The 57,456-nt window shown below is 60.3% G+C and carries 55 protein-coding genes (2 of these 55 only partly in view); 20 read left to right on the top strand and 35 right to left on the bottom strand.

Features of this window, described 5'->3' with window-relative positions:
* The 4 genes in view from ABM428_RS05470 to ABM428_RS05455 are tightly spaced (each overlapping or abutting the next) and all read right to left on the bottom strand, a layout consistent with a single transcriptional unit that may run on beyond the window.
* Positions 1-589, bottom strand: partial view of an ABC transporter permease gene (locus ABM428_RS05470; protein WP_093734505.1) — the 5' portion only. Its footprint begins 332 nt before the window's first position; only the first 589 of its 921 coding nucleotides appear in the window; the start codon lies at positions 587-589; its stop codon lies beyond the left edge, outside the window.
* Positions 589-1,473: an ABC transporter permease gene (locus ABM428_RS05465; RefSeq protein WP_168592833.1), complete on the bottom strand. Its 885-nt coding sequence runs from the start codon at positions 1,471-1,473 to the stop codon at positions 589-591. Before ABM428_RS05465 ends, ABM428_RS05470 begins: the two co-directional genes overlap by 1 nt.
* A complete protein-coding gene (locus ABM428_RS05460; protein ID WP_168592832.1) occupies positions 1,460-2,059 on the bottom strand; it encodes an ANTAR domain-containing response regulator in 600 nt (199 codons plus the stop codon). The genes ABM428_RS05465 and ABM428_RS05460 overlap by 14 nt, the downstream gene beginning before the upstream one ends.
* Complete coding sequence (locus ABM428_RS05455) at positions 2,056-3,135, bottom strand: transporter substrate-binding protein (protein ID WP_168592831.1); 1,080 nt, start codon at positions 3,133-3,135, stop codon at positions 2,056-2,058. Before ABM428_RS05455 ends, ABM428_RS05460 begins: the two co-directional genes overlap by 4 nt.
* Before the next feature lie 405 nt (positions 3,136-3,540).
* On the opposite strand from ABM428_RS05455, the gene ABM428_RS05450 reads away from it, so the two are divergent.
* Positions 3,541-4,524 carry a helix-turn-helix domain-containing protein gene (locus ABM428_RS05450; RefSeq protein WP_340271164.1) on the top strand — a complete coding sequence of 328 codons (984 nt, stop codon included), beginning with the start codon at positions 3,541-3,543 and terminating at the stop codon, positions 4,522-4,524.
* Between the two features lie 168 nt (positions 4,525-4,692).
* The gene (locus ABM428_RS05445) at positions 4,693-5,580 is read left to right on the top strand and encodes an alpha/beta fold hydrolase (RefSeq protein ID WP_340271162.1); all 888 of its coding nucleotides are present in this window, start codon (positions 4,693-4,695) and stop codon (positions 5,578-5,580) included.
* A 662-nt stretch (positions 5,581-6,242) separates the two neighbouring features.
* Here ABM428_RS05445 and ABM428_RS05440 read toward each other — a convergent pair.
* Together ABM428_RS05440 and ABM428_RS05435 are read right to left on the bottom strand one after the other, a co-directional pair.
* Positions 6,243-6,491, bottom strand: coding sequence for a DUF6552 family protein (locus tag ABM428_RS05440; RefSeq protein ID WP_009826291.1), 249 nt, complete (start codon positions 6,489-6,491; stop codon positions 6,243-6,245).
* A complete protein-coding gene (locus tag ABM428_RS05435; protein ID WP_353628245.1) occupies positions 6,481-7,185 on the bottom strand; it encodes an SDR family oxidoreductase in 705 nt (234 codons plus the stop codon). Before ABM428_RS05435 ends, ABM428_RS05440 begins: the two co-directional genes overlap by 11 nt.
* A 117-nt stretch (positions 7,186-7,302) precedes the next feature.
* On the opposite strand from ABM428_RS05435, the gene ABM428_RS05430 reads away from it, so the two are divergent.
* From ABM428_RS05430 to ABM428_RS05415, 4 genes are read left to right on the top strand one after another with little or no spacing between them, the layout of a single operon-like run.
* Positions 7,303-8,244, top strand: a complete 942-nt coding sequence (locus tag ABM428_RS05430) for a LysR substrate-binding domain-containing protein (RefSeq protein WP_353628336.1) — start codon at positions 7,303-7,305, stop codon at positions 8,242-8,244.
* Between the two features lie 55 nt (positions 8,245-8,299).
* Complete coding sequence (locus ABM428_RS05425) at positions 8,300-8,806, top strand: 2Fe-2S iron-sulfur cluster-binding protein (protein ID WP_005852029.1); 507 nt, start codon at positions 8,300-8,302, stop codon at positions 8,804-8,806.
* A complete protein-coding gene (locus ABM428_RS05420; protein WP_353628244.1) occupies positions 8,803-9,777 on the top strand; it encodes a xanthine dehydrogenase family protein subunit M in 975 nt (324 codons plus the stop codon). The genes ABM428_RS05425 and ABM428_RS05420 overlap by 4 nt, the downstream gene beginning before the upstream one ends.
* A complete protein-coding gene (locus ABM428_RS05415) occupies positions 9,774-11,984 on the top strand; it encodes a xanthine dehydrogenase family protein molybdopterin-binding subunit (protein WP_132997003.1) in 2,211 nt (736 codons plus the stop codon). Before ABM428_RS05420 ends, ABM428_RS05415 begins: the two co-directional genes overlap by 4 nt.
* 233 nt (positions 11,985-12,217) lie before the next feature.
* On the opposite strand, the gene ABM428_RS05410 is transcribed toward ABM428_RS05415, so the two are convergent.
* The 3 genes from ABM428_RS05410 to ABM428_RS05400 are packed head-to-tail and all read right to left on the bottom strand — an operon-like array spanning position 12,218 to position 14,386.
* Complete coding sequence (locus tag ABM428_RS05410) at positions 12,218-13,441, bottom strand: DUF3618 domain-containing protein (RefSeq protein ID WP_132997004.1); 1,224 nt, start codon at positions 13,439-13,441, stop codon at positions 12,218-12,220.
* Positions 13,431-13,829 carry a phage holin family protein gene (locus ABM428_RS05405; protein ID WP_005852019.1) on the bottom strand — a complete coding sequence of 133 codons (399 nt, stop codon included), beginning with the start codon at positions 13,827-13,829 and terminating at the stop codon, positions 13,431-13,433. Before ABM428_RS05405 ends, ABM428_RS05410 begins: the two co-directional genes overlap by 11 nt.
* Positions 13,826-14,386: a hypothetical protein gene (locus tag ABM428_RS05400; RefSeq protein ID WP_132997005.1), complete on the bottom strand. Its 561-nt coding sequence runs from the start codon at positions 14,384-14,386 to the stop codon at positions 13,826-13,828. Before ABM428_RS05400 ends, ABM428_RS05405 begins: the two co-directional genes overlap by 4 nt.
* Positions 14,387-14,702: 316 nt before the next feature.
* On the opposite strand from ABM428_RS05400, the gene ABM428_RS05395 reads away from it, so the two are divergent.
* Positions 14,703-15,197 (top strand): ferritin-like domain-containing protein, encoded by a 495-nt coding sequence (locus ABM428_RS05395; RefSeq protein WP_005852015.1) that lies wholly within the window; start codon positions 14,703-14,705, stop codon positions 15,195-15,197.
* Between the two features lie 104 nt (positions 15,198-15,301).
* Here ABM428_RS05395 and ABM428_RS05390 read toward each other — a convergent pair whose 3' ends face one another.
* From ABM428_RS05390 to ABM428_RS05375, 4 genes are all read right to left on the bottom strand, one after another.
* A complete protein-coding gene (locus ABM428_RS05390; protein ID WP_340243049.1) occupies positions 15,302-16,972 on the bottom strand; it encodes a mechanosensitive ion channel domain-containing protein in 1,671 nt (556 codons plus the stop codon).
* A gap of 128 nt (positions 16,973-17,100) precedes the next feature.
* Complete coding sequence (locus ABM428_RS05385; RefSeq protein ID WP_037954204.1) at positions 17,101-17,481, bottom strand: response regulator; 381 nt, start codon at positions 17,479-17,481, stop codon at positions 17,101-17,103.
* Positions 17,482-17,529: 48 nt separating this feature from the next.
* Positions 17,530-18,987 carry a sensor histidine kinase gene (locus ABM428_RS05380; RefSeq protein WP_260005005.1) on the bottom strand — a complete coding sequence of 486 codons (1,458 nt, stop codon included), beginning with the start codon at positions 18,985-18,987 and terminating at the stop codon, positions 17,530-17,532.
* 8 nt (positions 18,988-18,995) lie between these two features.
* Positions 18,996-20,513: an ATPase domain-containing protein gene (locus tag ABM428_RS05375; protein ID WP_132997009.1), complete on the bottom strand. Its 1,518-nt coding sequence runs from the start codon at positions 20,511-20,513 to the stop codon at positions 18,996-18,998.
* A 279-nt stretch (positions 20,514-20,792) separates the two neighbouring features.
* Here ABM428_RS05375 and ABM428_RS05370 point away from each other — a divergent pair, with 279 nt between their 5' ends.
* A complete protein-coding gene (locus ABM428_RS05370) occupies positions 20,793-21,233 on the top strand; it encodes a PACE efflux transporter (protein WP_005852005.1) in 441 nt (146 codons plus the stop codon).
* Between the two features lie 21 nt (positions 21,234-21,254).
* On the opposite strand, the gene ABM428_RS05365 is transcribed toward ABM428_RS05370, so the two are convergent.
* Positions 21,255-21,710 carry an Lrp/AsnC family transcriptional regulator gene (locus ABM428_RS05365; protein ID WP_005852003.1) on the bottom strand — a complete coding sequence of 152 codons (456 nt, stop codon included), beginning with the start codon at positions 21,708-21,710 and terminating at the stop codon, positions 21,255-21,257.
* 118 nt (positions 21,711-21,828) lie between these two features.
* On the opposite strand from ABM428_RS05365, the gene doeA reads away from it, so the two are divergent.
* The 4 genes from doeA to ABM428_RS05345 all read left to right on the top strand — a co-directional run bounded on the left by doeA (position 21,829) and on the right by ABM428_RS05345 (position 27,148).
* Positions 21,829-23,004: an ectoine hydrolase DoeA gene (doeA, locus tag ABM428_RS05360; protein WP_132997010.1), complete on the top strand. Its 1,176-nt coding sequence runs from the start codon at positions 21,829-21,831 to the stop codon at positions 23,002-23,004.
* 4 nt (positions 23,005-23,008) lie between these two features.
* Positions 23,009-24,001 carry a N(2)-acetyl-L-2,4-diaminobutanoate deacetylase DoeB gene (doeB, locus tag ABM428_RS05355; protein WP_132997011.1) on the top strand — a complete coding sequence of 331 codons (993 nt, stop codon included), beginning with the start codon at positions 23,009-23,011 and terminating at the stop codon, positions 23,999-24,001.
* A 27-nt stretch (positions 24,002-24,028) separates the two neighbouring features.
* Positions 24,029-25,402, top strand: a complete 1,374-nt coding sequence (locus ABM428_RS05350; RefSeq protein WP_132997012.1) for an aspartate aminotransferase family protein — start codon at positions 24,029-24,031, stop codon at positions 25,400-25,402.
* Between the two features lie 138 nt (positions 25,403-25,540).
* Entirely contained in the window at positions 25,541-27,148 is a 1,608-nt protein-coding gene (locus ABM428_RS05345; protein WP_353628243.1) for a class I adenylate-forming enzyme family protein, read from the top strand.
* Positions 27,149-27,213: 65 nt separating this feature from the next.
* On the opposite strand, the gene nhaC is transcribed toward ABM428_RS05345, so the two are convergent.
* Positions 27,214-28,707 (bottom strand): Na+/H+ antiporter NhaC, encoded by a 1,494-nt coding sequence (gene nhaC, locus ABM428_RS05340; RefSeq protein WP_037944945.1) that lies wholly within the window; start codon positions 28,705-28,707, stop codon positions 27,214-27,216.
* A gap of 361 nt (positions 28,708-29,068) precedes the next feature.
* Between nhaC and ABM428_RS05335 the strand changes: the two genes are divergently transcribed.
* The 5 genes from ABM428_RS05335 (at position 29,069) to ABM428_RS05315 (ending at position 36,394) form a co-directional block, all read left to right on the top strand.
* A complete protein-coding gene (locus ABM428_RS05335; protein WP_235183811.1) occupies positions 29,069-30,631 on the top strand; it encodes a glucan biosynthesis protein in 1,563 nt (520 codons plus the stop codon).
* Complete coding sequence (locus tag ABM428_RS05330) at positions 30,628-30,792, top strand: hypothetical protein (RefSeq protein ID WP_348001896.1); 165 nt, start codon at positions 30,628-30,630, stop codon at positions 30,790-30,792. Before ABM428_RS05335 ends, ABM428_RS05330 begins: the two co-directional genes overlap by 4 nt.
* Complete coding sequence (gene mdoH / locus ABM428_RS05325) at positions 30,785-32,563, top strand: glucans biosynthesis glucosyltransferase MdoH (RefSeq protein ID WP_373276850.1); 1,779 nt, start codon at positions 30,785-30,787, stop codon at positions 32,561-32,563. Before ABM428_RS05330 ends, mdoH begins: the two co-directional genes overlap by 8 nt.
* Positions 32,538-33,794, top strand: a complete 1,257-nt coding sequence (locus ABM428_RS05320) for an OpgC family protein (RefSeq protein WP_037943608.1) — start codon at positions 32,538-32,540, stop codon at positions 33,792-33,794. Before mdoH ends, ABM428_RS05320 begins: the two co-directional genes overlap by 26 nt.
* 161 nt (positions 33,795-33,955) lie before the next feature.
* Positions 33,956-36,394, top strand: coding sequence for a mechanosensitive ion channel domain-containing protein (locus ABM428_RS05315; protein ID WP_288960662.1), 2,439 nt, complete (start codon positions 33,956-33,958; stop codon positions 36,392-36,394).
* Between the two features lie 83 nt (positions 36,395-36,477).
* On the opposite strand, the gene ABM428_RS05310 is transcribed toward ABM428_RS05315, so the two are convergent.
* From ABM428_RS05310 to ABM428_RS05245, 14 genes are all read right to left on the bottom strand, one after another.
* Complete coding sequence (locus ABM428_RS05310; RefSeq protein WP_353628241.1) at positions 36,478-38,049, bottom strand: acetolactate synthase large subunit; 1,572 nt, start codon at positions 38,047-38,049, stop codon at positions 36,478-36,480.
* Between the two features lie 14 nt (positions 38,050-38,063).
* Positions 38,064-39,632, bottom strand: a complete 1,569-nt coding sequence (locus tag ABM428_RS05305) for a class I adenylate-forming enzyme family protein (RefSeq protein ID WP_132997018.1) — start codon at positions 39,630-39,632, stop codon at positions 38,064-38,066.
* A 101-nt stretch (positions 39,633-39,733) separates the two neighbouring features.
* Positions 39,734-41,461: a SulP family inorganic anion transporter gene (locus tag ABM428_RS05300; RefSeq protein ID WP_132997019.1), complete on the bottom strand. Its 1,728-nt coding sequence runs from the start codon at positions 41,459-41,461 to the stop codon at positions 39,734-39,736.
* Between the two features lie 4 nt (positions 41,462-41,465).
* The gene (locus ABM428_RS05295) at positions 41,466-42,350 is read right to left on the bottom strand and encodes an MBL fold metallo-hydrolase (protein ID WP_051577563.1); all 885 of its coding nucleotides are present in this window, start codon (positions 42,348-42,350) and stop codon (positions 41,466-41,468) included.
* 183 nt (positions 42,351-42,533) lie between these two features.
* Positions 42,534-42,971 (bottom strand): DUF302 domain-containing protein, encoded by a 438-nt coding sequence (locus ABM428_RS05290; protein WP_005851974.1) that lies wholly within the window; start codon positions 42,969-42,971, stop codon positions 42,534-42,536.
* Between the two features lie 71 nt (positions 42,972-43,042).
* Positions 43,043-44,074: a c-type cytochrome gene (locus ABM428_RS05285; RefSeq protein WP_353628240.1), complete on the bottom strand. Its 1,032-nt coding sequence runs from the start codon at positions 44,072-44,074 to the stop codon at positions 43,043-43,045.
* Complete coding sequence (gene soxC / locus ABM428_RS05280) at positions 44,058-45,320, bottom strand: sulfite dehydrogenase (RefSeq protein WP_353628239.1); 1,263 nt, start codon at positions 45,318-45,320, stop codon at positions 44,058-44,060. The genes ABM428_RS05285 and soxC overlap by 17 nt, the downstream gene beginning before the upstream one ends.
* A gap of 24 nt (positions 45,321-45,344) precedes the next feature.
* Positions 45,345-47,048, bottom strand: coding sequence for a thiosulfohydrolase SoxB (soxB, locus tag ABM428_RS05275; protein WP_353628238.1), 1,704 nt, complete (start codon positions 47,046-47,048; stop codon positions 45,345-45,347).
* A 96-nt stretch (positions 47,049-47,144) separates the two neighbouring features.
* Entirely contained in the window at positions 47,145-47,999 is an 855-nt protein-coding gene (gene soxA / locus ABM428_RS05270; protein WP_353628237.1) for a sulfur oxidation c-type cytochrome SoxA, read from the bottom strand.
* Between the two features lie 27 nt (positions 48,000-48,026).
* The gene (soxZ, locus tag ABM428_RS05265) at positions 48,027-48,356 is read right to left on the bottom strand and encodes a thiosulfate oxidation carrier complex protein SoxZ (protein ID WP_180828841.1); all 330 of its coding nucleotides are present in this window, start codon (positions 48,354-48,356) and stop codon (positions 48,027-48,029) included.
* Between the two features lie 18 nt (positions 48,357-48,374).
* On the bottom strand, positions 48,375-48,794 hold the full coding sequence (gene soxY / locus ABM428_RS05260) for a thiosulfate oxidation carrier protein SoxY (protein ID WP_037943596.1): 420 nt from the start codon (positions 48,792-48,794) through the stop codon (positions 48,375-48,377).
* Positions 48,795-48,832: 38 nt separating this feature from the next.
* Positions 48,833-49,309 carry a sulfur oxidation c-type cytochrome SoxX gene (gene soxX, locus ABM428_RS05255; RefSeq protein ID WP_074635260.1) on the bottom strand — a complete coding sequence of 159 codons (477 nt, stop codon included), beginning with the start codon at positions 49,307-49,309 and terminating at the stop codon, positions 48,833-48,835.
* A gap of 119 nt (positions 49,310-49,428) precedes the next feature.
* A complete protein-coding gene (locus tag ABM428_RS05250) occupies positions 49,429-50,001 on the bottom strand; it encodes a thioredoxin family protein (protein ID WP_005851960.1) in 573 nt (190 codons plus the stop codon).
* A gap of 18 nt (positions 50,002-50,019) precedes the next feature.
* The gene (locus ABM428_RS05245; RefSeq protein ID WP_037943593.1) at positions 50,020-50,760 is read right to left on the bottom strand and encodes a cytochrome c biogenesis CcdA family protein; all 741 of its coding nucleotides are present in this window, start codon (positions 50,758-50,760) and stop codon (positions 50,020-50,022) included.
* Positions 50,761-50,831: 71 nt separating this feature from the next.
* Between ABM428_RS05245 and ABM428_RS05240 the strand changes: the two genes are divergently transcribed.
* Positions 50,832-51,218, top strand: coding sequence for a hypothetical protein (locus ABM428_RS05240; RefSeq protein ID WP_037963487.1), 387 nt, complete (start codon positions 50,832-50,834; stop codon positions 51,216-51,218).
* A gap of 84 nt (positions 51,219-51,302) precedes the next feature.
* Positions 51,303-51,620 carry a helix-turn-helix transcriptional regulator gene (locus tag ABM428_RS05235; protein ID WP_037963674.1) on the top strand — a complete coding sequence of 106 codons (318 nt, stop codon included), beginning with the start codon at positions 51,303-51,305 and terminating at the stop codon, positions 51,618-51,620.
* Between the two features lie 7 nt (positions 51,621-51,627).
* On the opposite strand, the gene ABM428_RS05230 is transcribed toward ABM428_RS05235, so the two are convergent.
* From ABM428_RS05230 to ABM428_RS05210, 5 genes are all read right to left on the bottom strand, one after another.
* Positions 51,628-52,593, bottom strand: coding sequence for a DNA topoisomerase IB (locus ABM428_RS05230; protein WP_132997025.1), 966 nt, complete (start codon positions 52,591-52,593; stop codon positions 51,628-51,630).
* Between the two features lie 3 nt (positions 52,594-52,596).
* Positions 52,597-52,812, bottom strand: coding sequence for a DUF2945 domain-containing protein (locus ABM428_RS05225; RefSeq protein ID WP_037963490.1), 216 nt, complete (start codon positions 52,810-52,812; stop codon positions 52,597-52,599).
* A gap of 67 nt (positions 52,813-52,879) precedes the next feature.
* Positions 52,880-53,686 (bottom strand): ABC transporter permease, encoded by an 807-nt coding sequence (locus ABM428_RS05220; RefSeq protein WP_174226599.1) that lies wholly within the window; start codon positions 53,684-53,686, stop codon positions 52,880-52,882.
* A complete protein-coding gene (locus tag ABM428_RS05215; protein WP_132997026.1) occupies positions 53,679-54,446 on the bottom strand; it encodes an ABC transporter ATP-binding protein in 768 nt (255 codons plus the stop codon). Before ABM428_RS05215 ends, ABM428_RS05220 begins: the two co-directional genes overlap by 8 nt.
* Before the next feature lie 69 nt (positions 54,447-54,515).
* Positions 54,516-55,535: an ABC transporter substrate-binding protein gene (locus ABM428_RS05210; RefSeq protein ID WP_353628236.1), complete on the bottom strand. Its 1,020-nt coding sequence runs from the start codon at positions 55,533-55,535 to the stop codon at positions 54,516-54,518.
* A 241-nt stretch (positions 55,536-55,776) separates the two neighbouring features.
* Between ABM428_RS05210 and rpe the strand changes: the two genes are divergently transcribed.
* Complete coding sequence (gene rpe, locus ABM428_RS05205; RefSeq protein WP_037943580.1) at positions 55,777-56,466, top strand: ribulose-phosphate 3-epimerase; 690 nt, start codon at positions 55,777-55,779, stop codon at positions 56,464-56,466.
* Between the two features lie 96 nt (positions 56,467-56,562).
* Here the strand turns inward: rpe and ABM428_RS05200 are convergent, their stop codons facing one another.
* On the bottom strand, positions 56,563-57,456 hold the 3' portion of the coding sequence (locus ABM428_RS05200; RefSeq protein WP_353628235.1) for a class I adenylate-forming enzyme family protein. Its footprint extends 600 nt past the window's final position; the window shows 894 of its 1,494 coding nt (coding positions 601-1,494); its start codon lies off the right edge, out of view; it ends in the stop codon at positions 56,563-56,565.

Here is a 57,456-nt window from a genome sequence, read left to right as displayed (position 1 = left end):
TCATCGAAGATCGCATCATGCGGCTGTACCAACCTGAGCCAAGGATCCCTAAGGTGATCGACGGCAAAACCAGATGTGCAAATGTGCCGTAGCCGCCGATGGGGAACCAATGCAACTGGACCGCAAATACGTAGAGCATCAGTAGCCCAACAACGAACTGCGGTGCAGATACGCCGATAAAGCTTGCCATCATTAGGGTGTTATCGGTAGCCGTCCCTCGTCGCAGAGCCGCGACGACTCCCATGGTGATACCCAAGATCAGTTCACAAACGATGGCTCCCAACATTAGAAGGAGGGACGCAGGCAACCGAGCTGCTATAAGGGTACTGACTTCGGTCTTTTGCAAATAAGACCGTCCCAGATCACCCTGAAGTAGATTGCCCAGATACCGCGCGTATTGGATGATAAACGGCTGATCTAACCCGAGTTGAGCGCGAATGTTGGCGACTGTTTCCGGTGTCGCTGAACGACCAGCAATCTGACGCACCGGGTCTGCAGGAAAGAGGTACAAAAGCGCGAAGGTGATGAAAGAGACGCCCAGCAGTATAAGGCAGGACTGGATAAGACGCTTGGTGATAAAAGCCAACATTATGCGCGCCCCCGTTGTGTAGGGTCCAGCACATCACGCAGCGCGTCACCCACAAGATTGAAGGCCAACGCTAAAGTAACGATTGCCACGCCGGGGAAAAACACAAGCCAGGGAGCCGCTTGAAAGTATGTTTGGTTCTCGAAGATGATATTGCCCCAGCTCGGTGTGGGAGGCTGGACTCCTACCCCAAGGAAGCTGAGCGTTGCCTCAAGCAGAACCGTGGTCGAGATACCCAGTGTACCCCAGACAATGATTGTAGGTGTAAGGTGTGGCAGAATGTGCTTGAATAAGATGCGAACATTTCCTGCGCCTAAAGTACGCTCTGCAGCTATAAACTCACGCTGCGACAGGCTTGCAGTCTCGGCATAAAGCACCCGTGCGGTTTGTACCCAGTTCACTGTGGCAATAACCATAGCAACGATCCACAATGACGGTTGGAATATCGCCGCGAGGCAAATTGCCAGCAAAAGCGCAGGGAACGCCATCATGAGGTCGGTGAACCTCATGAGGATGTTGCCCCAAATTCCCCCGAAATAGCCCGCAGTGACACCGATAAAAGTTCCGATAATCAGGGCGACTCCATTCGCCAAGACACCAATAATTAGCGAGGTGCGTGCGCCGTATAAGATGCGCGTCAACAAATCCCGACCAAGCAGATCGGTTCCCAGTGCAAACTGCGCCCCAGGTGCCATCGGTGCGCCTTGCATCGTGAGACCATCAAACATCTGATCGTTTGGCTCATATGGAGTGAGGTACGGTGCGAACAGCGCACCAAAGATGGTCAAAGCAATTAATACCATGCCAAACAGAGCAAGCTTACGCTTCTTCAATCGCTGCCAAACCGTAGGTGGCAAAAGTGCAGGTGTCGCCTCAGCAAATGCCACGGTTAGCTCCTGTCGTCTCCGAATGCTTAACGATCTGCACCGCTGCGTCCTCCATTGTCATTTTCCATGCCATCGCGAGCTGGCGTAGGTCGTCGTATGCGGTCTCTTCAGAGCCCGTTTTTTTCGCTAATAGGGTTACGGCTTGAACAATCGTCTGCCGCGCTGACAAGCGGTCTCGCAGGGCACCAATTTCAGCCAACAATGCTTTGCGTCTTTCGAACGATTGCCGCGCCATTAATAGAGACGCAAAAACGCCACTCGCAGCCAGCGGCTTGACCAGCAATGCATCGGCCCCTGTCTTGGAGGCCCATTCAATCCGCCCCGGCGCTTCAGATCCGACGAGTGCAATCATCGGCATCGGCGACTGACCCGACGCCCAGGGAAATTGGGCATCATGACCTGCATCCGTGTCGTAAAGAATAAAATCAGCTGTGATCGCGGAAGCAGGCAGCGTCGGCCAAGCGGTTTCCACCTCAAGACCGATGGCCCGCAATTGACGCAGCAATATTTGTAGACGGTCATGCGCGGGGTGCAAAACAATTGCACGAGCCCCTTCTAACCCCGCAATATCAATTTGCGTGCTCATGCTTGCACGACCTTCAGCATCGGATCGCTAAACTTAGGGTGTCTCGATGGTCGGGTGAGATACGGGTCGGGTGCAATATTCGACCAGCTGTGCAAGATTTTAAAAGCGCCGTTTTGGACCTGCGCAATATGCACATCGAGCGCCCTGTGCTGCGTTGCGGGGTCAATTCCATAGCGGGTGCCATGTTGCGCCAAATACCTGTCGAACGGTCCACTTGCACCGTGCGCAAGTGCTTCTGCCAAGGTCAACACTGACTGGTAAGCCGTGCGCTCTAAGGAAGAGCCCTCCCCGGTAGATGTGGGGTTCTTGCGGAAGGATGGACCGACCGAAATCAATCCCTCTGCCGCGTCGCCGAGTACAGGAAGTTCAGCTTCTGTCAGATTACACGACAGCAACGGGCAGTTGTCAGGTGCAAAATATGGGTCACGTTGCCCCAGTTCAGCATAGGCTTTGATGAAAGCGTATGAGGAGGCACCTACAAGTGAGTTCAAGATGAATTTCGGGCGACTTTTTTCGATATCCTCGATCAAGCTCTCTACGGATGTTTCGCCAAGCGGCAGGTAACGTTCGCCCAATACAGAACCGTCCGCAGCCTCAAGCCGCGTGCGCATAACTCTGCACGTTTCCCACCCCCAAATGTAATTGGATCCAACAAGGTAGACCGACATACCGAAGTGACGTGTTGCCCAGCCCAGCAGCGGCAGAATGTTCTGGTTAGTAGCAGCATGGGAGTAGACAACACGAGCTGACGTCTCGAACCCCTCATATGGCACGTTGTACCATAGGGTTGCCTGTGCGCGATCAAGCTCAGGAATAACTTCTTTGCGGCTTGAGGAAGTGACGCAGCCAACCACATGCTTCGCATTAGAACTGGATAGGATTTCCGCGCACATTGGGGCGTAGTTGGTCAGTTCCCCTGCTGGGTCCCGGACGATAGGGTTAAAAGAAACCGGCAAATCATGGTTGGCGTTAACGCTTTCAATCGCCGACATTGCCCCAGTGAACAACGCCTCAGACAACAGCTGATACGTGCCTGAACGTGAGTACAATACACCAAGATCGAATGTCTTAGACATGGTTTCCCCATAAAAAAAGCCCCGACACAGCAACCCTTAGTTGCTTCTGTCGAGGCCCGAATGCCCTTGCCTGGCTATTGCCAAAGCATGATCTGACTTAAGATCACCTAATTTAAATGCCCCAGAGTCGGGTCTGGCGCAATTTATTTTCGAAATTATGTGACAAAAAGTCTGGCGAACCTGAATGACTGCCTAAAATTTGTGCTCAAGTCTACTGCCACGCGTATCTCGGTAGGCCAGATAACTTGAGTCGCGCAAAGGACTCTGCAGTGCGCACCAACAGCGACCCCGATTTACTGGTAACACAATCGGTTCAAACCCTGTCCCATTGACAATGCGACGTGACCGGAAGGACTGTATTCAAGCGGCTTTGGGAGAAACCGCACTCATGGGGGGAGAGAAGCATTGCTTGAAGGTAAACCACCTACGCAGATATTGCCGATTCCGATAAGAGAAGATGGTAGGCAGCATACTGGCGCAGCGATCAATACAGTATTGGGCAAAAAGTACGAAGACGCGGGGAGCCTCTTGCTCGCTTCATCAAAAGGCTTGGGCTGGGGAGGTACGGTCAATGCAGAGCTCCGGCGCCATAATTCGTCGAGCGGAGCGTCCTTCATCCAGCCTATCAACGAAGTAGCCATTGCCTTAGCTGGCAGCGCCGAAATCAGGCGCCGTGCGGATGGCGCTGAACAGCGATTTGAGTCTCGAGCCGGCGTCTCCTGCATTTGCCCAAAAGGTGTATCAGTTCGCTACCTCAATATTAATGGAGATAGCCTGGATATGCTTCATCTCTATTTAGCTAAGGACGTCTCTGGCGGTCTAAACGATCAAGATACGAATGCCGAAGACGCAGGCCTTGTTTACACTGGAGGCATATTCGATCCGCTAATTCATCAGATTGGGCTGGCGATTGCTGAGGAGTTGCAGGCAAGTTCAAAAAGCAACCGGCTCGTATTCGATACATTGAGTTTAGCGCTTTCGGCCCGGATATTGCAGCGGCACACCCGAGCCGACGATTGGGCGCGCTCTACTGCCTACATTAGCTCCCAAAACGCCAAGGGCCTTGATCCGATGCGATTGAAGCGAGTCGTCGAGTTCATGACGGAAAACCTGTCTGAAGACATTTCCCTGAGCGACTTGGCCGAAGTATCTTGCCTGAGCATGTTCCACTTTGCGCGGGCATTCAAGCTTTCGACGGGGTCATCGCCTATGTTGCACCTCAGTCAAATGCGCTTGAGCAAAGCCAAGCACCACTTAGAGCATAGTAGCATGTCGATCGACGACATTGCAGAAACCGTCGGCTATTCATCCGGAGCCAACTTTGCGCGCGCGTTCAGAAAGCTGTGTGGAATATCTCCTTCGATTTATCGTCAGCGAATCCGCAACTAATGCAACTCTCGAACATGTTTAAACCCTAAAATCCGCAAATTGCGCAACCCTTGCATGCTATTAGGCAAGTCGAGACAGGCCAGCTCTGCCTTCTATGCGTATCCTCAGCAAAGCATGCGGGTTCTAAACCGGCCTTCATGCATTTGCGTATAATCTGTGGAGGAAAGTATGAAAAACGTTGAAACGGTAAGCATCGCACATCTCGGAGGGTCAGAGATAGGCTATTGCTTTGGGGAGGACTTCGATCCCTCCCGTCCGACATTGGTAATGGTGAATTCGTTTGCGACATCAAGTCAGCTCTATAGACCCCAGTTTTCAGATAAAGCGTTATCTAAAACGGCAAATCTGGTGTCATTTGAATTGTATGGGCACGGTAAAACTCGAACGCGTTCCGAACAGTTTACCTACTGGGATTCCGCCATTGCTAACTTACAAGCAATGGATAAGTTGAACATTTCGTCAGCATTCGTGTTAGGTACGTCACAAGGTGGGTGGGTCGCCGCACGCATGGCCATGCTGGCACCAGAAAAGATAAAAGGTATAATACCTTTAGGCACTTCAATGGACTATGAAAGCCAGCAGAGCCAATCTTTGGGCTGCTGGAATGGTTCTGAATTCAACAGCCCCCTTGTTGATGCACTTGCCGATCCGGTCGATGAGAGCTGGGCGCCTGCAGACGAGTTTTGCGACGCGTTGTTGGCTGCAGGTTTCGGACCTGACGTCTCGGACGATGAGCGAGCCTTTTGGCACAAGACCCTGAAAGAAAACTACGCTGGTGATGATGGTCGCAAGCGATTGAGAATGTGTGCGATTAATCTTCGCGACCGGGATGGCCTCTATGGTCGCCTCGATTATGTCAGATGTCCGGTTGCTTGGGCGCACGGAACAGCGGACCAAGTCTATTCAGTTAAGAACGCTGAACTTGGAGTATCTAAGTTTACCAAGTCCGAAGACGCTAAACTAACAGTCGTCGAAGGTGGCCAGCATTTCCTGAGCGCGTCGCACCCTGAAGAGGTGAACGAGCTCGCGCGATCATTCATTAGTAAATGGTCGTAAAGTTTCACCACGACACCCAATGTTGTTATCGGTCATGCCACCGACACACGTGATTGAGCCCGATTAAAACCATACGAAGGTGCGCAGAGCCATTCTTTCAGATGGATTTGCGCACCAAACTTTGCGTGAGCTTAAAGCTTTTGACTTTATTACTGCCAAATCCGCTCTGGATCGAAGTCTCCGGCCATCTCCAACACGCTTGACTGCGACACATATTCGACTCAAACCTATTCTTAAGAAGACAAACCGGACAAACTTTCAAATGTTATCAAGGTACTGATATTATGGCAGAAAATCCTACCATCCCAGCCACTTCACTTTAGATGAATAGCGTAAGCACCCGTCCCATCCGGTGGTGGTATTATTGCCCCCGTTTCCGCCCCAGCGTGATCGATACCCAAGCAGGCTAATCCTCGTTCTCGACTGGAGACAGAGGTGATGAGAGCTGCCGGAGATAGGCATTGGTCGCGGTAAACCACCCGAAAGAGATCAGGGGCACCCGCCCCCCCTCGAATTCGCTGCCGTGCCCAGCCACCCAAGGTGGCCGAGCGGCAGCATAAAGAACCCTTGGGGAGGGTTCTGAAGTCTGTGTAGCTGGCATGGCCCCAACGGCCTCACATACTCAGGTGGCGATGCGGCCAGCAGGGGCGATGCCAAACGCGCTATTGGCTGGCCATGCCAACCATCATCGACCCCAGTGCGACAAGGTGGATCAGCATGATAGCCCTGTCATTCCACAGGGTGCCTACGATGAACCAACCGATGACGCCGACGATGAACAGATAGAGGTTCCATGGCGTCCAGCCGAATCCCGTTGCGGCGTAGCCGAGGATCTGCACGATCGATGCGGCCCATTTGATCCAGAACGCAAGTCGGGTGCTGCTGCGCAAGGCAATCAGATCAGACGGCACGGGTCAGCCCTCCGTCGATGCGCCAGTTCTGACCGGTGACATAGCCGCCTTGGTCGGACGCCAACCACCCGATGAGGGAGGAGACCTCTGCCTCGGTGCCATACCGGCCCATGGGGATGCGCGCGCGGCGGTCGTCTGTTTCGGGCAGGCTGTCGATGAACCCCGGCAAGACGTTGTTCATGCGGATGTTCTTGTCTGCGTATTGATCGGCGTAAAGCTTGGCGAACCCTGCAAGCCCCGCGCGGAAAATCCCTGATGTGGGGAACAGAGGGTCGGGCTCGAACGCCGCGAAGGTAGAGATGTTGATGATCGCGCCGCCGCCCTGTGCTGCCATGATCGGGGTCACCAGTCGCGTGGGTCGGATCACGTTCATCAGGTACACGTCCATGCCCTGATGCCAGTCGTCATCCGTCATCTCCAAGATGTCGCCCTTGGGTCCGTGACCGGCCGAGTTCACCAGCACATCCACGCGCCCCCATCGTTCCATAGCACCATCGACCAATTGCGCCAGATCATCAACCGACTGGTTGGTGCCGGTGACACCGAAGCCGCCAAGCTCTTTGGCCAGTGCTTCGCCTTTGCCAGAGGACGACAGGATCGCGACCTTGAACCCATCGGCGGCAAGCTTTTTGGCAGCCCCTGCCCCCATGCCGCTGCCGCCCGCTGTGATTAACGATACTTTTTCTACACTCATGACGTTTGCCTCCTTTATGTGTTAGACAGCGCTAGCGCGTCTGCTTCACCGCAGGTAAGCGCTTTGCAACGCTTCGACCAGCCAGACATACTGCTGCATGACGATAGGATTTCTACTGTGCCGACCTCGAACGACCTCCCCCCTCTGAACGGGCTGCGCGCCTTTGCAGCGGCGGGCCGCCATCTTACCTTTCGCGCCGCAGCTGATGAATTGGGCGTGACCCAAGGTGCCGTGGCCCAACAGGTGCGCGGGCTAGAAGACCATCTGAACCTGCGTCTCTTCCTCAGAGAGCCGCGCGGGTTGGCCTTTACCGAAGAAGGGCACGCCTATCACATCGCGATTTCCCGCGCCTTCGATCAAATGGCCGATGCAACAGATGCGCTGCGCACGGCCCCGTCCCACGTCACGATCAGTGTCACCCCCACCTTTGCGTCGAAATGGCTCATCCCCCGACTGGCAGCGTTTACCCAAGCCCACCCCGGCATTGATCTGCGCATCACCGCGACCGAAAGAGTGTCCAGCTTTCACGCGGATGGGATCGACCTTGCCGTGCGGCAGGGCAATCCGCCATTCGGGGCGAGCCTGCGCGCTGATCTGCTGTTCGAGCAGCAGATCGTCGCCGTCTGCGCCCCCCATTTGGCAGAAGCGCTGAACACGCCGATGGACGCGGCAGGTATCGCAGAGGCGACACTGCTGCATGACACGCACGATCTTTGGCCGCAGTTCATCAAAACGGTGTTTGGGCGCGATGTGCCGACGGCGCGCGGTCTGCGGTTCAACCAGACGACGCTTAGCCTTGATGCGGCGCTTGCCGGTCAGGGGATCGCCCTTGCCAACCGGTTTCTTGTCCAGCGTGATCTACGTGCGAAACGGCTGGTGCAACCTATCGAAGGCGCATTGAGCGGTGGTAGCGGGTTTTACCTTTTGTCCCCTCGGCAAGGCTCCCCAAGCGGTGCCGCCCATGTCCGCGATTGGCTACTGGGCCGCGCCCGCGACGACGTGGCAGAGGCCGCCCTAGCTCCAAACGACGAAAGCAACCTTCCCATAGCGGAACCCTGACCCGCTGGCGGGGGTTCTTCTTCATAGATGTCACAAGACAAAGGGCCCCCTCCTCATGAAGACGACACTGACCGTTAACGGCGAAGACCATAGTCTTGACGCCGACACCCGCACGTCGCTGCTGGATGCGCTGCGCAATCACCTGAACCTCACCGGCACCAAAAAGGGCTGCGATCACGGCCAATGCGGTGCTTGCACCGTCATGGTCAACGGCCGCCGCATCAATTCCTGCCTGACGCTCGCCTGTATGCACGACGGCGATGAGATCACCACGATCGAGGGTCTGGGCGACGAACGCAACCTGTCCGACATGCAGCAGAACTTTGTCAAACACGACGGTTTCCAGTGCGGCTATTGCACGCCGGGTCAGATCTGCTCAGCCACCGCCATGCTCGAAGAGTTCAAAGCCGGCTGGCCCTCTAACGTATCCGGCAGTCTGACAGCCTCGCCCGAGCTGACCGACGACGAGATATCAGAGCGGATGTCCGGCAATATCTGTCGCTGTGCCGCCTACCCCAACATTGTCGATGCGATCCGCGAAACGGCGAAGGGGCAGTCATGAAACAGTTCGATTACATCCGCGCCGGCGCCAATATCGATGTCACCGGCACCCCAGATGCCACGATCATCGCCGGGGGCACCAATCTGCTGGACCTTATGAAGCTAGAGGTGATGACTCCCGACCGGCTGGTCGATATCTCGCGTTTGGATCTCAAACAGATCACCCCAACCCGCGAGGGCGGGCTGCGCATCGGAGCCTTGGTCACCAACTCTGATCTGGCGGCGGATATGACCGTACGGTCGGATTATGCCGCACTCTCCGCCGCCCTGCTGGCGGGCGCGTCCGGTCAGCTGCGCAACAAGGCGACCACGGGGGGCAACCTGCTGCAACGCACCCGCTGCTACTATTTCTACGACACCGATCAGCCCTGTAACAAACGCGACCCCGGCTCCGGCTGTAGTGCGATGGAGGGGGCGAACCGTCTGCACGCGATCCTTGGTGTGACCGACAAATGTATCGCCAGCCACCCCAGCGATATGGCGGTGGCCATGCAGATGTTAGGGGCCGAGGTCGAGATAGAGGCCGCCGATGGTGTGACCCGTACAGTGCCGCTGTCCGACTTCTATCTGATCCCCACCGACCCCGCCGTCGAAACCGTCTTGCAACCCGGCGAGTTGATCACCGCCGTGATCCTCCCCGCCCCCGCCGAGGGTCGCCAGACCTACCGCAAGGTACGTGACCGCGCGTCCTACGCCTTTGCGATGGTATCGGTCGCGGCGCGGATCAAGGTGACGGATGGCAAGATCACCCAAGCCGCAATTGCCTGCGGCGGTATCGGTTCAATGCCATGGCGCGATCCGGCGGTCGAGGACGCGTTGATCGGGCAAGAACCCGCGCGCGAGGTGTTTGGCAAAGCCGCCGATATTCTGGTCGCGGAGGCCGCACCGAAAGAAGGCAATGCGTTCAAGGTGCCGCTGGCCCGACGCACGCTTATCGCCACGCTCAAGGAACTCACGGGGGTACAGCAATGACCGACGGTAGCAATATTTCGACCGCCGAACTGACGATGGATGAACCCGATGACCGCAACCGGCTGGATGCCACGGTTCAGGGGTTGATCCACACTGGCATGGACCGTCCTGACGGCCCGCTGAAAGTATCAGGCCGGGCCACCTATGCACATGAGGATCAGCCCACGGGCATGTTGACCGGCGTTTTGGTGCGCGCCCCTGTCGCGGGCGGTCAGGTCACCGGCCTGAACGCCGAGGCGATCCGCAAGCTGGATGGGGTGCGCGGTGTGTTCCACGGCAAGACCTTCCTGCGTAATCCCGCCCAAGGCACCGCGAACGAAGCACCGGTGCAGCCGGACGGCAAGATTTCCTATGTCGGTCAGCCCGTGGGTTTGGTGGTCGCCGATACGTTCGAGCAGGCCCGCCACGCGGCCCATATGGTCGAGCTTCAGATCACGCCCGACGATGCGGTCACCGACCTGGAAACGGCAGAGATCGAGACACCGAAGGAAAAACAATCCTCCCAAGGTGATCTGGACGCCGCCCTGTCGCAGGCTGCCTATACCGTGGACGAAACCTATCGCACCGGCGGGCATAGTTCGTCGGCGATGGAACCCCACGCCGCAATCGCGCAATGGGACGGCGACAAGCTGACCCTGCGCGGGTCGTACCAGATGCTCAAATACAATGTGAATGAACTGGCCGACGCCCTTGGGATCGACCCAGAGAATGTCCATATTCTGGCCCCGTTCGTGGGGGGGGGCTTCGGTTCCAAACTGGGGATCAGCCACGAGGCCGTGGCCGCGGCGCTCGCCGCGCGCGAGCTGGGGGCGCCGGTGGCTGTCGTATTGACGCGCCAGCAGGTGCTAGAAGCGACAATGCGTCGATCCGAGACCGTGCAGCACATCAAGCTCGCCGCGGATGCCGACGGGCGCATGACCGGCATCGGGCACGATTCCACCGTGTCACAACTGATGGACGAAAGCTTTGCAGAGCCGGTAGCCCAGGCCACGCCATTCCTTTACCGTGGTGAGAACCGCGAGATCGGGATGCACATCAAGCGGATCAACCGCATGTGTGCAGGCTCTGTCCGCGCGCCGGGGGAAGCGGTCGGGATCACCGCGCTTGAAATCGCGATGGACGAACTGGCGGTCGCAAGTGGCATCGACCCTGTCGAACTGCGCAAACGCAACATTCCGGATGTCGACCCGTCAGACGGGCGCGCATTCTCGTCCCACAAATTGGCCGAGGCGTTGGATGATGGGGCCAAGACCTTTGGCTGGGACAGCCGCGAGGTAGGCAAGACAGACGGTGAATGGCTGATCGGCTACGGCATGGCCTCTGCCACTCGCGTCAATATGCTGGGCGAAAGCCACGCCCGCGTGACGCTGAACCAGGACGGTAGCCTGCTGGTTGAAACCGACATGACCGACATCGGCACGGGCACCTATGCGATCCTCACCCAGATTGCGGGCGAGATGCTGGGCGTTCCTTCGGACCGTGTGACCGTGCGTTTGGGCGACAGCAGCCTGCCCAAAGCCGCCGGATCCGGTGGCAGCTGGGGTGCCGCATCCTCGGGCGGGTCGGTTTTTGTCGCCTGCGAATCCCTGCGCAAAAAGATCGCCGAGGCTATGGGCGTAGAGGAACGCGACCTGACCCTGCAAGATGGTGTCGCCACCGCCAACAACCGTCGCGCCGATCTGCCGGAATTCACCAAGGATGGCCCGCTTACGGTCAAGGGCACGATCAAGAAGGGTGACACCCAGACCGACCGTCGCCAGGCTACCTTCGGTGCCTTCTTTGCCGAGGTCGGTGTGAACAGCGTCACCGGCGAGACGCGCGTGCGCCGGATGCACGGCAGCTTCGCCGCCGGTCGTATCCTGAACGCAAAGACAGCGCGCTCGCAATGTCTGGGCGGCATGACCTTTGGCATCGGCATGGCGCTGACCGAAGAACTGATGTTCGACAAACGCGACGGCCATCTGGTGAACAACGATCTGGCTGAATACCACGTGCCGGTAAACCTTGATGTGCCACAGCTGACCGTGAACTTCGTGCAGGAACGTGACCCTTGGGCGAACCCCATGCAGGCCAAAGGCATCGGAGAGCTGGGCATCTGCGGCGCAGGCGCATCCATCATCAATGCGATCTACGACGCCTGCGGTGTGCGGGTGCGTGACCTGCCCGCGACGATGGACAAGATCCTGTCGGGCCTGCCAGAGATGTAACCGGCTGCATCCGCAAACAAAGCATCCGGCGCGGCGAAAGCTTGCGCCGGTTTTTTGTGGGCTTTTGTCTGTGTTTGGCCATTTCTCGGCAAGATATCCGGCACGCAGGTAGCGCATCGACCAATCCCGATCCGTGGGGCGGTCGTGGTAACCTCCGCCCCGTTCGCCAGCAACAAGGCACAAAAAAAGCCCGCGCGATGAAGCGCGGGCTTTTGTCAGTCATCTGCAGATACTCAGGACTTCTTGACGTCTCCGACACCCTGTTTATCAGCCTCGGCTTCGGCAGCGTCGACAACACGTTGGCCGGAGGCTTTGGCCTTCTCGACAATCGCGTCTGCCGCTGTATCACCCGGGGCCGCGGCGTCCGCGTCTTCCTTGGTTTCGCGCAACACCTTCTTCGCCTCGTCAGAGGCCGCCTGAGCAACCTTGCCGAGCTTTGCCTTTTCTTCGGCGAAGATACGTTCAGCGTCGGCCATCAACTGGTCGCTGTGCTGCCCCATATAGCGGTCCTCTGTCCGGCTGCGGGGCAGTGCGGCCCCGATGGCGGCCCCAACGGCGAGCGCAAGCGCACCGGCGATCAGCGGCTGCTCTTCATACATATCAACGGCACGATCCCGACCCTCGCGGCCATAGGAGGCGGCTGTCGCACGGGCACGAACGGCGCTTTCACGCGCGGCTATGACGCGCTCGCGGGCTTGCTCTGACAGGTCTTCGGTGCCCTCGGCCAGACGGCGGCGCAACTGCGCTGCGCGCTCGGAGGCGGAGGATGCAAAGTCGCGGGCACCCGATGCGACGGAATGACCAGCGTCAGACACCGCACCTGCTGCACCCTTGGCTTTGTCTGCCACGGCCGAGCCTGCGTTTTGGGCGGACCCCGCTACGCTGGACGCCGCGCCCGAGACACGGTCACCGGCGCGCGATGCCGCGTCGCCTGCACGCTGTGCGATACCGGGCTGATCGTCATCTTCTGTAAGCGCCCAAGTTGGCACATCACCCGTCCGCGCAACATCGCCCGAGTAATAGGGCTTGGACGGATCGCCGGGCTGTGGCCCCAGATCGCGACGCTGGCCCACTGGAACAACGCCATGCTGTTCTGCGCTGACCGGAAGGTCGTGGCCGTCGTGCCGGACACCGTAATAGTTTGCATGCCCGCGGGTGTCGCGATAATCGCGATCATCGCGCGAAACATAGCGGTCGCGACCTGGCATCTTGTCGCCGGCCATCAACCACGCGAGGCCAACACCGGTCAGCGCCAGCGCAATCGGATTGCGCTTTACCGCATCGGTGACAGAGCGGCCGATGTCGCCCCCGTGCTCGCGGAACTGATCCGAGAATTGGCGGGCAATGGTTTCGACCGAGAACTTGTCTTGCAGATCATCCAGCGTGCTGGTCAGTCCGGCGCGCTCGCGCTCGATCTCGCGTTCGATTTCTTCGGGGCTGCGGTTATTACTTGTCATCGTAAACCTCCTTCACGGCTTGCGCGTCACGTTTTACGTTTTTGGTAGTGCGGGTCGGTGCCAAGCTGCTGAGCTTGAGCGCATTGGTCCCTTTGTTGACCATCACATAGGCGATCAGTGCAAAGGCAACGCCGACGATCAGGGCCGACCACCCCGCAGGAATGCCTGCTTCGGTGAGGGCTGCAACCAATGCCGCGGACAGCACGTTCAATGCGGTCAGGGCAACAACGACAGCGCCGACGATCAGACCGATGGCCGCACCCGCAGATTTCAGATTTTCGTTTACTTCGGCACGGGCCAGATCGACCTCGCTGCGGACCAGCGAACTGACGTGTGTCAGCGCATCGCTCAGCAGGCTGCCGGTGGATTTATTGGGATCGGTGGTCATACTGTGCTCCCTTTCGGTGTGGTGTTTACGGCGGGGCTGGCGACATCACCTGTATCAAGGTTATGCGCGCGCTCTGCCGGTACGGGGCGTTCCATCTCGCGCCCCTCGTAGGCGTAGCGTTCGCCGCGTGCGCCAGTGTTCGACGCTTTGGCAAACCGTGTCGCGGCAAAGCCGACCAAGGCAGCACCGCCCAGAAAGACGAAGGGGTTGCGTTTGGCAAAGTCAGATACCGCGCCGACCATCTCGCCCAGATCCTTGTCGCGCATGGAGTCAGAAGCATCCGCAAGCCCGTCTGCAAGCTGGCTAAAGGTGCGTTCTTGTGGCGACCCGCTGCGCAGTTCGTCGGCGGCGGTGCGCAATGCGCTGGCCACGCCTTTGACTTCGCTCGCGGCGGCACCTTTGGCTTCGTCTGCATAGCGTGCAGCATCGGAGGCAACGGTGTCGGCCACGTCTTTCGCCCGCGCTTTGGCTTCATCCGTAGCGGAGGCGGCGGTGGCTTTTACTTTTTCATTCAGGTCCTGCGCGCCGGCAGGATTGCTATTTTTTGTATCAGTCATGATGCGCTCCTTTTGTTAGGCGATGAGGTTGAGAACGGCGAGAACGACCACGATCAGGCCGATGAGGTAGAAAATTCCATGCATTCAATTTCTCCTTTTTTGTCACGTTCCTGTTATTGAAGACCCAACCGTCAGAGTTGAATTTCGTTCCCCGCTTCCGACCTTGGGGTCAATAAAACTTGGGTCGAAACAGGTGTGATTTTAGGGTGCATATAAAGGCTCGCGCGAAGCCGCCGAGCACGCAGACAGCGTGGAACGCATTGGCGCGTCGCCGCGTTGGTCAGGGAATACAAATCACATCGCAAAGGAGATCGATATGCCGATGAACAGCCTTAAAGACGTGTACCATGACCAACTCCAAGACCTGTACAGCGCGAACAAACAGTCGCTGGATGTGGTGGTCGCCCTAGGCCGTGCCGCCAAGGATAAAGAGCTTTCCGAAGCCCTGATCGCCGGATCGAACGGCATCAGCGACGGCATGGAAAAGATTGCCGAGATTTGCAACGCCCACGGTATTTCGCCCACGGGTGAACACTGCAAAGGGATGGAAGGGCTTGTGGCCGAGGCGAAGGCCCACGCGCTGGAAGAAGACTTCGGCGACGACGACGTACGCGACGCCATGATCATCACACAGTATCAGCGCATGGTGCATTACGCGCTGGCCGGATACGGCTGCCTTGTCGCCTTTGCCAACCGTCTGGGCAAAGACGAAGATGGTGCCATCCTGCAGGAATGTCTGGATCAGACCTATGACGGTGACCGCCGCATGACTGACATCGCCACAGGTGGCGTGAATAAAGCCGCAGCCTGAGTCTGCGACAGTTGGGGCGTAGCCCCCAACCAATGTACAAAAGCCCCGCTGGATCAGCGGGGCTTTTCTCATGTCTGCGTACCTCGAAAAACCGTGCCGCGGCGTCAGCTCGCTTCTGCCGCGGTCGCTTGGGGGAAGTAATCGACCCCCTCTTTCTCGGCGAGCTTGTGGATCTCTGCCATGATGCCTTCACGCGCGTCGCAGGCGGCCTCCCACGAGGTGTTGGGATCGGCACAGGGCACGAGGAACCAGACGTCCTTGCCCAGTACGTCCTGCCCCGCGACCCGCACGCATACATCATCCCGATTGCCCACGTATTTCTCGTCCAGCTCGTCGATCACCTTGTCGAAAGCGTCGCGCAGCGCATCCACATCTGCGGTGTGAGACAGTTTGATCTTAACGATGCGCAACATTTCTGGCTCCTGCATGGTCCAGTTCTTGAACGGGGTAGAGACGAATTCGGTCACCGGCACGACCAGCCGCGTGCCATCCCAGTCGCGCAGCTGCACATAGGTGAAATGGATCCGCTCCACGTGGCATAGCGCGTCGTTGAACACGATACGGTCACCGATCTTGGCTGACCCGTTCAAGGCGATCTGCAAGGACGACATGATATTGCTTAAAATGCTGCGCGCGGCGAAGCCCAAGACAAGGGTGACCGCCCCAGCCGTCCCCAGCAATGTCAGCCCGAGGTTCTGAAACACATTGGTCTGCGACAGGAATATACCGCCGCCGACCAGCACGACAGCCACAACAAAAACCCGACGCGCCGCCGAGATGCGCGTTGCGGTGGTACGTTTGTGCACCTCTTCCTTGAGGGTCAGATCGGTTTCCTCGACCTGCGTCAGGTGATCCAGGATAACCTCGACGCAATTGACCACAAACCACAGCCCCGCCCCGATCAACCCCAGCCATGCGGTCGGGACCAGCACCGTCGTAAGCTCTGCCGAGAAAGAGAAAATCTTGGCCTCGACCACCATGACGAACAGGGTCGACACGCCCACGCAGGCGGGCCCGCGCACCGATCGGAATATCTGCCGCGCCAGCTGCGACGGCACACGCTCCGCGATCCACCCTGTCAGCAACCAGACCAGTCGCGCCACGTAAATCGCCAGCGCGATCAGCACCGGCAGGCCGATGAGTTCCCACAGCGCAAGGTCAACGACCGTGTTTTCTGTCAGCACATCGGGCAGCATGGTTTCAAGCCGACCGGGCCCGTAGCGGGTGTAGAGCCGCGGAATATTCTGCACCGTATGCCGCGAGAACACCCAGACAGGGTCGCCCCCTTCGGGCTTGATCCGGTTTAGGCGGATTGACGCGGGGTAGTCGTCCATATCAAGCGTCCAGAGCAACAGCGATTTGCGCGGCGTGCCCGCCATCGCCTTGTCAGAGGTGGATGCCGCATCCAGCGCGTCGGGCCGGTCCAGCAGGTTGTCCCAGTTGATCACAGTTTTCCGGCTGATCACGGTTTCAAGCTGTCGGATCAGCGATGTCCCCACGTCCTGCTGGCGATCCTGCTGGATATCGGACAGGTCAAGCAGATGCGCGGCACCGACCCAATCATCGCGGCGCACGGCCCGCACAAGGCTTTCCATCGTTGCACGGGGTGTTTCGCGGTCGATTTCCGGCGTGACCGCGGGCAGACCGCTGTTCAATGCCTCGACGCAATACCAGCGGGCGGTATCGCAGGCTTCCTCTTCCTCCTGCGCCCAAAGCGGTGCCGCAAAAATCAGAAGGGTGGCCATCAGACCCGCGAGGTATCGTAGTTTGCTCAAATCACTCTCCATTCCGCCGTCACGATATCACGTGACATGTCGGGGTTGTGACTGAGCTAGCGCAGCTGCCGCATTCTACCAGTTTTGATCTGGGCAATTCGTGCCGCCAGACGCACCTGACCGCGTGGTCAGGCCCCCACCTGCCCTGTGGCTTCGTGCAACATCTTGGTTACATGGTTCGTGGCATAGGGCTTGGGCACAAAGGCAGCCCCGCTTGGCACATCCGCTTCGTCAAGTTCGATCACGCCCGACGCGATCATGATCACCACCGGAGGCCAGGTTGTGCGCACATAGGCCGCCAGTTTGAGCCCGTTCATGGTGCCGGGCATATCAATATCGGTGAATAGTATGCCAATATCAGAATGCGTCTGCATCACTTCGATGGCTTCGTCGGCTGATCCGGCTTCATAGGTCTTAAAGCCGGCCTCTTCGATCATATCGACGGCCCCCATACGGATCAGCGGTTCATCTTCTACGATCAGCACGGCGGGTAGGTTCTGATAATCCACGTTTGGACAGCTTTCATTATTGATCAATGGGCTTGCAGAGCACCATTCTTAGATCGTCAAACCTGCCAGTGGAGCTTGTAGCATAAAGCTCAAACCCTCTGGCGCGTAATTTAGTTCCGCCGATCCGTTAAAATATCCGGCAAGCGCTTGTTCTATCATCCGGCTGCCAAAGCCTTTGCGGCTTGGCGGTGTCACCAATGGGCCGCCGCTTTCGGTCCAGCTAAGGTGAAACACCTCTGCGCCATCGCTTGCCCGAGCGACCTTCCACCGCACCGCAATCTTGCCGTCGTCCCCGTCACCGGACAAAGCGCCGTATTTCGTGGCGTTGGTCGACAGTTCGTGCAGCGCCATCGTCAAGGCCAACGCCTGTTTGGACCCGATCGGCACATCCGGCCCCTCTATCGCGAACCGTCCCTCACCCGTCCGATGAGGGGCCAACGCGGCCTCGATCACCTCGAGGATACGGGTCTGTGCCCATGCGGCCTTGATCAAACGGTCATGCGCCTGCGCCATCATGCCGATACGCGACTGGATAGCGACCTGTGCATCCTTCAGGTTTTCGGACTGACGCAGCGTCTGCGACACCATGACATTGACCATCGCAAGGGTATTTTTCACCCGATGGTTCATCTCGCCCAGCATCAACTGCCGCTGTTCTTCGGCGACCTTGATCTCGTGTATATCCGTGCAGGTGCCATACCAGCGCGTGATCCGTCCGGCCTCGTCGCGCACAGGCTGGGCACGTCCCAGCACCCACCGATACTGCCCCGTGCGGTGCCGCAGGCGATATTCGATTTCATAGTGCTCGCCCGTCTCAAGACTGTGACCCCAACGCGCCCAGGCTTTCTCCTGATCGTCGGGATGGAACATGCCGTTCCAGCCCTCGCCGTCGGTCGATCCTTCGGGCACACCGGTGAATTCATACCAGCGGTCGTTGTAATAATCGTGAAACCCGTCCGGCAAAGTGGACCAGATCATCTGATCGACCGAATTCGCAATCGCGTGGAACTTTGCCTCACTCTCGAACAGCTGGCGTTCCCGCAGTTCAAGTTGCTCCAGATGTTTGCGCGCCTCATGCTGCCGCCGCCGCGCCTTGAGCGCGGAGCGCACCGACCGTACCAGCTCCTCTGCGTGCAACGGGCGCGACAAGAGCACCGCGTTGCTCAGCTGGTCAATCCTTGCCGCTGCGTCGTTGCTGCGGCTGGAGGACGTGCCATTGGCCAGCACGATAAACGGGACATCCGACCAAGGGGGCTGCGCGGCCAACGCCTCTTGCAAGGTATCGACCCCGACGCCTGCCAGCGCCTCTTCGGTCACCAGAATCGCGCCGATTTGCCGCCCGACGAGGCCCGCAAGTTCCCCAAGGGAGGCGACGGATGTCGATGCAATATCATGCTGGTCGAGCAACTGCCCGGCGACAGCCGCATCCCGTCCGCGTGGCGCGAGAATACCGACAGAGACCAAAAGCGCATCATCCGGGGTCTCTGGTTCGGATGACGATGCCATTTGTGGTGTCACTTTGTACCGTCGCTGGTTTGAGGATCGAGCTGCAAAAGCGCGTCTGTGCGCTGCGTGAACACCGGCGTCCCCGACAACACGCCCGAGAAACTGCGGATAGGTTCGCCGATCACGATACCAGTCGCGTCGATCTTGAACTCACGGATGCTGCGTTCATGGTCAGACGTACGGGTCTTGATCACCGCGATGGATTTGCGCACTTCGCCTTCGGCCTCGAAAAACCGCAGCATCATGACGGTATCCGCAAGATAGCTGATATCGATGTCGGTCCGCAGTTCCCCTGTGACACCATGTTGCCCAAGGATCATCAGCGACACCACGCCCTGCTGCGCGAGATAGCTGAGCAGTTCATGCATCTGTAGCACAAGGAAATTGTCACTTGGCATGGCGTGCAAATAGGCGTTGAGGCTGTCGATCGCGACAACGCTTACCCCGTCCTTTTCGACCGTCGTGCGCACCGCGCTGGCGAATTCACCGGGCGACAGTTCCGCCGGATCGATCTGCCGGATTTCCAACTGCCCGTTGTCGATGAACGGCTGCACATCCATGCCAAGCGCCCGCGAGCGGGTAAGCAACGTCGACAGCCGCTCGTCGAACAGGAAATACGCGGCTTTCTCGCCTCGGTTCAGCGCGGCCAGCATGCAGCGCACCGCCGTCGTTGTCTTGCCCGCGCCAGCAGGACCGGCCAGCAGCGCGTTGGTGCCGGGCACAAGCCCCCCGCCCAGCAAAGCGTCGAGTTCGTCCAGCCCCGTTGTCACCGCATCAGCCGAAAAATCGCGCGCATGATCCGCCGCGATCAGGCGCGGGTAGACGCACAACCCACCCTTTTCGATGGTAAAATCGTGATAGCCGCCGTGATACTTCAGGCCGCGCATCTTGATCACACGCAACCGGCGCCGTTCCGACCCGAAATCATTGGCCAATTGTTCAAGCGAGACGACGCCATGCGCGATGGAGTGAAGCTGTAGATCCCCCGGTTCAGCCGTGCGGTCGTCCAGCATCAAGACCGTGCAATTACGCCGCGCAAAGAAATGCTTTAGCGCCAGAATTTGCCGACGGTAGCGTAGCGGGTTCTGCGCCAGCAAGCGCAGCTCTGACAGGCTGTCGAGAGCGACACGGGTCGGATTATTCTCTTCCACCAGATTGATGATACCACGCACGGTTTCCCCGAGTTCGACTTCGCTTGGGTGCAGCAAGGATTGCTCCCGATCAGAGCTGTACTCATCTTCCGCGACCAGCTCGTACAGATCAATATCGTCTAGCGTCCAGGAATGGGACTGTGCGACAGCCGTGAGCTCATCAACCGTTTCGGAAAGCGTGATATAAAGACCGCGTTCACCATTTTCGCGACCATTCATCAGGAACTTCAACGCAAGCGTTGTTTTGCCGGACCCCGGCGTCCCCTCGACAAGATACAGCCGATGCGGGGTCAACCCGCCACACAGCACATCATCCAAACCAGACGTCCCTGTCGACAGCCGCGTCTGCGCCGCCCCAGTGGTACGATCGCCCATTACTTGCACCCCACTCGTATCATACTCTTACGGTGCCCTTACTCCAGCAGTGGGCCCATGTATCCGCCGTATTTTACTCAATGATGAATATTCAAGCAAATCGATTTGTATCGATAGAACGCCAGAGTGCCGGATAACCCGCGGGACTGTTCGGTAAAGGGGCGGCGGCCCGATTGCTCTTGAAAAACGCGCGCGGTTTTGCCACCTATGGCAGTGTGAGGACGACCTCCCCTGAATGGAAAACTGTCGGGACGACCCGGCCCTTCAATGAGGTATAACATGCGCTCTGCATTTGACCGTCTTCGCCACGCCATCAGTTTTGAAGTTATCGCGCTGATCCTTGTGATCCCCGCAGGCGCGATCCTGTTTAACGTGCCCCTACATGACTTTGGTGTCGTGGGCATTGTCAGCGCCACGCTCGCGACGCTTTGGAACCTTGGCTATAACGTACTTTTTGACTTGGCCTTGCAACGGCTGACTGGAACCACCCTGAAATCGCGCATCGTCCGGGTGCTGCACGCGCTGGCGTTCGAAGCGGGGCTGCTGATGGTTCTGCTGCCCTTCATCGCGTGGTATCTGGGGATCAGCCTGTGGGATGCCTTCGTGCTGGATATCGCACTGGCGGCATTCTACCTCGTTTATTCCTACGTGTTTAACCTGATCTACGACACGCTTTTTCCGCTACCCGAATGGTCGCAAAAGCAGGCGGAAAGCGCCTAGCTCATCAACCCATTGTGGTGATCAGACCGGCAAGGTGAATGACGCCTTGATCCGGTCCATCACCACGGTGGTTTTGAACCCTTTGATATCGGGGTTGTTGTAGAAAAAATCGCGGGTGAACGCCTCGTAATCCTGCATGTCCTTGGCGCTGACGATCAGCATAAAGTCGGTCTCTCCGGTCACGTAGTAGGCGCTCATCACTTCTGCCCGCTCCCGCACCGCCCGCTTGAAACGGTCGATGATATCGGACCGTTCCCGCGCCAATTCCACCGCGATCAGCATGGTAAGCGGACGGCCCACGGCCTCGGGCGAGACGACGGCGATATCGGCCTCGATCGCCTTGGTCGCACGCAACCGCGCAAGGCGCCGCTGGACCGAGGTTTGCGACAGCCCGACCAGTTCGGAAAGGCGCGCGCTGGTGAGCAGATTGTCGCGCTGCACGTGATGCAGGATTTTCCGGTCTATCGCGTCAATCATCCTAAATTCCCCATATCTTACAAAAGTTTGCAGCTTTTACCCGCGTAGCCGCATTATTCGCATAAATGCACAGCGCGAAAAAGCTAAACTCGCACAATACCCTGGCAGGAATCCCCACATGATCGACCATTCTTTTACACAGCACGAATATGCAGCACGTCTGGCGAAAACACGCGCCGAAATGGCCAACCGCGGGCTGGACGCGCTGTTTGTCACCGATCCGTCCAATATGGCGTGGTTGGCGGGCTATGACGGGTGGTCGTTTTACGTGCATCAAGGCGTGCTGTTGACCCACGAAGGCCAGCCCGTCTGGTGGGGCCGCGCCATGGACAGCGCCGGTGCCCAGCGCACCACCTATCTGGATGATGACAATATCGTCGGCTACGATGACACCTACGTCCAGAACCCCGACAAACACCCGATGGAGGATCTCGCCCGTCTCATCGCGGACCGCGGGCTAGAGAATGCGCGCATCGGGTTCGAGCTGGACAACTATTACTTTACCGCTTCGGCATTCCTGACGCTGCAAACGCGGCTACCGGCCGTCAATATCCAGAACGCCACGGCGCTGGTGAACTGGCAGCGTGCGGTGAAATCCCCGACAGAGCTTGAATATATGCGCCGCGCCGCGCGGATCGTGGAACGGATGCACGAGGTGATCCGCGAAAAGGCCCAGGTCGGGATGCGCAAGAACGATCTGATCGCGGATATCTATCACGCCTCCGTCAGCGGAGCCGAAGGGCATTGGGGCGACTACCCCGCCTGCGTGCCCATGACGCCCTCGGGTCTGGATGCCACCGCGCCGCATATCACATGGGACGATGCCCCCCTGCGCAACAACGAAGGCACGTTCTTTGAAATCGCGGGCGCGCACCGACGCTATCAATGTCCGCAGTCGCGCACTTTGTTCTTGGGCAAGCCTCCGCAGAAGTATCTGCATGCAGAAAATGCCGTGCTCGAAGCGATTGATGCCGGGCTGGAGCAGGCCAAACCCGGCAACCGCTGCGAAGACATCGCCCGCGCCTTCAACACCACCCTGCGCAACCGCGGGTTCGAGAAAGACAGCCGCTGCGGCTATGCGATCGGCCTGTCCTACCCTCCGGACTGGGGCGAACGCACCATGTCGTTCCGCGCAGGAGATACCACCGTGCTCGAACCCGGAATGACCTTCCACTTCATGCCCGCCCTTTGGCTTGACGACGGCGGGATCGAGATCACAGAGCCGATTGTCATCACGCAAACCGGTGTCGAATGCCTGTGCACCACCCCGCGTGCGCTTGTGATCAAGGAATAGCGCCATGCGGGACAATCCTATCTCGGCCACCATCGATTTTGAGTGCGACGGCGTGCAGCATGGCTATCTGCGCCTGCCCTATAGCCGCGATGACAGCGCTTGGGGGGCGATCCAGATTCCGGTGACCCAAGTGAAAAACGGCGACGGCCCCTCTGCCTTGCTGACCGGCGGCAACCACGGCGACGAATACGAAGGGCCGCTGGCCTTGGTCGAGCTTGCCCAGACCTTGCAGGCCAAGGATGTCACGGGGCGCGTGATCATCCTCCCCTTCATGAACCACCCCGCCTTTATGGCGGGGACGCGGGTGTCTCCGCTGGACGGGGTGAACATGAACCGTAGCTTCCCCGGCCGCCCCGATGGCACCCCCACCCAGAAGATCGCGGACTACTTTCAACGGGTGCTGCTGCCGCTGGCGGATGTCGTGCTTGATTTCCATTCGGGTGGCAAGACGCTGGATTTTCTGCCCTTCGCCGCCTGTCACACGCTGGACGACCCTGACCAACAGGCCCGCTGCCGCGCCGCGCGCGATGCGTTCAACGCGCCTTTCAGTGTAGAGATGCGCGAGATCGACGCGCTTGGCATGTATGACGACGCGGCAGAGACGATGGGCAAGACATTCGTTACCACCGAATTGGGCGGCGGCGGCACTGCCACGCCTGAAACCGCGCAGATCGCCCGCAAAGGCGTGCGCAATCTGCTGATCCACGCCGGTATCCTGCAAGGCCAGCCCGTCACCGCGCCTTCGCGCATGCTGTCGCAAGACGACGACAGTTGTTTTCACGTCACCAACCACGGTGGGCTGGTCGATTTCAACGTCACCCTTGGCGACACAGTGGCCGAAGGCGACCTGATCGCGCGTCTATGGGACAGCCAGCATACGGGCCTGCCCCCCCGTGAAATCCGCGCCCAGATGGGGGGCATCGTGATCGCCCGCCACCACCCCGGACTGGCACAGCCGGGCGATTGCCTTGCTGTGCTGGCCACCGAACTCACCTGAAACTCTCCTAAACAGAAAGCCTGACCTATGCTTCGCAATGATGATCAACTCGCCACATGGGACCGCGAAAACTTTTTCCATCCCTCTACGCATTTATCACAGCATGCGCGGGGTGAATCCGCGACGCGGGTGATCACAGGGGCGTCGGGCGTCCATATCGAGGACCGCGATGGCAACCGGATGCTGGACGCCTTTGCCGGGCTCTATTGCGTGAACGCAGGCTATGGCCGGACCGAAGTCGCTGACGCCATCGCCGAACAGGCGCATCAGCTGGCCTATTACCATTCCTATGTGGGCCACGGCACCGAGACGTCTATCACGCTGGCCAAGATGATCATGGACCGCGCACCGGCGCATATGTCCAAGGTCTATTTCGGTCTGTCCGGCTCGGACGCGAACGAGACGAACATCAAGCTCGTCTGGTACTACAACAACATCCTTGGTCGCCCGCAGAAAAAGAAAATCATCTCGCGCTGGCGCGGCTACCACGGGTCGGGGCTGATGACCGGATCGCTGACCGGTCTGTCGCTGTTCCACGATAAATTCGACCTGCCGATGAACCCCGTGATCCACACGGACGCGCCCTATTACTACCGCCGCAAGGACCGCACCCAGTCCGAAGCCGAATTCACCGCGCAATGCGCCAACGCGCTTGAGGCGCTGATCCAAGCCGAAGGGCCGGACACCATCGCGGCCTTTATCGGGGAACCCGTATTGGGGACCGGCGGCATCGTGCCCCCCCCCGCCGGATATTGGGACGCGATCCAAGAGGTGTTGAACCGCCACGACATCCTGCTGATCGCGGATGAGGTCGTGACCGGCTTTGGCCGTCTGGGGACGATGTTCGGGTCGGATCACTATGGGCTGAAACCCGATCTGATCACCATCGCCAAGGGTCTGACCTCGGCCTATGCGCCGCTGTCGGGGTCGATCGTATCGGACCGGATGTGGAAAGTGCTGGAACAGGGCACGGACGAGAACGGCCCCATCGGTCACGGCTGGACCTATTCGGCGCATCCGATCTGTGCCGCGGCGGGTGTCGCGAACCTCAAGCTCATCGACGACCTGAACCTTGTCAGCAACGCGGCCGAGGTGGGCGGATATCTGAACGCCTCGATGAAAGAGGCGCTTGGCGATCATCCGAATGTGGGGGACATCCGTGGCGAAGGGCTGCTTTGCGCGGTGGAATATGTGGCCGACAAGGCAGACGCCACCCCGCTTGATCCTGCTGCCAAGGTGGGGGCTGCGATCTCTGCCGCGATGCTGGAACGCGGCGTGATCGCCCGTGCCATGCCCCAAGGCGACATCACCGGCTTTGCCCCGCCCTTCTGCATCACCCGCGCAGAGGTCGAGACCGTCGTCGCCGCGACCGCGGATGCGGTAAAAACCGTGCTGGGATAAACGCCCCGGTTCGCCTTGTTTCGCAGGGCGAACCGGCCCCCACAGGTGGGGCATAATGCGGGCGCTAACACGGCGCTTGGCCGTTGCAGCCCCTGATTGTTTGCGCAATGACTACCCCAAGCTACGGGAGGAGCGCAGATGCCACATTGGTCACAGGCGATCACGGATCGCATACAAACAGAAACCCATTTTGACGGTCGCGAGATCAAATGCTTCAAGGATCGCCCCGCCGACCTGAACGCCATGCTCGCCGCGGCCCTTGCCCGCGCCCCCGATCAAGAGGCCGTGGTCAGCGGCGAGACCAGACTGACCTATACCGAGCTTGACCTGCACGTGGGCCGCATCGCCGCAGGGCTGCGCGCCCGTGGGGTCGAAAGGGGCGACCGCGTTGCGCTGCTGCTGTCGAACCGCTGGGAATTCATCGCGACCATGATGGGCTGTCTGCGGCTTGGCGCGATTGCCGTGCCGATCAACATCCGCGAAGGCACGCCAGAGCTGGCGTATATCCTGCGTCAATGCGGGGCCAAGATCGCCGTGCATGGCATGGATGTCGCCGACCGCCTGCCCGCACCGGCCGATCTGCCCGGGCTGACCTACCGCTTTTGCGTTGGCGGCACAGTGGCGGGGTCCGACGCGTTTGATACGCTGCCCGCGCAGACCCCGCTGACCGACGCCGTGCCGCTGCACGAGGATGACATCGCGGTGATCCTCTATACCTCGGGCACCACAGGCCAGCCCAAAGGGGCGACGCTGACCCACCTGAACATCGTCCATTCCGCGATGCATTTCGAGCTTTGCATGGAGCTGGGGGCCGGTGAACGGTCGCTGCTGTGCGTGCCCGCAAGCCATGTGACCGGGCTGGTCGCCACCGTCTTTACTATGCTGCAAACCGCAGGCTGCACCGTGATGATGGAGGTCTTCGGTGCCCATGAATTCCTGTCGCTGACCGCCGACGAGAAAGTCACACAGACGCTGATGGTGCCAGCGATGTACAACCTGTTCCTGCTGCGCTGCAACGTCGATGACTACGACCTGCAACACTGGCGGATCGGGGGCTACGGCGGCGCGCCGATGCCGCAATCCACCATCAGCGAACTGTCGGAAAAGCTGCCGAACCTCTGCCTGATGAACGCCTATGGCGCGACGGAGCTTACCTCTGCCGTGACGATCCTGCCGATGGGGTTCGGAACCAAACGCGCGGATAGCATCGGCATCGCCGTGCCCTGCGCCCACATCCGCATTGTCGATCCTCAGGGCAACGACGTGCCCGACGGCACCCATGGGGAGCTTTGGATCAAGGGCGCGATGACCGTGCCCGGCTATTGGGACAACCCCGACCGCACCGCCTCCGAGTTTCACGACGGCTACTGGAAAAGCGGCGATATGGGGTCACGCGATGCCGAAGGGTTCATCTGTCTGCACGACCGCCGCAAGGATATGATCATTCGCGGCGGCTATAACATCTACAGCGCCGAGGTCGAAAACGCCCTGACCGCCCACCCCTCCGTTATCGAATGTGCCGCCATCGGCTGCCCTGATCCGGTGCTGGGGGAGAAGATGCATGTTTTCATCCACACCACGGATACCGCGCTGGATCTTGATGCGATCAAGGCTTTCGCACGGACAAAGATGGCGGACTACAAAGCCCCCGATTTCGCGACGTTCGAACCCGACCCCTTGCCGCGCAACGCCAATGGGAAGATCGTCAAGAACACGCTTCGCGACAGGCTGAAGGCGCAGGCCTGAGGGCATGAAAAAAGCCGCAGCGCTCATAGGCGCTGCGGCTTTCATCTGTGTCGGTGCAGGCGCGATCAGGTCGCGGCCGGTTGCTCGTAGGCGAGCTCATGGTCGCCAAGGTCCATGATGTCTTCGCCGGATTTGTCCCATTCGGCCCGATCTTCGTCCGTCGCTTTGGGAGAGAACAGACCGGTCACCGCATAGAATACACCGATCAGCGGTGCGGTCCAGCAGGCAAAGGCCAGCGGGATGTACAACAGGTTGGTCAGGTTACCGTCCATGACCCCCAGCCCCAGCGCCGAGATCACAAAGGCACCACCGGCGTTCCACGGGATCAGCGGGCTCATCAGCGTGCCGCCCTCTTCCACCGCGCGGCTGAGGTTCAGGGTCGAATAGCCCATCCCACGGTACAAGGGCGCGTACATACGCCCCGGCAGCGCGATAGAGATATAAGGATCACCCGCAACCATATTGGTCGCAAAGGCCGTCCCGATGGCCGAGCTTTGTACCGCCCCAAAGCTTTTCACGCGACTGACGATCGCCAGAATGATCGCTTCCAGACAGCCGGTGCGCTCTAGCGCGCCGCCAAAGCCCAAGGCAATCAACATCAGCGAAATGGTCCACATCATCGACTGGATGCCGCCCGCGTTCAGCAGGCTGTCGATGTCGGCGATGCCCGTGTCGATGGAATAGCCCGACTGCGCAAAGGCGAACACGTCATGCAGCCCCGCGCCCTGCCAGAAGATCGCCACCAGCCCACCGGCCAGAACACCGGCAAACAGCGACGGCAGCGGCGGCTTTTTCATCAGCGCCAGCACAATCACGATCAAGGCAGGCGTCAGCGGGATGATCCCGAGGCTAAAGCGTTCCTCCAGACCGGTTGTGATCTGATTGATGCTGCTGACGTCGCCTGCACCCTCTTCGATCAGCATAAAGCCGACGACCACATAGATCACCAGCGCGATGATCATCGCAGGGACGGTCGTGGGCAGCATGTTCTTGATGTGGTCGAAGACATTCGTGCCCGTAACCGCGGGCGCGAGGTTCGTGGTGTCCGACAGCGGCGATACTTTATCGCCAAAGAACGCGCCCGACACGACCGCACCGGCGGTCCAATAGGCCGGGATACCGAAACCCGCACCGATCCCCATCAGCGCCAGACCAATGGTGCCGACTGTGCCCCAGCTGGTCCCCAACGACAGGGAAACCACTGCACAGAGGATCATCGCGGCTGCCAGAAAAATTGACGGGGTCAGCAAGGTCAGCCCGTAATAGATCAGCGTAGGCACCGTGCCCGACGCGATCCAGACGCCGACGATCATGCCGACCACGATCAACACCGCCAGTGACGGCATCGACACGTGGATCACGTGGAATACGCCTTCGCGGATGTCCATCCACGTCTGACCGCGAAACACACCCAGCAGGGACGTGATGGCCAATCCGAGGATGAGGGGAATATGCGGCGTGAAGTCGCCATAGTAGAAAAGTTGCAGCGCCAGAAGGCCAAGCGTCAGAACGACGGGCAGCAGCGCCAGCGGGAGCGATGGAAGGTCTTTATTGTCCATTTTGTCCTCGTTTTTGTATTCTTGTTTACTGATACACACACAGATTCCCTTTAGGGTGGCATTGCGGGCCTGTGATGCCAACCAATCTTATTCTAGGGCGATTGAACGTAATTTCCGGCAATTTTCCGCTGTATTTCAAAGAGGCTAGACAAAACCTGCACTCAGGGGCGCTATGTCTTTGCAAATATTGCCGGATGATGCCGCGCTGATTTCGCGATTTTCGCGTAAACCCCGCAGTGTGCAGCAAAATTTTGCGCATCATGCTTCATGTTATTGAACTTCCCGCGTAATTATATGAATTCTGCAATGCAGCAACGAACAGGAATCATTTTTGATGCATCATTTGTCTCGCTCCCGCCCGATGTCTCGCCGGTCAGTATTGCGCGCAGGGGGGGCCGCTTTGGCTTTCGCCGCTGCAACCGGTTTGCAAGACACTGCTGCCTGGGCGCAGGCCAGTGATACGGCGGAGCCTTTTTCCTTTGATATTCTGATCGAACGGGCGCGCAGCCTTGCGGGTGAAGAGTACACCGCGCCGACGCAACTGGGCGAGCCTTTTACCACGCTGGACTATGACGATTACCGCAACATCCGCTTCCGCGAGGACAGCGCGATCTGGAAAGGCCCTGCGGCGCAGGCGGTGGTACATGCCTATCACCCCGGCTGGCTGTTTGACGGCACCGTGTCGCTTTACGAGATCGTCAATGACAAGGCACAGCCGCTTGGCTTTACCTCGGATGATTTCATCTACCAGTCCAAAGCGCTTGAAAAGATCCCGACCGGTACCGAACTGCCCGGCGTCGCGGGCTTCCGCATGAATGCGCCGCTGAACGATCCGCAGCAGTTCGACGAGATCGTGTCTTTCCTCGGGGCGAGCTACTTCCGTGCCTTGGGGGCGGGCAACCGCTATGGCCTGAGCGCGCGCGGGCTTGCGGTGAACACTGCCACCTCCGAACCCGAGGAATTCCCCCGCTTTAGCGCCTTCTGGCTGCAGCGTCCCGCACCCGGCGAGACGAAGATGACCTTTTACGCCCTGCTGGAAAGCCAGTCGGTCGTGGGGGCCTACAAGTTCACTGTGACCCCCGGTGCCACCACCACGATGGATGTGACCACCGAACTGTTCTTCCGCCAGGACGTGCAGCAACTGGGCGTCGCGCCGCTAACATCGATGTATCTGTTCGGCCTGAACGATCAGGGTGGCTTTGACGATTACCGTGCCCGCGTCCACGACAGCGAGGCGCTGGTGGTCAACACCGGCCAAGACACGCTGTTCCGCGTGCTGAACAACCCGCCCAAGCTCGCCAATTCATACTTTGGGGCGCAATCGCCGAAATCCTTTGGCCTTGTGCAGCGCCACCGTGCCTTTGACGACTATCTGGACGCCGAAGCCCACTACGAGCTGCGCCCGACGCTGATGGTCGAACCAAAAGGGGACTGGGGCGAAGGCATGGTCCGCTTGATCGAGATCCCGTCGGATCTGGAGGGGAACGACAATATCGTCGCCTTCTGGACCTACAAGAACGGGTTCGCGGCGGGGGATAGCAAAAGCATTTCCTACCGTCTGAACTGGGGGATGAACCCGCCCGGCGCGTCTTCGACACTTGCCCAAGTATCGCGCACTCTTGCCGGAAATGGGGGCATCGCGGGCGTAAAACCGCGCAATGATCGCCGAAAGTTTGTCATCGACTTCGAAGGTGCAACTTTAGGGGAACCAAACGCCGAGAACGTTGTTGAAGCCAATGTAAACATCGCCGGCGGCACAGTTGCAGGACAAGTACTGCAGCAGATCGACGGCCACGATCACATGTGGCGACTGGTTCTAGAGGTCGTCGCCGAAACTGATGCAACGGTTGAACTGCGCGCCAATCTGGTCGCGGGCGACCGTAGCTTGACCGAGACTTGGGTATACCAATGGCTGAAAGAATGAATACGTCTGTGACATCACCTGCGACCACCGAACAAATGACCGACTTTGACCGTTATGCGCCTCGCCCTGCCCCGCTGGATATGCCGCGGCAGGTGGTAGAGCATGATGCCCGCCCCTCCCTGTTCGAGGTGGTGAGCCGCATCTTCATGCGTAATGCCTGACATGCCCTCTTATTTACGCGATGGTGCCACGCGGGTCAGCCGCGTTGGTGCCATTTGCTTTGCCCTGCTCTGCGCAACCGCGGCAGCCGCGACACTGGCGCAAGCGGGGCTTAATACCGGATTTGATATCTGGGACGGCTTTGCCGTGGCGCTTATCGCGCTTACGACGGCTTGGTTGGCCTGGGGGGCGGGGCAGGCGTTTTTGGGCGTGCCTTCTTTCGATCCCCTCCCTGATTTGGACCTGAGCAACGCGGATTTTCCCCCGACGGCGATCCTTGTGCCGATCTGCAACGAAAACCCGACCGAGGTTTGCGCGCGCATTATGGCGATGCGCCAATCCATGCAGGCCGCGAACGTACCCGTCGATTTCGCCATTCTGTCCGACACCTTTGACCCCGACGCCCTGATCGCAGAGCGCGCGGCGCTGGCCCCGCTGTTGGGCGATGAGGGCGCTGCGAACCCGGTCTATTACCGCAACCGTACCGACCGATATGGCCGCAAGGCGGGCAACGTCGAGGATTTCATCCGCAAATCCGGCGGGGCCTATGAATACGTCGTGATCCTTGACGCCGACAGCCTGATGGAGGGCGACACGATCCGCCATCTTGTCGCACGGATGGAGGCAGACCCGAGCCTTGGCCTGCTGCAAACCCTGCCCAAGATCTTTGGCGCGGGGTCGCTGTTTGGCCGTGCGATGCAATTCTCTGCCAGCTTTCACTCGCCGGTTTTTGCACGCGGTCTGGCCCGTATGCAGGGGCGCGCGGGCCCCTTCTGGGGGCATAATGCCATCGCCCGTGTGCGCGCCCTGTCGCAATGCTGCGGCCTGCCAGAACTCAGCGGCCCTGCACCTTTCGGCGGCACCATCCTAAGCCATGATTATGTCGAAGCTGCCCTTCTGGTACGCGGCGGCTGGCGCGTCGAGATGGACCCCCGCATCGCCGGTTCCTTCGAGGAAGGCCCCGACAATCTGCTCGCCTTTGCGCGCCGTGATCGCCGCTGGTGTCAGGGCAACCTGCAACACATGCGTCTGGTCGGTGCCCCCGGGCTGCACGGGTGGAGCCGGTTCGTCTTTGTCCAGGGGATCATGGCCTATCTGGTATCGGTCGCTTGGGGGGCCTTCCTGATCGTGTCTCTGCTGGCCGCTGCGACCAATGCCAGCCCTGATTATTTCCCCAACGCCTATCAGCTTTTCCCCGTCTTCCCCGACGACAAGACCTTCCAGATCGTGGCGCTTGCCTTTGGGATCGGTGGGCTGTTGTTGCTGCCCAAGCTCGCGATCTTTGGCGAAGCGGCTGCAACAGGCCGCGCCAAGGGGTTTGGCGGGGCGCTGCGCGCGCTTGGCTCTGTCCTGTCTGAAATCCTGCTGACCGCGCTGATTGCGCCCGTGATGCTGATGTATCAAAGCCGCGCCGTCGCCGAGGTCTTTGCGGGCAAGGATGGCGGCTGGCCTGCAACTGCACGCGGCGAAGGACGGCTTACCCTTGCCGAAAGCTGGCGTGCCAGCCGTTGGGTGTCGCTGTTCGGGATCGCGGTCACTGTTGCCGTCTATCTTTGGGTGCCGAACCTGATCTTCTGGCTCTTGCCGGTGACGCTGCCCATGTCCATCGCGCCGCTGTTGATCGCCGTGACCTCGCACGAGAGCACCGGCCAAGTCTTTACCACGCCGCAAGAACGGGCCATGCCCGCCGTCATTGCAGCATATCGCGACAACCTGAGATCGGGTGCCGCCCCAGAAGGATCGTCGCATGACACAATCGTCCAACCGGCCTGACGCCCAGCTTATTCCCATCCGGCGCGGGGTCGACCTGCCGCGCCGCGCGCGCGATCCCCGCATCGATGCGTTCCGCGGGCTGGCGCTGATCATGATCATTATCGACCACATGCCCGGCAACCCGTGGGAGCATCTGACCATCCGCAACATCGGGTTCTCCGACGCGGCAGAGGCGTTCTTTATCATGTCGGGCATCGCGGCGGGCATCGCCTATTCCCCTGCCATTGGCCGCTGGATGTCGGGCGAGCTGCGTCTTTGGGATGCGATGGCCCCGCTGTGGCGGCGGGCGTGGCAGCTTTATATCGTGCATATCGTGCTGACGGTCGCGGCCATCGGTCTTTATGCCTGGGCGGCAGATACGTTTGTGCGCTCGGAGTTTCGTGTGATGCACAACCTTGCCCTCTTGTATGACCAGACCGGTGCCGCGATGGCGGGGCTGGTCACGCTGGGATACCAGATCGGCTATGTGAATATTCTGCCGTCCTATACCGTCTTGCTGCTGGCAGGCCCTGCGCTGATCGCCGCTGTGCTGTACGCCCCGCGCACGACTTTGGCCGTTGCGGGGGCGTTCTGGCTTTATGCAGGAGCCACCCGACTGACCATCCCGAACCACCCCGGTGGCGGCGGCTGGTTCTTCAACCCGCTCACCTGGCAGTTCATCTTTGTCATCGGCCTTGCCATTGGCGTGCGTCATCGCAAGGACGAACGGTTGGTCCGCACCTCTCCGATCCTGTTCAAACTGGCGCTCGGTCTGCTGCTGTTCATCTTTGCCTGGCGCTACGTGCCCGGTCTGGGATCGTTCATGAATCACAAGATGGCGCAGCTTGGCGGGCTTGGCCTGCCCAGCAACATCACGACGCACAACAAGTCGATGCTCGCGCTGCCGCGCTTGGTGCATATCCTCGCGCTGGTCTATGTGCTTTCGTGCCTCCCCGTAGTGACCCGCATCTGCGCGCACCGCTATGCGGCCCCATTGCGTCTGATGGGCAGCCACGGCCTGCTGGTCTTTGGGCTAGGGACGATCCTTGCACTGGCCGGACAGATCATGATGGATGTCGAACCTACGGTCACCGCCCTGCCGTGGACCCTGCCGCTGGCCGCCATCGCTGTGTGCTATGCCGCCGCCCTACTGGCCGAAGCCGCCCGCAAACAGCCGCAGCCAAAGCAGCCCGCCCCGACCAAAGCCGAGGCCCCGCGCGCCGAGGTGATCACCGGCAGTTCCACAGCGTAAACAAGCCCGTTCTCGCCATGACCGAAAGACCGCCCGATGCGCAGACTTGCCCTGCCATCGGGTTTTCTTTACGTCCAAGACCGCCCATAAGCGAAAAACAGTGGAAATAGGGAATGTTCCCCTATCTCGTAGTGTAATTTAGTGTGTTGAAAGAGGCCCCCATGTCAAAAACCGGAAAGATCGCGATGCCAACCCAAGGGTGGCTCTACGTACTGACGGGGCTTGTGGTGGCACTCTTCCTGACGCTCGCCCCCTTCGCGGCGCAGGCGCAATCGCTGTTCACCGGTGGCGGGTCTTCCGACACGGAAACAACCGAAACGACACCCGAGGCAGAGGCGAAGGCACCGCTGGATACTCTGCTGGAAGTGCTTAAGGACGATGACGCCCGCGCGGCGCTGATCGCGGACCTTGAAAAGTCGCTGGATGCCTCGGGCGACCCTGCGGGTGATGAAAACCCCGCGATTGAAACGATCACCGAAGCCGCGGATGCCGAAGGGGTATCGGTCGGGCGACAAATCGCCCTGATCACCCAGCAGATCGGACAAGACACAGTCAGCACGCTCACCTCTTTCTGGAACGGGTTCGAACGCGGCGGCAAGGTCTTCTCTGGCCTCAGCGGCGCGGAGCTGACCGTATTGCTGGAAGCGATCCCCGGCCTGCTTGCGGTCATTGCGATCACCGTCGCGCTCTTTGTGGTGCTGCGCTACCTTGCGCGAGGGCTATATGCGCGCATGGGGCGCACGGCCGAGCATGTGGGCCTCTTCCGCTCTATTGGGCTGTTTCTGGGGTCGAACCTGCTGGACGCCTTTATCGTTGTCGTAGCTTGGGCCGCTGGTTATCTGATCACCATCCTCGCCGTTGGCGAAGTCGGGCAGATCGGCATCCGCCAATCGATGTATCTGAACGCCTTCCTGCTGGTCGAAATGACCAAAGTCGTCATCCGGTCGTTCCTGTCGCCCGTTGCGTCGGGTCTGCGTCTGGTGCCCGTCGGTGACAAGGCCGCCGCGGCGCTGACGCGCTATCTGAGCATCGTGGTCAGTGTTCTGGGCTACGGGCAACTGCTGGTCGTGCCAATCGTCAACCAAAGCGTCAACACGGCCGCGGGCGCTGGCGTGTCGGCTCTTCTGTCGGTCCTCGTACTGCTGTATTTTGTCTACATCGTGCTGCGCCGTCGCAAGGCTGTCACCCGCTGGCTGCAAAGCGAAGCTGACCCCAGCGAGGCGCAAGCCGCCGAGGGCGTCGACCCCGCCACCATCGCAGAGGCGCGCCGCGGCTTTATCGCGCGCACGCTGCACGGGTTGGCAGGCATCTGGCACTGGTTCGCGCTGGCCTATATCGCGGTGATGTTCATCGTGGTCATGACCCAGCCCGCCGAGGTCACGCTGAACGCGATTGTCGGGTCGGGCAAAATCCTTGCCGCGATCATCATCGCCGCCCTGCTGTCCGGCTGGTTGGCACAGGCCGTGCACCGCGGCATTTCACTGCCCGAGGACGTGAACGCCAAGCTGCCGCTGCTGGAACGTCGCATCAACACGTTTGTCCCCCGCGCCTTCAGCGCCTTGCGGCTGTTCCTTCTGGTCTGCGTGCTGTTCTTTACGCTGGACGTGATCGGCACGATCGACATGCGCAGTTGGCTTGAAGGGCAGGTCGGGCTGGCGGTGACCAAGGCGCTGATCTCTGTCGGGTTGATCCTGACCGTGGCCTTCGGCATCTGGCTCGCGCTGACATCCTTTGTCGACTACAAGCTGAACCCTGAATACGGCGCTGTGCCAACCTCGCGGGAAACCACCCTGCTCACCTTGCTGCGCAATGCGGCGACCATTACGCTGATCATCCTCACGCTGATGTTCGTGCTGAGCGAGATCGGGCTGGATATCGGTCCACTGCTCGCCTCTGCCGGGGTCTTGGGTCTGGCGATTGGTTTCGGCGCGCAGAAGATGGTGCAAGACATCATCACCGGTGTGTTCATCCAGTTCGAGAACGTCATCAACGTTGGCGATGTGATCACCGTGGGCGGCACCACTGGCACCGTCGAAAAGCTGTCGGTGCGCTCTGTCTCGCTGCGCGATGTGCAAGGCGCATTCCACATGATCCCCTTCTCTACCGTTGATGTGGTCAGCAACTACATGCGCGGCTTCTCTTACACGGTCTGTGACATGGGCATCGCCTACCGCGAGAATGTCGAAGAGGCCAAGCAGGCCATGTTCGACGCCTTCGACCGCATGATGGAGAACGAGCCAGAGATCGCCAACAGCATCATGGGAGAGCTGGAATGGTTCGGCGTGCAATCCCTTGGTGACAGCGCCGTGGTGCTGCGCGTGCGGATCAAGACCGATCCCGGCAAGCAATGGGGCATCGGGCGTATGTACAACGGCTACCTCAAGACGGTCTTTGACGAGCGTGGGATCGAGATCCCCTTCCCGCAGCAGACCATCTGGCTGGGCGAGAACAAGGACGGCACCACCCAGCCGTTCAAGATCGAAGGCCCCGCCGCGCAGGATACAAGCCTGCCGCCGACCAAAACCGTGTCCAAGCCGATCGAGGCAGACGATGTGCCGGACAGCGATGATGCCGACGGCGACGGTGGTGCAGACCGCTAAAGGGCGCGGATGACTGAAATAGAAAAAGGCCCCCGATCAACGCTGATCGGGGGCCTTTTCGTGTCGGGTAGTTGGCCCAGGCGCTACATCACCGCTTCGATCAGATACGGGCCTTTGTGCGCCAGCCCTGTCTCGATCGCGAGCTCAAGCGCTTCGCAATCTGTGACCTGTGTTGCCTCTACCCCCATCGACTTTGCCATCTGTGCAAATTCAAGCGTCGGCTGGTCAAGCGACAGCATATCCATCGCCTTGGGACCCGCATTGCTGACGCCGACATTGGTCAGCTCGCCACGCAGGATCTTGTAGACGCGGTTGGCGAAGATCACGATGGTGATGTCCAGCCCCTCGCGCGCCATCGTCCAAAGCGCTTGCACCGTGTACATCGCGCTGCCATCCCCGATCAGCGCCATCACCTTGCGGTCAGGGCAGGCCACTGCCGCCCCGATCGCCACAGGCATGCCATAGCCGATGGACCCGCCGCAGTTGTTCACCCAAGTGTGCTTCGGAGCCCCTGCCGTTGCGGGGAAGAACGCGCGGCCAGTGGTGATCGCCTCGTCGATGATAATCGCATCCTCGGGGATGGTGCGCGCCAGGGCTTGTGCGATGCCGCCCGGCTCCAACGGGCCGCTGGGTTTGTCGGGGGTAGCGGCTTCGGCCACATGGGCGGGCGGAGTGTCCGCCGCACCCACACCGCGGCACAGCGCCTCCAGCGCCCCCGCGATATCCTGCGCGGTGGTGCAGAGGTTGGTGATCTGCGTGCCCTCGGCGGTCAGGATCGCGGGCTTGTTCGGATAGGCGAAAAAGCCGATGGGCGCGCGTGCGCCCAGCAGAACGATGCGCTTGAACGGGGCCAGCGTCTCTAGCGCTTGATCGATGGGATAGGGCACGCGGTTGACCACCACACGCCCTGCCCCGCGTTCTTGCCGCGCATTGGCCCATTCGCTTAGCAGTTTGCAGCCCGTCTTGGCCGCGATCCGCCCCGCAATCTCAAGCATCTCGGCGCTCAGCGCGGCACCGCCCAACAGCAGCAGGCTGTCGGGGCCGGACAGCGCGGCGACGGCTTCCTCCAACGCGGCCGCGTCAAAGGCAGGGCGTTCCGCGGGCTCTCGCGCGGGCGCGACAGCGCCGCCTTCGTTCCAGGCGGTGTCACTGGGCAGCATCAGCGTCGCCACCTGCCCCGGTGCCACATTTGCCGCCTGCACCGCACGGGCCGCATCCGCGCCCACATCCGCCGCCGACATGGATGTATGCACCCAATGGGACACGGGTCGCGCGATCCCTTCGATGTCAGAGGTCAGCGGCGCGTCCAGCTCGATATGGGTGACCGCATGTTCGCCGACAATATTCACCACGCCCGAGCCTGCCTTTTTCGCGTTGTGCAGGTTCGACAACCCGTTGGCGAGCCCTGGCCCAAGGTGCAGCAGGGTGCAGGCGGGCTTGCCGGCCATACGGTAGTACCCATCCGCCGCCCCCGTCGCCACGCCCTCTTGCAGGACAAGGATCGACCGCATGCCGGGCACGTGGTCCAGCGCGGCAACAAAGTGCATTTCCGACGTGCCGGGATTGGTGAAGCAGGTATCAAGCCCGCTATCGAGCAGCGTCTGCACAAGGCTATCGGCCCCGTTCATCTGGTCTGTATCGTCTTGGTCGCTCATGTCATCTTCCTTGTTCACGCAGAAACCGCCGCCCAGAAGGGCGCGCGCAATTCTTTCTTGAGGATCTTCCCGATAGAGCTGCGCGGCAGCTCGTCGCGCAGTTCCACCGCCGACAGACGCTGGCTTTTACCCAGCTTGCCGTTGGCGTCAGCGCAGATATCATCGCCCGAACGCGTCGCCCCCTCGCGCAGCACCACCAACCCGTAGGGCGTTTCGCCCCAAGCGTCAGAGGGCACGCCGATCACGGCGGCATCCGTCACATCGGGGTCGGCCAGCAGCACCAGTTCAAGATCGTCGGCATAGATGTTCAACCCGCCCGAGATAATCATATCTTTCTTGCGGTCAGACAGGATCAAAAAGCCGTCCTCGTCAAAACGGCCCATATCACCCGAGCGGAAGAAGACGTTGCCCGCTGCGTCGCGCCAGATGTAGTCAGCCGTCAGGTCATCGCGCCCGAAATACCCCGCCATCATCGTTGGGCCACGACCGCAAATCTCGCCCACAGCGCCCTTGGGAACCTCTGCACCGGTCTCGTCAATCAGGCGGATTTCATTGCCCGGCGCGGGCTGGCCCACCGTGTGCAGCTTGTCGGGATGTTCGGCAGAATTCAGCACCGTGACCCCGCCGCCTTCGGTCAGACCATAGTATTCCAGCAGCTTGCCGGGGAAGCGCGCCAGCACATCCGCCTTGACCTCGGCCCGCAGCGGCGCGGAGGTGGAGAATTTCACCTGCATCGATGACAGGTCGAAGGCGTCAAAGTCAGCCACGTCCATGATGCGTTTGTATTGCACAGGCACCAGCATCGTGTGGGTGATCTTTTCGCGCTGCACGATCTCGAGGTATCCGCGGGCGTCGAACTTCGGCATCAGATAGACGGTCGAGCCGCCGTAAAGCGTTGGCAGGAAGGACACGATCGTTGTGTTGGAATACAGCGGCGTCGACAGCAGCGTGCGGGCGTTATCGTCATACCCGTTGGGCGACACGCGGTCCATCTGCGCCGACCGCATCCAGTGATTGTGCAAGATGCCCTTGGGCGTGCCGGTCGTGCCCGAGGAATAGATCAGGTTGAACGCATCCGACATCTCGATCTGGATTTCGGGGTCGGAGTCCGAAGCCCCGTCAACCGCAGCGCCATAAGGCTGAAACGCGGGATGGTCGAAATCAATGGCAAAGCGCGCCAGATCCAGATCGGCGATAAAGCCATCGACCAGTTCAAGATATTGCGCCGCGACAAAGATCGCGCGCGCGCCGCAGTCGGTCAGCATCTTTTGCAGCGCATCGGGCGAGGCCATCGTCGACAGCGGCGTCACGCAGGCCCCTGCCCGCAAGATGCCCATAAACAGCTCTGCATAGGGGATGGAATTGGGCGAGATGATCGCGATGTTGTCGCCCTTGCTCACCCCCATCGACAGCAGCAGATTGGCGATCTTGTTGATGCGCTGGTCGAATGCCCCCCAGCTGACGGTTTGCCCGTCACAGACCAGCGCAAGTTTTTCCGGATGTGCTTTGGCGTTGTCGCGCACGACCTCGACGATGGTTTTCGTGGGTGTCGTCGCCGGTGCCGGCGGATTGATCGGTATCATATCACTGTCCTGAAATAGTTCTCTCCCCGCTGCGGAACGCCGTTCCGCAGCCCCTGACAGCAGTTGTAACGATCAAACAGAAACTTGCAAACGATGGGTGACTATGCGGCAGCTTTTCCCAAGGCGACATAGGCTGCATGCTGGGACAGGAACACGCTGCCTGTCAAATCCGAGATGAAATGCTGCTTTTTCAGACGGTCCATGACAGGGCCTTTGACCTCGGATAGATGCAGTTTGATCCCCATATCGCGCAGCCGCGCGTTGATCGCTTCAAGCGATTCCAGCGCGCTAAAGTCGATCTCGTTGATGGCAGAGCACATCAGCACGACATGGCGCAGACACGTGTTGCCCGCCAGCCGGTCGTAGATGCAATCCTCCAGGAACCGCGCATTGGCGAAATACAGGCTCTCGTCGATGCGCAGGGTCAGCACCGTTGGGCAGGTCTCGACCTCGTGGCGGTTGATATTGCGGAAGTGTTCGGTGCCCGGGACCAGCCCGACTTCGGCAATATGCGGTTTGGTGGTTTTATAGAGATGCAGAAAGATCGACAGCACCACTCCGCAGGTCACCCCCAATTCCACCCCGCTGCCCAAGGTGATCAACATGGTGGACAGCACGGCAGCAAAATCGGATTTGGAATAGCCCCATGCCTTTTTCAGGATCGAGAAATCCACCAGCGTCAGCACGGCCACGATGATCGTCGCGGCCAAGGTCGCTTGCGGCAGAAAGAAGACCAGCGGCGTCAGCGCCAGTGCGGCCACGGCCAGCCCCACGGCGGTATAGGCCCCCGCCGCCGGTGTCTGCGCCCCTGCGTCAAAGTTCACCACAGACCGCGCAAAGCCCCCCGTGACCGGATAGCCCCCCGTAAAGGCCGCGCCGATATTGGCCGCCCCCAGACCAATCAGCTCTTGATCCGGATTGATCCGCTGACGCCGTTTCGCGGCAAGCGTTTGCGCGACAGAGATCGATTCAACAAACCCGATGACAGAGATCAGAAAAGCCGGCAGCAGCAGGCTGCCCATCAGTTCGAACGACAGGTCCGGCAGGGTCAGCGGCGGTAGGCTCTGCGGCACGGCCCCCACAATCTTGACGCCCTGCCCCGCGAGATCAAAGGCCCAGACCGCCAATGTGGTGACAACCACCGCCGCCACGGGCCCCGCCTTGGTCGCCACATCCGCCGCCCGTGGGCCAACGCCACGCGCGCGCAGGAAAGGTTTCAGCCCCTTGCGCACCCAGAACAGGAACAGCGTTGCAGACACGCCAATCACCACCGTCGCCCCGTTCACCGTGCCCAGATTGCCCCAGATCGACATCAGCAGCTCTGCCAGATTGCCGCCAGAGGCATCAATGCCCAGAATATGCTTGATCTGGCTGGCGGCGATGATCACGCCAGAGGCGGTGATAAAGCCCGAGATCACGGGGTGAGACAGGAAATTCGCCAGAAACCCCAGCTTGAAAACGCCCATCACCAGCAGCATCACCCCAGACAGCAAGGCCAGCGTCAGCGCGGCGACGGCATAGCCCATCGTGCCCTGATCGGCGATATTGCCCAAGGCGGCGGCTGTCATCAGCGACACCACCGCCACCGGCCCCACCGCCAACGCGCGGCTGGTTCCAAAGACGGCATAAAGCAGGATCGGCGCGATCGACGCATAGAGCCCCGCTTCGGGCGGCAGCCCTGCCAGCAGCGCATAGGCCAGCGATTGCGGGATCAACATGATCGTGACGATCACCGCCGCGATCAGATCATTGGACAAAGCCGCCTTGTCATAGTCGCGCCCCCAGTCGAGGACAGGCAGATAGCGGCGGGCAGCGGCGGGGATACGCACCTGATTACAACCCGTTCACCGGCACCTTGAGCATCAGGTTCCCGTCTTTGTCACGCGGCATATGTCCGGCGCGCATGTTGACCTGAAGCGACGGGATGATCAGCTTCGGCATCGACAGCTGCGCGTCGCGTTCGGTGCGAAAGGCGATGAATTCCTCGCGCGTTTTGCCGCCGCCCACATGGATGTTATGCGCCTTCTCTTCGCCCACGGTGGTTTCCCACTGGATATCGCGCCCATTGGGCCCGTAGTCGTGGCACATGAACAGGCGCATGTCGTCCGGCAGGGACAAGACCTTCTGGATGCTGTCATACAGCTCTCCGGCGTCGCCACCGGGGAAATCCGCGCGTGCAGAGCCGCCGTCGGGCATGAACAGCGTATCGCCCGTGAAGGCGGCGTTGCCCATGACATGCACCATGCAGGCGGGCGTGTGACCGGGGGTGTAGATAGCAAAACATTCCATGCCCCCGACGCGGTAGCGGTCACCATCCTTGAACAAGGCGTCGAACTGCGACCCGTCGCGCTGGAATTCCGTCCCCTCGTTGAACACTTTCCCAAAAGTGTCCTGCACGGTCATGATCTGCTCTCCGACGCCGATCTTGCCGCCCAGCTTTTGCTGGATATAGGGCGCGGCAGACAGGTGGTCGGCATGGACGTGTGTCTCGATGATCCACTCCAGCGCGAGCCCCTGCGCTTCGACCTCGGCGATAAGCTTGTCCGCGTGGTCATAGGTGATCCGTCCGGCGGCATAGTCGATATCCATCACGGAATCGATGATCGCACAGGCGTTGGAGTTCGGATCCCGCACGATATAGCTGATCGTATTGGTCACCGGATCAAAATGGCCCGAGACATCGGGGATGACATCCATATTCACGGGGTATTCAGTCATGGTCACCTGCTCCGTTTGCGCTTTTTTCGCCCGACATCTGAAGGCTGCGCCCCGTCGTCGAGTCAAACATATTCATACTATGGAATTCTTTGTCAAGGAAGCGGATTGTGCTGCCCGACCGCCACAGCCGCCGCGACAAAGCGTCCTGTGCCTGCCGCCTGCTCTACGCAACAGCGGCAGCATTCAGAACCCGTCCAGCGCGCTTTGCGTGATCTCGTCCAGCAGGGCCTGCACCTCTTGCATGGGGCCGTCCGGGTAGGTCGGATACCCGACAGAGACCGCGCCGTCGATGTCGGTGACAAATATGCTGTAGGGACAATGGGCGATGTTCATCGGGTCCGCCTCCATCACCTTGCGCGACACCACGGCAGAGCAGAACAGAAACACGTCTGCCGCGCGAAAGATCTCGACATCGCTGCCGACATCGCTGGCGGTACGGGCCAGCATCTCGCCCGTGTGGCTGACGTGGTCGATGACCAGCCCCTTGCCGACAATCGCGTTCTCGACCGCGAAGGTCGCATCGTCAAAGCTACCGTCGTAGGCATAGGTCACGGCCTGATCCTGAGCGGCGAGCGGCGCGGCACAAAGGCAAAGTGCTGCGGCAATCTGTAACGGTCTCATCCTTGTCCTTTCACAAACGGGCGCGGGCCTATCCTAGCACCCTCGCCGCGCGTCGCCAATCATGCGCACCGTCACGGGGCCGGAAAGCTGTTGAGATACGCGATCACCGCCTTGATCTCGGCATCGCTTTTCAAGCCGGAAAACCCCATCTTGGTGCCCTTCATAAAGCTGCGCGGTGCTGCCAGAAAGGCGTCCAGCGTCTGGGGTGTCCAGATCAGCCCATCCTCTGCCTGCGCCATCAGGGCGCGCGAGTATTTGAACCCCTCGACCCCACCGGCAGGCGCACCGACGATCCCGTTCAGGACCGGGCCCGCGCGGTTTTTGGCGCGTTTGCCCAGCTGATGGCAGGCTTTGCATTTGCGGAACACCAACTCTCCATCGGCGAGCAAGGCGGGGTCGGCAGCAGGCTCTGACGCTGGCTCGACATCGGCAACGGGCGTTTCTTGCGGCACAGTCGCGGGGGCGGCGTCCTTGGGTGTCACATCCAGCGACAGCGCGCGCATGGTGACTTTCACGCTTTCCTTGCAGTCCTCCATACACGGCGCAACCTGCCAGCCCGGCACTTCGGTGGTGTTGCGATCATCGCGAAGGAAACCGGCGACATTGGGCATCTGGACCGCGGTGAAGTTGTCTTTGGACAGGGTAAATTCCTCTGCCACCAGATCGTTGGAATAAAGGATATACGCCACGATGGCATAGACCTCATCCGCCGTCAGCGTTCCCGCATCGCCATAGGGCATGGATCGGCGGATATAGTCGAAGCTTGTGGACAGATGCGGCCAATAGGACCCGACCGTCTTGACCGGATCGGCATCCGCCAGCGTGTCCTGCCCGCCCGCCAGCGCAGGCCAGTTCCCGCGGCCTTCGGCAAAGTCACCGTGGCAGGCGGCGCATTTTTCGGTAAAAATCGCTTCGCCCGTCAGCACATCGCCCTGCCCCTCGGGCAGACCGCGCCCATCGGGCATCACGTCCACATCCCAGGCCGCGATCTCTTCCGGCAGTGCGGCGCGGCCCAGACCGAAGGGGGCCGCCGTCAAAGGCAAAGCCGTGGCCGTGGCCGTGGCGATGACGCACGCAGCAATGGTGTTAAGAAACTTCGACATTTTCAACGCTCCCGTCCGCGTGCAGCCACCATGTCTGGATGCCATTGTTATGGTAGACAGAGTTCAGCCCCCGCACCGCGCGCAGTTGCGTTTTCGTCGGCTGGACATAGCCCGTGTCATCCATCGCGCGGGATTGCAGCAGCATCTCTGTGCCGTCCCACTGCACATCGAGGTAAAAGCGGCTGAGCGCCATCGGCGTGCCCTTTTGGGCCAGTCGCGCGGTTTGCCAGCTTGCGCCACCATCGATCGACACATCCACGCGGGTAATCGCACCGCGCCCCGACCATGCCAGCCCGGTGATCACCAATGGTCCCGCCTCATGGGGCACCGGCGCTTGCGGGCTTGGTGCGGTGATGACGGATTTTGCGTCCATCGCCCACGTCCATTTGCGGCTGGTGCCATCGGCCAGCGTATCGGTGTATTTCGACGTTTCCTCGCGGCTTTCGACGGGCGCGTCCGTGACCTCTATCCGGCGGAGCCATTTGACCCAGAGGTTGCCCTCCCACCCCGGCACGACCAGCCGCACGGGGTAGCCGTGTTCCTTGCGCAGCGCCTCGCCATTCGCTTTGAACGCGACAAGCACATCGTCGAGCGCCTTATCCATCGGGATCGACCGCCCGTTCGACGAAGCATCGGCACCCTCGACATAGACCCATTTGCCCGCAGGGTCATAGCCGGCTTCCTCCAGCAGCAACCGCAGGGGCACGCCGGTGTATTCCATATTATGGATCATGCCATGGGTGAACTGCGCCCCGTTCAACTGCGCGCCCGCCCATTCCATACCCGAATTGGCCGCACACTCGCAGAAATACACATGATTTTCGCGCGGGAAACGCTCCAGATCGGCGTAGGTGAACACCAGCGGGCGGTCCACCAGCCCGTTCACCATCAGGCGGTAATCCTGCTTCGACAGTTCGATCGCGCCCGAGTGATGCCGCTCAAAGGCGCAGCCCTGCGGGGTGATCGTACCGTCCAGCGCGTGGATCGGGGTGAAGTTGATCGAACTGATGGTATCCGCCGTCAACCAAGGCACATTGCGCCGTACCACGTTTTGCTCGAACCTGATCGGCAGGCCATAGGGCGTGACATCGACCCCATCGCCCAAGCCCTGCGCCCAGGGTTGCGGTTCAACGATCAAGGGATCGGGCGATTGCGCGGCGGCGCTACGGGCCGCCATCGCCCCTAGTCCAGCAGTCGCCGCGCCACGCAAGAAGGCCCGTCTGTTCGCTGTCTTCCGTGGTGCCATGGCCTTGCCTTTCATGCTGCCCTGTTACGCGCCCTTGACGATGACGCTGGTGTTGGGGTCCAGCGACACGCTGCCCTGCTTGCGGATGTGGCTTTCGACCACGTCCCAGATCGCGGGGCCCTCGGTGCCTTCGTTCACGCTAGCCCAGCCTGCAACCTGATAGGTTTTCGCCGGATCGATACGTTCCCCGGTTTTCAGCAAGGTCAGTTCAGTGATGCGGCTGCCTTGGGGCTGGGTCACGTCAATGCGGTAGCCAAGCCCGCCTGTGCGCACCATGTCACCGCCCTGCTGGTAATAGGGGTTGGGGTTAAACAGGTTGTCGGCCACGTCTTCCAGCACGACATGCAGGAATTCACCGGTCATCTCGGTCCGGTAGGCTTCGGGGTAGGTCATGGAGGTGACGTTCCAGATATCCTCGCGCGTGATGTCCTGCCCCGGCAGGATCGACGGCCCCCACCGCACACCGGGGCTCAGCGCGATATCGGCCTCGCGCTCGGAAAGCAGCGCGTCGCAGATCAGGTCATCCCAGCTGCCGTTGAAATTGCCGCGCCGGTACAGCAGCGTGTCTTCGGCAGTGGTGCCGATCACCTCTGTCAGCTGGTCAAGATAGGGGGCGCGTTGTGCGTCGATCAGCGCGGTCATCGCCGGATCAGGCGCAATCACGTCAGAGAAGATCGGGATCAGCTTGTGCCGGAACCCCATCATGCGGCCGTTGCGCACATCCAGATCGACGCGGCTGACGAATTTGCCGTTCGACCCCGAGGCGACGATGATCGTCTCGCCCACCAGCACAGGCTCGGGCAGCGCGTCATGGGTGTGACCCGACAGGATCACGTCGATCCCCGTCACTACGCCCGCCATCTGCTTGTCCACATCAAAGCCGTTGTGGCTCAGGCAGACGACCAGTTCGGCCCCTTTGGCGCGGACCTCGTCCACCATTTCCTGCATACGCTCGTCGCGGATACCAAACGAGTATTCGGGGAACATCCAGCCGGGGTTGGCGATCGGCATATAGGGGAACGCCTGCCCGATCACCGCGACTTTGACGCCGCCTGTCTCGTAGAACTTGTAGGGTGGGAAAAGCTCTGTCGGCTCGTCCCATTCGGCGTCAAAGATGTTCTGCCCCAGGGCGGCGAAGGGCAGCCCCTCGACGATCTCTGCCACGCGGTCAGAGCCGAGCGTGAATTCCCAGTGAAAGGTCATCGCGTCAGGCTTGAGCGCATTCATCACGTTGACCATGTCCTGACCCTGCGTGTGGTAGCAGGTGTAGCTGCCGTGCCAGGTGTCGCCGCCATCCAGCAGCAGCGCATCGGGCCGGTCCGCGCGGATCTGGTTGACCACACTCGCCACACGGTCCAGACCGCCCATCTTGCCATAGCCCTCCGCCAGCGCCGAAAAATCGTTATAGGTCAGCGCATAGGCCGAGGGGCTGCCGTCCGCGATCCCGTAAAGCTTGCGGAAATCCGCGCCGGTCAGATGCGGCACCTTCCCGCGGTTCTCGCCCACACCGATGTTGATCGAAGGTTCGCGGAAATAGATCGGTTTCAGCTGCGCGTGGATGTCGGTCACATGGATCAGGCTGACATTCCCGAAGGTATCGAATTCAAGCAATTTGTCCTGCGTCAACGCCTGCTGCGCGGCGAGCTTGCCCCAGTTGCCAAAGGACGACGCACCATACAAAGCCGTTGCAGCCATGCTGGCCTGAAGAAAATCACGACGAGAGATCATAGGTTGGCCTTTTCGACGAGCAATTCATATGCGCATATTTGAATAAAAATATGATAAAAAGACCCGCCTCGCATCGGCGAGACGGGTCTTTTCAGGTTAGTTCCGGACAGAGGGCCCTTCGACCGACAACCCGTTCCCGCGCGAGCCGACGTACAGCTCAAGCGCGACAAACTCGGGGCTGCCGGGGTCAAAGGTCTCGGCACGGGTGTCGCGTACACAGCCTTTGAAACGGGCCTGCACCGCGTTCAGCTTGGTGTTTTTCAGACGGTAGGTCGGGAAACCGTTGATCTGGCCCTGGCTCAGGTGGTCGGCACGGATCATGTTGCCATAATTGTCTTCGTGGCAATTGGCACAGGACAGTTCAAGCTGGCCGAAACGGGTATAGTAGATCTCTTTGCCCTGCTCCCATGTGGATTGGGCCGGACCGTCGATGGCGATGTTCACCGGCATCCCCCGCGAGACAGAGGAGATCAGCGCCGTCATGTTCACCATGTCGCCGCCGGTGTATTTCCACTTTTCCGCCCCCATGCGGTTCTCGCGGCAATCGTTGATCTGCATTTCCAGCGTGCGCACCTCGCCCGCAGATTCGACATACTTGGGATAGACCGGACGCACGCCTGCCATCTCGGCCGAGGCCCCATGACAGTCCGCGCAGGATTTACCCTCTGAACCGTCGGCGGTGTTCCAGACGTCTTCGGCCTGTTCCACAAAGATCATGCCGGCGTTGTCAAAATCATCGGCCTGCATCGCGCGGGTCTCGGTGCCGCGAAACAGCCAGCCCGACATGACCTCGTCTACCGCGCCCGCCATATGCGCGGGGGCAGCAGTGCGGGTCACGATGTCGATCTCTTCGTTGATCACCAGCGTATCATCCACGGGATCGGCGAAGGCCCCCGTCGACATCAGCGCCGCAGCAAGGCACGCGCCCAGACCTTTTGTGAAATTGCTCATTCCTGTTCCTCCCAAGGATGCGGACGCTTAGCCGATCGCGATGTCTTTGGTTTCCTCGTAGACATCGCCGTCATCGTCATACCACGTGAAGGTGAATGTCCCCGCTTCGGGCACGGTGGCGTCGAATTCGAAATACGGGTTGGTCGAGATCGCGGGCTCCATCGCGACATCGATCACATTCTCGCCGTTAAAATCGCAGGTGAAACGGTTGATGATCGACCGCGGGATCGTGTTGCCGTCGCTGTCCTTGCGCTGGCCGGATTCCATCTTGTGGCTGATCAGGGTCTTGATCGTGATGGTTTCGCCAGCCGCTGCTGACTTGGGGACTTTGACGCGGGGTTTTACACCAGATGCCATGTTTTTCTTCCTCTCGCCTTAGCCGCCGCAGCCGCCGATTGTTACTTTGATTGTGCTGGTCGCCTTGGCGAAAGAGCCGTCGGCCAGCTTGGCGATGGCCACCACATCTTGCGTGCCCGCCAAGCGGATACGGGTGGAGGCGTGCTGCGTTGCTGCCAGCGGGCCGAACTTGAAGTTCGCCACAGGCGGCGTGGGGTTGCCAAGCGCCAGCACCATGATTTCAGTGGCACCGGGGGCGTCGACCTCGATCGGGACGGTATTGCCGTTTTCCGCAATCTCGGGGGCGGTCAGGGTCACGCCGGTATCAGCCATCTCTGCACCGCCGGTGAAGGCAGCGATCGCGTCATCCCCGGCGGCGGCCACGGCCAGCTTGGGCAGGGACAGTGCGGCAAAGGCACCTGCCCCCATCGCAATCGCACTACGTCGTGTAAATTCCATTATCATCACTCCTGATCAGATCCCGCTCGGTGGGGTTCTTAGTCTTTCAACGTGGCAAGATAGGCCACGACATCCTCGATCTGCTGGGCGGCCAGAATAGGCCCCAGCGTGTCGTCAGCCGCCTTGCCGGTATAGCCCTTGCCCGGACGGATATAGCCGCTGTCCTTGTAGAACGCGGGCATCATCGTCCCCTCGAACAGCATCTTCGCATTGGCCACGATGCCGCGCAATTCAGCCTCGGTCCAGCGGTCCCCCGCCCCATCCAGCATCGGGCCGATTTCGCCCTGGAACGGGATATCGGGCAAAGCGCTAACCTGATGGCAGGCGATGCAGTTGCCAAGCTTTTTGCTGCCCACGATCTTGGCCCCCTCTTCGGGGTTACCGGGAGTGCCGGTCAGCGATTGTTCAACCGCGCCATACTCATCATAGACTACGTCACCGGGGGCCACGTCGGCCGCATGCGCCGCCGCGGCAAAGCCAACAGAGGCCACCAGGGCAAATACGGAAACTTTCATGCGTCCTCCCACAGACATTCCTTTTGAAAACCCTACTGCCCGCGCCAAAATGACGCAACTATAAATTCAATTTATTGAATTTCTTATAGCAGCACGGCATTTAGCGGATCCTACCGCCGTTATTCCTGCTCTTCAATGAGCATACGCGCGTGATATTTCTGGAACGTCTCGTCCCCCTCATATCCCTTGTCGACGACCCAGTTCATCATGTGAAAGGTCGTCGCCGGACCAAAGGCACCGGGGACCGTCGCGACCGCCGCTTCAACGGCCGTCTGCCCTTCGTCCACGGTCTGGGGGAAATACATCAGCGTCGGCGTGAACATCTGACGCCATTTGCGCACCATGTCCTTCTCGGGCAATGTCTCTCCGTCAAAGTCGGTGACCTCGACATCGCCGAACATGTTGATCTGCACGACAAAGAAATTCTCGCGCAGGTAGGCATCGATTTTGGGCAGCGGGAAAACCTCTTCGTGCATCTTGTTGCAGTAGATGCAGCCCCGCTGTTCGATGATGACCATCAGCCGCTTACCCTCCTCCGTCGCCTCGGCCAGATCGTCGCGCAGATCTTTGAAGGTCTCGCGCATCCAGGCGGTCTTGTGCAAACCGTCATCCCCCAAGGTCGCGGCACTGCCCGCAGTCACCATACAAGCGACAGCCGCGAGCGCGGCCAAAGCGTTTCGGATCATCTTCATCAAAAGTCCCTCCGGTTGTTAGCCAATGGCGCTGAAAACAGGGAAGGTTTCAAGCATCCACTGCGCAATATAGTTGATCGAGTTGGTGGCGATCAGCAGGCCAAAGACAATCAGCAGAACCCCCATCGCCTTTTCTACCGTGCCCAGATGTTGCCTGAACCCCGCCATCCAGCGCATGAACGGCCCGATGAACAGCGCCGCCAGCACGAAAGGCGCGGTCATGCCCACGCCGTAGGTCAGCAGCAACAGCGCGCCCGAGCCCGCCGTCTCGGCGCCCGCGGCGGTGAACAGGATCGCCGCAAGCACAGGCCCGACGCAAGGGGTCCAACCAAAGGCAAAGGCCAGCCCGATCACATAGGCCCCCAGAAAACTGGTCGCGGTCGTGTTCCCCGCATCGGCACGAAACTGGCGATATAGAAAACCGATACGGATCACGCCCAGAAAATGCAGCCCCATCGCAATGATAACAGCCGCAGCGACCCATCGCAAAATATCGAAATAGTCTCGCACGATCTGGCCAAAGGTCGTGGCCACCGCCCCCAGCCCGACAAAGATCGTGATCACCCCCGCCGCAAAGAACAGCGCCGCAATCACCGCGCGCCGGCGCACGGCGGCATCCACCGGCCCGTCCGCCGTGATCTGGTTCATGCCGACGCCCGCCAGATAGCTCAGATAAAAGGGCACGATCGGCAGGATGCAGGGCGACAAAAAGGACAAAAGCCCGGCAAATGCCGCGCCCAGAAAGGTGATTTCAAGCATGCAGGTTGCCTTTATCTTGTGCCATTCACATATTCACATTAAGTATTTTGAAATCAACAGGTGAATTCCCTATGCGGTTGCGCACTGCTTTCTTGTCTCTCTCGGTGGCCGCAGGTCTTGCGGTTTCCCCCGTGATCGCAGCGGCCCAGACCGCGCTGATCATGGTCGAGGAACAGGGCTGCGTGTGGTGTGCCCGTTGGGATGACCAGATCGCCCCGATCTATCCCAAGACCCAAGCGGGCAAGGCAGCCCCGCTGCGCCGCGTTGATATCAACGATGACAAACCCGCCGATCTGCACTTTGCCCGCAGCCTGCATTACACGCCGACGTTCGTGTTGATGGTCGACGGCCATGAGGTGTCGCGCATCGAAGGCTACCCGGGCGAAGATTTCTTTTGGGGCGTTCTGGAAAAAATGCTATCCGACGCCAAATTGATGCCAGACCCCGCCAAAAGCTAGCGCCCCTTGCGATATGCGCACGCCAATCCCCTTTTATTCAGCCAAGGATGTTAACCAGTGGGTAACCCCGGTTCCGACACAGAAATGAGCCAAGCCGATCGGGACCGTATGGCCGAAAACGCCGCACGTGCCTCTAACTTCCTCAAGGCAATCAGCCACGAGGGGCGGTTGATGATCCTGTGTCACCTCTCTGCAGGCGAAAAATCTGTCACCGAGTTGGAAGAGCTGCTGTCCGCCCGTCAGGCGGCGGTATCCCAACAGCTGTCACGCTTGCGGCTTGAAGGGCTGGTAACGCCACGCCGCGACGGCAAGACGATCTATTACAGGCTGGCCGATGACCGTCCGCAAAAGATCATGGAAGTCGTCTATGATATGTTCTGCAAACCGGACAGCGACGCGTAAACGCGGCTCAGACCTGCTCCAGATACGTCAGCAGCCGCGCTTCCGAGGCGAATAGCCCGGTCTTGCGCCCGACCTTGATCTCGGGCGGCGCTTCGCCCGCCAGATCGATCACCGCCGGATGGATATAGCTGTTGCGCGCGACGGTCGGCGTATTGCTCAACTGTGCGGCGGCGGCTTCGGCCAATTGCTTGATGGTGGCCTGTCCCTTCTCGGCGGCCTCGAAGGCGGCAACGGTGCCCGCCCATGTGCGGAAGGTCTTGGCGGTGAAGTCGTCGCACCCCGATGCTTCGGCGATATAGGCGTTCAATCCGGCTGAGTTCAACTGATGCACCTCGCCCTGCGCATCGGCCCATGTCAGCAGCTCCGCCCCCGGCAGATCGTTAATTTTCTCCAGCGTTTTGGCCAGCGTCCGGTCGTTGATCTGCCGCCGCACCTTCTTGCCGCCCTTGGCCGTATAACGCAGCCGGATCACATTCCCGTCGAGCTTTACGTGTTTCGACCGCAGGGTCAGCGTGCCATAGCTGCCATTCTCGCGCGTGTAGTCCGGATTTCCCACCCGCAGCGACGCGCGGTCGATCAGCGTGACGGCGCTGGCCAAGGCAAAACTGCGCTCGCCTGCCTGCTGATCCAGATCGCGGGCGACAAAGCGGCGCAGGCGCGGCAAAGCATGCGCAAAATCCACCAGGCTTGCGAATTTCGTCTCTGCCTGCGCCTCTGACCATTTTTCGTGATAGCGATATTGTTTGCGATTGCGGGTGTCGCGCCCCGTAGCCAGCAAATGCCCGTTCGCCAAAGGCGTCATCCACACGTCTTCATAGGCGGGCGGCACCGCCATCGCTTCCAGCCGCGCGCGCTCTTCTCCGCGGGCGATGGTAGTGCCGTCCGGTGCCTTATAGGTAAACCCGCGCCCGCGCCGCTGACGCGAAATGCCGGGGCGGTCATCGCCATAATAGGTCAGCCCCGCGCCGCCCATATGTCAGGCGGCCTCGACTTCCGACGACAGCTTGAGCACCTCATCCCCGTCGTCTTGCTCGATCAACAGCGCCGGATCATCATCGGACCCGTTGCGCGTGACCTCGGAGCCCTTCAACGTACGGGTCACACTTTTGGTAAAGCGTTCTGTCACCTTGCCACTGGCAGTGCCCTGCCCCCAGTCCCATTTGACCTTGGTGCCCTTGGATATGCCTGACATCGTCGTCCCCTCTGCACTGTTTGGTGTGAAAGGATAACGATTTATGCCCGAAACGGGTTCCCTCCGGTCAGACCCGCCAGCGCAGCACGCGGGTTTCGATGGCGGCAATCACGGCGCTCACGCAAACCCCAAGCACCGACAGGATCACGACACCCGCAAACAGACGTTCAAGATCATAAAGGCTGCCGGCCTCAAGGATATAAGCCCCGATGCCATATTCCGCGCCCAGCATTTCAGCGGCCACCAACAGGATGATCGCAATCGCCAAAGAGATGCGCAGCCCCGACAGGATGCCCGGCATCGCCCCCGGCAGTACGATCTTGCGCACGATCGACCACCACGACAGACCAAAGCTCTGCCCCATGCGGATCAATCCGCGGTCCACATTGTCCACCGCAGCATAGGTCGCCACGACCGTCGGCGTGAATGTCCCAAAGGCGATCAGCGCGTATTTACTGCCCTCGTCAATGCCGAACCAGATCACGAACAACGGCAAAAGCGCAATCTTGGGGATCGGGAACAGCGCCGCAACCAAAGGCACCAGCCCGGCACGCACATAGCTGAACAGCCCGATCATCACCCCGACGCCGACACCAACCAAAGCCCCGAGCGTCGCCCCCACAGCCAAGCGGCTGAGCGAGGGGGCCAGATGTTTGAACAGCATCCCCGATTGCCACAGCTCGACAAAGGTCATCGCCACATCCGAGGGGCGCGGCAATGTCAGGTTAGAGATAAAGCCGCTGCGCGTGCCCCATTCGGCCAGCAGGATCAGCAGGACAAAGACCAAAACCCCCATGCCCCGTCGTTGCTTGGGGGCAAAACCGCCGCCGCGAAAGGCGACGGGGCGGCTGTTTGTATGTGCTGCATCAGACATGGATCAACTCCGCATCGGCGGCGGCGGCTTCTTCGCGCATCAGCCCCCACAAATGTTGTTGTTGCGCCTCGAGGGCGGCATCGCCATAGGCACGCTCTGCCAGCGGGGTGGTCAGCTCGACCACTTCGCGGATCTGCCCGGGGCGGCGAGATAGCACCACGATTCTGTGCCCCAGCCGTACGGCCTCTGCCAGATTGTGGGTGACATAGACGGCGGTGAAAGGCTGGCGTGTCCACAGGCTGATCAGATCGTCCATTAACAGCTCGCGCGTCTGGCTGTCCAAGGCGCTCAGCGGTTCGTCCATCAACATCACCGCAGGGTTCACCGCCAAGGCGCGTGCAATGGCGACCCGCTGTTTCATCCCGCCAGAAAGTTGTTTGGGCAGGGCATCGGAAAATTCGGTCAGCTTGGTACGGGCCAGCACGTCGTCGATGATCCGCGCCCGCGCGGCGGCGTCCAGACTGTGATCCTCCAGCACCAGCGCCACATTGCCGCGCACGCTGCGCCAAGGCAGCAAGGCGAAATCCTGAAACACGTAGGTGAGCGGGTTCAGACAGCCGGCTGGGGGCGTGCCCAGTTGCAGCACCTCGCCCGAAGTCGGCTGCTCCAGCCCGCCCAGCATCCGCAGCAGGGTCGACTTGCCACAGCCCGAAGGCCCGACGATGCAGACAATCTGCCCTGACGGGATATCAAGGTTGATATCGCGCAGCACTTCGGTCTCGCCATAAGTATGGCTGACTCCCGCTAACCTAAGATCCATGAGAAACGTCCTGAAATATCAAAGGCCGGGCAAAGCCTGCCCGACCTGTCGTTGGTATAGATGGCGCGATCAGGCGCCGATGGTGTCGACGAAAGACGTGTCGATCAACGTCTCAAGCGTGATATCCGCATCCACAAGCCCCTCGGACTGGAACCAGCTCAGCTGGTCACGCACAGAGGCGACGTTCAACGCGGCCCCCTCGTTCAGACGCATGGTCCCGTTGACAATCCCCGGCGTCGCGGCCTCGAGCGTTTTGTCGGTGTAGACGTAGTTGTGGATCAGCTTGACCATCTCGGCCATGCCTTCCGCACCGGCGGTCTGTTCGATCATCGCCGCGTTGTAGTCAGCCGCCCCCTTGGCATAGGCCGCAAGGTAATCCTGCGTCTGCTGCTTTTCCTCACGCGCGTTCTTGGTCGAGGTAAAGACCGTGGTGACCTGATAGTCGGGCAGATAATCAGAGACGTTCCCGATGATATGCACGGCACCCGAGCCCGCCAGTGGCTTGGCGATATGGGGCACGATGGACCAGCCATCAATCTGGCCGGTCTTCAGCGCGCCGATGATGGCACCCACCTTCTGCAACGGCTTGAACGACAGCTCGATCCCCTCGGCCTGCGCCATCTTTGACCCCATATAATGGAACGACGATCCCGCCGTGGTCATGCCAAAGCTCTTCCCGTCCAGCATCGCAGGCGCGGTCACACCCGCCTGATAGGCCGCGTCCGAGGCCAGAAACTTCTGCCCGTCAATGCCCTTCTCTTCAGACAAAGCACCGCCGATCACCTTGATCGCACCCTTATCCGCCAGCGACACCAGCCCGCCCGAAATCGCGGTCACGGCATAGTCGACATCCCCGCTGGCAATCGCCACGGCCATCGGCTGGGCGGCCTGAAAGAACTTGAGCTCGACATCCAGACCGGCCTGCTTGAAATACTCGCGCTGATAGGCCACGAATGTGCCGGAATGGCTGGTAAAGCGCAGCGCGCCCAGAGTGATCTTTTTGCCCTGCGCAACAGCCGGTGCAGCAAGCCCGACCGCGGCAGCGGCCCCCATGGTCGCCAATGTCTGGCGGCGGTTGAATGTGGTCATGATATCCTCCCCTTGAATTTGCGCGCACAATGGGTCGTGGCATGACGTAGTGTCAAGCGCACGCCCCCCGAAAACCACCCTCAAGAACGAAGCGTCACCGCCTGCGGCACCCAGCCTCGCCCGCTTCCAAATGGCCTTAAATCCTCGCCGAAGGCTCCCCAGATTGCCAGCGCGCGCGACATTGCCTATATGGGCGTCACCGCTGCATCAGCCCCCTCCCTTTCACAAAAGGCCCGATCCCATGACCTTCGACCGTTCGATCAAAATCGCCCCCTCCATCCTTGCTGCCGACTTTGCCAATTTCGGGGCAGAGTGCGACGCCATCGAAGCGCAGGGTGCGGACTGGGTACATGTCGATGTAATGGACGGGCATTTCGTCCCGAACATCAGCTTTGGCCCGACCACCTGCGCCGCGATCCGCCCCCATATCAAGGGCGTGATGGACGTGCATCTGATGATCGCACCCGTGGATCCCTACATTGATGCCTTTGCCAAAGCCGGTGCCGATGTGATCACTGCCCATGTCGAAGCCGGCCCCCATATCCACCGCACGCTGCAAGCGATCCGCGGTGCCGGTGCCAAGGCCGGTGTCGCGCTGAACCCCGGCACGCCTGCCGCAGCGGTAGAGCATCTGCTGGACGTTGCCGATCTGGTCTGTGTGATGACCGTGAACCCCGGTTTCGGCGGGCAGAAGTTCATCGACATGAGCGACAAGATCCGCACCCTGCGCGCGATGATCGGCGACCGTCCGGTGCATATCGAAATTGACGGCGGTGTGGACGTAAACACCGCTTCCAGCGTGGCGCAGGCGGGGGCGGATGTGCTGGTCGCAGGCTCCGCCGTGTTCCGTGGCGGGTCTGTCAGCAACCCTGCCCCCTACGGCGAAAACATCCGCGCTATCCGCGCCGCTGCGGAAGGCGTCTACGTCTAAGCGCCAGCCGCACACCAGCGACAAAGGAAAAGGCCGGCCCCCACCACGGGGACCGGCCTTTTGCTTAACACCGCACAGGGAACAATCAGAAGCCAATCAGGCCAGCTGATCCTTGAATGTCTCGATCAGCTTGTGCTTGAGGATCTTGCCCGTGGGGGCCGCAGGCAGGGCCGTTCCGATAATAAACTGGCTGGGGCGCTTATAGCCAGTCAGCCGTTCCTTGACGAAGGCCTTCAGGTCTTGCGGGTCCAGCGTATCGCCCTCGGCGATCTGGACGAAGGCCAGCACCTCTTCGTCATTGCCGGTGGACCGGCCCACCACGGCGGCCTGAATGACCTGCGGGTGATCGTTGATCGCGGCCTCTACCTCCGGCGGGTAGACATTGAACCCGCCGTGGATGATCAGCTCTTTCGAGCGGCCCAGAATATGCAGATGACCGTGTTCGTCGAACGTCCCCAGATCGCCGGTGCGCAGCCAGCCATCCTGGCCGAGGACTTTGGCGGTTTCCTCGGGGTTCTTATAGTAGCCCTTCATGACGTGGGCCCCACGGGTCAGGACCTCGCCCTTGCCATTGCTGCCGCCTTCGACGGTATCATCGATCTTGGTCTCGACACCGGGCAAGGACGGACCGACCGAGATATCAGGCGATCCCAGCGGGTTGCTGGTGGCCGAGATACCGGCGGTGGATTCCGTCATGCCATAGCCGTTCTGGATCGCGACGCCGTAAAAGGCTTCGGCCTTGCGCTTCCACGTGGGGTCCAGCGGTGCCGCCCCCGAAGATACATAGCGCAGCGTTTCGGAGTTGAGCTGCGTGAGCCCCTGCTCTTTCGTGTATTGCATCAGCAGCGCGTGCATCTGCGGCACGGCCGACAGGAAGTTCACCCCCGTGGTCAGCGCGGTATAAAGCTTTTCGGCCGAGAAACGCGCCTCCAGCCGGATTTCGGCACCGGCGCAGCATGAGGCGGTCATGACTGAACACAGCCCGAAAAC

The organism is Sulfitobacter sp. TCYB15 (assembly GCF_040435955.1).
Classification (GTDB): Bacteria; Pseudomonadota; Alphaproteobacteria; order Rhodobacterales; family Rhodobacteraceae; genus Sulfitobacter; species Sulfitobacter pontiacus.
This window is presented reverse-complemented; position numbering and strand designations above follow the sequence as displayed.

Coding starts and splice junctions, on each gene's coding strand:
- ABM428_RS05460 (WP_168592832.1), bottom strand. CDS start 2,059: ATGAGCACGCAAATTGATATTGCGGGGTTAGAAGGGGCTCGTGCAATT.
- ABM428_RS05455 (WP_168592831.1), bottom strand. CDS start 3,135: ATGTCTAAGACATTCGATCTTGGTGTATTGTACTCACGTTCAGGCACG.
- ABM428_RS05445 (WP_340271162.1), top strand. CDS start 4,693: ATGAAAAACGTTGAAACGGTAAGCATCGCACATCTCGGAGGGTCAGAG.
- ABM428_RS05435 (WP_353628245.1), bottom strand. CDS start 7,185: ATGAGTGTAGAAAAAGTATCGTTAATCACAGCGGGCGGCAGCGGCATG.
- ABM428_RS05425 (WP_005852029.1), top strand. CDS start 8,300: ATGAAGACGACACTGACCGTTAACGGCGAAGACCATAGTCTTGACGCC.
- ABM428_RS05420 (WP_353628244.1), top strand. CDS start 8,803: ATGAAACAGTTCGATTACATCCGCGCCGGCGCCAATATCGATGTCACC.
- ABM428_RS05415 (WP_132997003.1), top strand. CDS start 9,774: ATGACCGACGGTAGCAATATTTCGACCGCCGAACTGACGATGGATGAA.
- ABM428_RS05410 (WP_132997004.1), bottom strand. CDS start 13,441: ATGACAAGTAATAACCGCAGCCCCGAAGAAATCGAACGCGAGATCGAG.
- ABM428_RS05405 (WP_005852019.1), bottom strand. CDS start 13,829: ATGACCACCGATCCCAATAAATCCACCGGCAGCCTGCTGAGCGATGCG.
- ABM428_RS05400 (WP_132997005.1), bottom strand. CDS start 14,386: ATGACTGATACAAAAAATAGCAATCCTGCCGGCGCGCAGGACCTGAAT.
- ABM428_RS05395 (WP_005852015.1), top strand. CDS start 14,703: ATGCCGATGAACAGCCTTAAAGACGTGTACCATGACCAACTCCAAGAC.
- ABM428_RS05380 (WP_260005005.1), bottom strand. CDS start 18,987: ATGGCATCGTCATCCGAACCAGAGACCCCGGATGATGCGCTTTTGGTC.
- ABM428_RS05375 (WP_132997009.1), bottom strand. CDS start 20,513: ATGGGCGATCGTACCACTGGGGCGGCGCAGACGCGGCTGTCGACAGGG.
- ABM428_RS05370 (WP_005852005.1), top strand. CDS start 20,793: ATGCGCTCTGCATTTGACCGTCTTCGCCACGCCATCAGTTTTGAAGTT.
- ABM428_RS05365 (WP_005852003.1), bottom strand. CDS start 21,710: ATGATTGACGCGATAGACCGGAAAATCCTGCATCACGTGCAGCGCGAC.
- doeA (WP_132997010.1), top strand. CDS start 21,829: ATGATCGACCATTCTTTTACACAGCACGAATATGCAGCACGTCTGGCG.
- doeB (WP_132997011.1), top strand. CDS start 23,009: ATGCGGGACAATCCTATCTCGGCCACCATCGATTTTGAGTGCGACGGC.
- ABM428_RS05350 (WP_132997012.1), top strand. CDS start 24,029: ATGCTTCGCAATGATGATCAACTCGCCACATGGGACCGCGAAAACTTT.
- ABM428_RS05345 (WP_353628243.1), top strand. CDS start 25,541: ATGCCACATTGGTCACAGGCGATCACGGATCGCATACAAACAGAAACC.
- nhaC (WP_037944945.1), bottom strand. CDS start 28,707: ATGGACAATAAAGACCTTCCATCGCTCCCGCTGGCGCTGCTGCCCGTC.
- ABM428_RS05335 (WP_235183811.1), top strand. CDS start 29,069: ATGTCTCGCCGGTCAGTATTGCGCGCAGGGGGGGCCGCTTTGGCTTTC.
- ABM428_RS05330 (WP_348001896.1), top strand. CDS start 30,628: ATGAATACGTCTGTGACATCACCTGCGACCACCGAACAAATGACCGAC.
- mdoH (WP_373276850.1), top strand. CDS start 30,785: ATGCCTGACATGCCCTCTTATTTACGCGATGGTGCCACGCGGGTCAGC.
- ABM428_RS05320 (WP_037943608.1), top strand. CDS start 32,538: ATGACACAATCGTCCAACCGGCCTGACGCCCAGCTTATTCCCATCCGG.
- ABM428_RS05315 (WP_288960662.1), top strand. CDS start 33,956: ATGTCAAAAACCGGAAAGATCGCGATGCCAACCCAAGGGTGGCTCTAC.
- ABM428_RS05310 (WP_353628241.1), bottom strand. CDS start 38,049: ATGAGCGACCAAGACGATACAGACCAGATGAACGGGGCCGATAGCCTT.
- ABM428_RS05305 (WP_132997018.1), bottom strand. CDS start 39,632: ATGATACCGATCAATCCGCCGGCACCGGCGACGACACCCACGAAAACC.
- ABM428_RS05295 (WP_051577563.1), bottom strand. CDS start 42,350: ATGACTGAATACCCCGTGAATATGGATGTCATCCCCGATGTCTCGGGC.
- ABM428_RS05290 (WP_005851974.1), bottom strand. CDS start 42,971: ATGAGACCGTTACAGATTGCCGCAGCACTTTGCCTTTGTGCCGCGCCG.
- ABM428_RS05285 (WP_353628240.1), bottom strand. CDS start 44,074: ATGTCGAAGTTTCTTAACACCATTGCTGCGTGCGTCATCGCCACGGCC.
- soxC (WP_353628239.1), bottom strand. CDS start 45,320: ATGGCACCACGGAAGACAGCGAACAGACGGGCCTTCTTGCGTGGCGCG.
- soxB (WP_353628238.1), bottom strand. CDS start 47,048: ATGATCTCTCGTCGTGATTTTCTTCAGGCCAGCATGGCTGCAACGGCT.
- soxA (WP_353628237.1), bottom strand. CDS start 47,999: ATGAGCAATTTCACAAAAGGTCTGGGCGCGTGCCTTGCTGCGGCGCTG.
- soxZ (WP_180828841.1), bottom strand. CDS start 48,356: ATGGCATCTGGTGTAAAACCCCGCGTCAAAGTCCCCAAGTCAGCAGCG.
- soxY (WP_037943596.1), bottom strand. CDS start 48,794: ATGGAATTTACACGACGTAGTGCGATTGCGATGGGGGCAGGTGCCTTT.
- soxX (WP_074635260.1), bottom strand. CDS start 49,309: ATGAAAGTTTCCGTATTTGCCCTGGTGGCCTCTGTTGGCTTTGCCGCG.
- ABM428_RS05250 (WP_005851960.1), bottom strand. CDS start 50,001: ATGAAGATGATCCGAAACGCTTTGGCCGCGCTCGCGGCTGTCGCTTGT.
- ABM428_RS05245 (WP_037943593.1), bottom strand. CDS start 50,760: ATGCTTGAAATCACCTTTCTGGGCGCGGCATTTGCCGGGCTTTTGTCC.
- ABM428_RS05240 (WP_037963487.1), top strand. CDS start 50,832: ATGCGGTTGCGCACTGCTTTCTTGTCTCTCTCGGTGGCCGCAGGTCTT.
- ABM428_RS05235 (WP_037963674.1), top strand. CDS start 51,303: ATGAGCCAAGCCGATCGGGACCGTATGGCCGAAAACGCCGCACGTGCC.
- ABM428_RS05230 (WP_132997025.1), bottom strand. CDS start 52,593: ATGGGCGGCGCGGGGCTGACCTATTATGGCGATGACCGCCCCGGCATT.
- ABM428_RS05225 (WP_037963490.1), bottom strand. CDS start 52,812: ATGTCAGGCATATCCAAGGGCACCAAGGTCAAATGGGACTGGGGGCAG.
- ABM428_RS05220 (WP_174226599.1), bottom strand. CDS start 53,686: ATGTCTGATGCAGCACATACAAACAGCCGCCCCGTCGCCTTTCGCGGC.
- ABM428_RS05215 (WP_132997026.1), bottom strand. CDS start 54,446: ATGGATCTTAGGTTAGCGGGAGTCAGCCATACTTATGGCGAGACCGAA.
- ABM428_RS05210 (WP_353628236.1), bottom strand. CDS start 55,535: ATGACCACATTCAACCGCCGCCAGACATTGGCGACCATGGGGGCCGCT.
- rpe (WP_037943580.1), top strand. CDS start 55,777: ATGACCTTCGACCGTTCGATCAAAATCGCCCCCTCCATCCTTGCTGCC.